The sequence below is a fragment of the Aeromonas sp. 600886 genome (assembly GCF_049174935.1).
Taxonomy (GTDB): Bacteria; Pseudomonadota; Gammaproteobacteria; order Enterobacterales; family Aeromonadaceae; genus Aeromonas; species Aeromonas veronii_A.
The window spans coordinates 112,730-170,400 of the sequence record NZ_JAAKUB010000001.1 but is presented as its reverse complement, the minus strand read 5'-3'; the positions used below and the strand labels follow the sequence as shown (position 1 = coordinate 170,400).

The 57,671-nt window shown below is 59.3% G+C and carries 49 protein-coding genes and 1 other RNA gene (2 of these 50 running past the window's edge); 18 read left to right on the top strand and 32 right to left on the bottom strand.

Features of this window, described 5'->3' with window-relative positions; translation table 11 throughout:
- The 5 genes in view from G5179_RS00795 to G5179_RS00775 are tightly spaced (at most 23 nt apart) and all read right to left on the bottom strand, a layout consistent with a single transcriptional unit that may run on beyond the window.
- On the bottom strand, positions 1–475 hold the 5' portion of the coding sequence (locus G5179_RS00795; RefSeq protein ID WP_421257669.1) for a SpoIIE family protein phosphatase. 1,016 nt of this gene lie to the left of the window's left edge; only the first 475 of its 1,491 coding nucleotides appear in the window; the start codon lies at positions 473–475; its stop codon lies beyond the left edge, outside the window.
- 23 nt (positions 476–498) lie between these two features.
- Entirely contained in the window at positions 499–1,167 is a 669-nt protein-coding gene (locus G5179_RS00790) for a tyrosine-protein kinase family protein (RefSeq protein ID WP_005360129.1), read from the bottom strand.
- 1 nt (position 1,168) lies between these two features.
- Positions 1,169–3,274, bottom strand: a complete 2,106-nt coding sequence (locus G5179_RS00785) for an SLBB domain-containing protein (protein ID WP_005360128.1) — start codon at positions 3,272–3,274, stop codon at positions 1,169–1,171.
- An 18-nt stretch (positions 3,275–3,292) separates the two neighbouring features.
- A complete protein-coding gene (locus tag G5179_RS00780; protein WP_019445317.1) occupies positions 3,293–3,709 on the bottom strand; it encodes a hypothetical protein in 417 nt (138 codons plus the stop codon).
- A complete protein-coding gene (locus G5179_RS00775) occupies positions 3,706–4,056 on the bottom strand; it encodes an STAS domain-containing protein (protein ID WP_005333409.1) in 351 nt (116 codons plus the stop codon). The genes G5179_RS00780 and G5179_RS00775 overlap by 4 nt, the downstream gene beginning before the upstream one ends.
- A gap of 338 nt (positions 4,057–4,394) precedes the next feature.
- On the opposite strand from G5179_RS00775, the gene G5179_RS00770 reads away from it, so the two are divergent.
- Complete coding sequence (locus tag G5179_RS00770; protein ID WP_043819743.1) at positions 4,395–4,886, top strand: molybdopterin-dependent oxidoreductase; 492 nt, start codon at positions 4,395–4,397, stop codon at positions 4,884–4,886.
- Positions 4,887–4,894: 8 nt separating this feature from the next.
- A complete protein-coding gene (locus tag G5179_RS00765; RefSeq protein ID WP_421257668.1) occupies positions 4,895–6,721 on the top strand; it encodes an ATP-binding protein in 1,827 nt (608 codons plus the stop codon).
- A 319-nt stretch (positions 6,722–7,040) separates the two neighbouring features.
- Here the strand turns inward: G5179_RS00765 and ffs are convergent.
- The 8 genes from ffs to G5179_RS00725 form a co-directional block, all read right to left on the bottom strand.
- Positions 7,041–7,137: signal recognition particle sRNA small type (gene ffs, locus G5179_RS00760), an RNA gene on the bottom strand.
- Between the two features lie 102 nt (positions 7,138–7,239).
- Positions 7,240–8,028, bottom strand: coding sequence for a sulfite exporter TauE/SafE family protein (locus G5179_RS00755; protein WP_139407777.1), 789 nt, complete (start codon positions 8,026–8,028; stop codon positions 7,240–7,242).
- Positions 8,029–8,133: 105 nt separating this feature from the next.
- Positions 8,134–9,570: an arginine-ornithine antiporter gene (arcD, locus tag G5179_RS00750; RefSeq protein WP_005336921.1), complete on the bottom strand. Its 1,437-nt coding sequence runs from the start codon at positions 9,568–9,570 to the stop codon at positions 8,134–8,136.
- 358 nt (positions 9,571–9,928) lie between these two features.
- Entirely contained in the window at positions 9,929–10,708 is a 780-nt protein-coding gene (locus tag G5179_RS00745) for an SDR family oxidoreductase (RefSeq protein WP_216953742.1), read from the bottom strand.
- A gap of 52 nt (positions 10,709–10,760) precedes the next feature.
- The gene (mmsB, locus tag G5179_RS00740) at positions 10,761–11,663 is read right to left on the bottom strand and encodes a 3-hydroxyisobutyrate dehydrogenase (protein WP_421257667.1); all 903 of its coding nucleotides are present in this window, start codon (positions 11,661–11,663) and stop codon (positions 10,761–10,763) included.
- Between the two features lie 50 nt (positions 11,664–11,713).
- Positions 11,714–12,832 carry an enoyl-CoA hydratase/isomerase family protein gene (locus G5179_RS00735; RefSeq protein ID WP_421257666.1) on the bottom strand — a complete coding sequence of 373 codons (1,119 nt, stop codon included), beginning with the start codon at positions 12,830–12,832 and terminating at the stop codon, positions 11,714–11,716.
- Positions 12,833–12,850: 18 nt separating this feature from the next.
- Positions 12,851–13,633, bottom strand: coding sequence for an enoyl-CoA hydratase (locus G5179_RS00730; RefSeq protein ID WP_100647261.1), 783 nt, complete (start codon positions 13,631–13,633; stop codon positions 12,851–12,853).
- 134 nt (positions 13,634–13,767) lie between these two features.
- Positions 13,768–14,925, bottom strand: coding sequence for an acyl-CoA dehydrogenase family protein (locus G5179_RS00725; protein ID WP_421257665.1), 1,158 nt, complete (start codon positions 14,923–14,925; stop codon positions 13,768–13,770).
- Positions 14,926–15,229: 304 nt separating this feature from the next.
- Here G5179_RS00725 and G5179_RS00720 point away from each other — a divergent pair, with 304 nt between their 5' ends.
- From G5179_RS00720 to G5179_RS00680, 9 genes are all read left to right on the top strand, one after another.
- Positions 15,230–16,372: an isovaleryl-CoA dehydrogenase gene (locus tag G5179_RS00720; RefSeq protein WP_227340681.1), complete on the top strand. Its 1,143-nt coding sequence runs from the start codon at positions 15,230–15,232 to the stop codon at positions 16,370–16,372.
- Positions 16,369–17,970: a carboxyl transferase domain-containing protein gene (locus G5179_RS00715; protein ID WP_421257664.1), complete on the top strand. Its 1,602-nt coding sequence runs from the start codon at positions 16,369–16,371 to the stop codon at positions 17,968–17,970. Before G5179_RS00720 ends, G5179_RS00715 begins: the two co-directional genes overlap by 4 nt.
- A gap of 11 nt (positions 17,971–17,981) precedes the next feature.
- Positions 17,982–18,836: an enoyl-CoA hydratase-related protein gene (locus G5179_RS00710; protein ID WP_058057197.1), complete on the top strand. Its 855-nt coding sequence runs from the start codon at positions 17,982–17,984 to the stop codon at positions 18,834–18,836.
- Complete coding sequence (locus tag G5179_RS00705; protein WP_421257663.1) at positions 18,833–20,803, top strand: acetyl/propionyl/methylcrotonyl-CoA carboxylase subunit alpha; 1,971 nt, start codon at positions 18,833–18,835, stop codon at positions 20,801–20,803. The genes G5179_RS00710 and G5179_RS00705 overlap by 4 nt, the downstream gene beginning before the upstream one ends.
- Positions 20,800–21,768: a hydroxymethylglutaryl-CoA lyase gene (locus G5179_RS00700; RefSeq protein WP_064337796.1), complete on the top strand. Its 969-nt coding sequence runs from the start codon at positions 20,800–20,802 to the stop codon at positions 21,766–21,768. The genes G5179_RS00705 and G5179_RS00700 overlap by 4 nt, the downstream gene beginning before the upstream one ends.
- Before the next feature lie 2 nt (positions 21,769–21,770).
- Positions 21,771–22,181, top strand: a complete 411-nt coding sequence (locus G5179_RS00695) for a MerR family transcriptional regulator (RefSeq protein ID WP_421254079.1) — start codon at positions 21,771–21,773, stop codon at positions 22,179–22,181.
- A 36-nt stretch (positions 22,182–22,217) separates the two neighbouring features.
- Positions 22,218–22,979 (top strand): substrate-binding periplasmic protein, encoded by a 762-nt coding sequence (locus tag G5179_RS00690; protein ID WP_421257662.1) that lies wholly within the window; start codon positions 22,218–22,220, stop codon positions 22,977–22,979.
- A gap of 52 nt (positions 22,980–23,031) precedes the next feature.
- Positions 23,032–26,034: a DUF748 domain-containing protein gene (locus G5179_RS00685; RefSeq protein ID WP_421257661.1), complete on the top strand. Its 3,003-nt coding sequence runs from the start codon at positions 23,032–23,034 to the stop codon at positions 26,032–26,034.
- Positions 26,035–26,258: 224 nt separating this feature from the next.
- A complete protein-coding gene (locus G5179_RS00680) occupies positions 26,259–26,855 on the top strand; it encodes an acetate uptake transporter (RefSeq protein WP_005336948.1) in 597 nt (198 codons plus the stop codon).
- 81 nt (positions 26,856–26,936) lie between these two features.
- On the opposite strand, the gene G5179_RS00675 is transcribed toward G5179_RS00680, so the two are convergent.
- Both G5179_RS00675 and G5179_RS00670 read right to left on the bottom strand, forming a co-directional pair.
- Positions 26,937–27,701, bottom strand: coding sequence for a zinc-dependent peptidase (locus tag G5179_RS00675; RefSeq protein ID WP_421257759.1), 765 nt, complete (start codon positions 27,699–27,701; stop codon positions 26,937–26,939).
- 76 nt (positions 27,702–27,777) lie between these two features.
- Complete coding sequence (locus G5179_RS00670; RefSeq protein ID WP_421257660.1) at positions 27,778–28,215, bottom strand: GNAT family N-acetyltransferase; 438 nt, start codon at positions 28,213–28,215, stop codon at positions 27,778–27,780.
- Between the two features lie 349 nt (positions 28,216–28,564).
- On the opposite strand from G5179_RS00670, the gene G5179_RS00665 reads away from it, so the two are divergent.
- On the top strand, positions 28,565–30,064 hold the full coding sequence (locus G5179_RS00665; protein ID WP_100645999.1) for an alanine/glycine:cation symporter family protein: 1,500 nt from the start codon (positions 28,565–28,567) through the stop codon (positions 30,062–30,064).
- A 70-nt stretch (positions 30,065–30,134) separates the two neighbouring features.
- Here the strand turns inward: G5179_RS00665 and G5179_RS00660 are convergent, their stop codons facing one another.
- Positions 30,135–30,941, bottom strand: coding sequence for a crotonase/enoyl-CoA hydratase family protein (locus tag G5179_RS00660; RefSeq protein ID WP_216953774.1), 807 nt, complete (start codon positions 30,939–30,941; stop codon positions 30,135–30,137).
- Positions 30,942–31,109: 168 nt separating this feature from the next.
- On the opposite strand from G5179_RS00660, the gene G5179_RS00655 reads away from it, so the two are divergent.
- The 5 genes from G5179_RS00655 (at position 31,110) to G5179_RS00635 (ending at position 36,843) form a co-directional block, all read left to right on the top strand.
- Complete coding sequence (locus tag G5179_RS00655; protein ID WP_319920701.1) at positions 31,110–32,897, top strand: putative nucleotidyltransferase substrate binding domain-containing protein; 1,788 nt, start codon at positions 31,110–31,112, stop codon at positions 32,895–32,897.
- A gap of 2 nt (positions 32,898–32,899) precedes the next feature.
- A complete protein-coding gene (locus G5179_RS00650) occupies positions 32,900–33,526 on the top strand; it encodes a 3'-5' exonuclease (RefSeq protein WP_202005986.1) in 627 nt (208 codons plus the stop codon).
- A 105-nt stretch (positions 33,527–33,631) separates the two neighbouring features.
- Positions 33,632–33,943, top strand: coding sequence for a DUF485 domain-containing protein (locus G5179_RS00645; RefSeq protein ID WP_040068110.1), 312 nt, complete (start codon positions 33,632–33,634; stop codon positions 33,941–33,943).
- Complete coding sequence (locus G5179_RS00640; protein WP_040068108.1) at positions 33,940–35,592, top strand: cation acetate symporter; 1,653 nt, start codon at positions 33,940–33,942, stop codon at positions 35,590–35,592. The genes G5179_RS00645 and G5179_RS00640 overlap by 4 nt, the downstream gene beginning before the upstream one ends.
- 888 nt (positions 35,593–36,480) lie before the next feature.
- The gene (locus G5179_RS00635) at positions 36,481–36,843 is read left to right on the top strand and encodes a transcriptional regulator (protein ID WP_421257659.1); all 363 of its coding nucleotides are present in this window, start codon (positions 36,481–36,483) and stop codon (positions 36,841–36,843) included.
- A gap of 27 nt (positions 36,844–36,870) precedes the next feature.
- On the opposite strand, the gene G5179_RS00630 is transcribed toward G5179_RS00635, so the two are convergent.
- Positions 36,871–37,020, bottom strand: coding sequence for a hypothetical protein (locus G5179_RS00630; RefSeq protein ID WP_421257658.1), 150 nt, complete (start codon positions 37,018–37,020; stop codon positions 36,871–36,873).
- A gap of 346 nt (positions 37,021–37,366) precedes the next feature.
- Here G5179_RS00630 and G5179_RS00625 point away from each other — a divergent pair, with 346 nt between their 5' ends.
- Positions 37,367–37,720 (top strand): hypothetical protein, encoded by a 354-nt coding sequence (locus tag G5179_RS00625; RefSeq protein WP_421257657.1) that lies wholly within the window; start codon positions 37,367–37,369, stop codon positions 37,718–37,720.
- Between the two features lie 38 nt (positions 37,721–37,758).
- Here G5179_RS00625 and G5179_RS00620 read toward each other — a convergent pair whose 3' ends face one another.
- The 15 genes from G5179_RS00620 to G5179_RS00550 all read right to left on the bottom strand — a co-directional run.
- Positions 37,759–37,962 carry a hypothetical protein gene (locus tag G5179_RS00620; RefSeq protein ID WP_421257656.1) on the bottom strand — a complete coding sequence of 68 codons (204 nt, stop codon included), beginning with the start codon at positions 37,960–37,962 and terminating at the stop codon, positions 37,759–37,761.
- 70 nt (positions 37,963–38,032) lie between these two features.
- Positions 38,033–38,602, bottom strand: a complete 570-nt coding sequence (locus tag G5179_RS00615) for a hypothetical protein (protein WP_421257655.1) — start codon at positions 38,600–38,602, stop codon at positions 38,033–38,035.
- Positions 38,603–38,729: 127 nt separating this feature from the next.
- Positions 38,730–45,899, bottom strand: coding sequence for an LPD38 domain-containing protein (locus tag G5179_RS00610; RefSeq protein ID WP_421257654.1), 7,170 nt, complete (start codon positions 45,897–45,899; stop codon positions 38,730–38,732).
- Positions 45,900–46,033: 134 nt separating this feature from the next.
- A complete protein-coding gene (locus tag G5179_RS00605) occupies positions 46,034–47,434 on the bottom strand; it encodes a hypothetical protein (RefSeq protein ID WP_421257653.1) in 1,401 nt (466 codons plus the stop codon).
- Between the two features lie 11 nt (positions 47,435–47,445).
- Positions 47,446–47,685, bottom strand: a complete 240-nt coding sequence (locus G5179_RS00600) for a bacteriocin (RefSeq protein ID WP_421257652.1) — start codon at positions 47,683–47,685, stop codon at positions 47,446–47,448.
- Positions 47,685–48,059, bottom strand: coding sequence for a hypothetical protein (locus G5179_RS00595; protein ID WP_252655467.1), 375 nt, complete (start codon positions 48,057–48,059; stop codon positions 47,685–47,687). The genes G5179_RS00600 and G5179_RS00595 overlap by 1 nt, the downstream gene beginning before the upstream one ends.
- 10 nt (positions 48,060–48,069) lie before the next feature.
- A complete protein-coding gene (locus G5179_RS00590) occupies positions 48,070–48,708 on the bottom strand; it encodes a hypothetical protein (protein ID WP_139407377.1) in 639 nt (212 codons plus the stop codon).
- An 8-nt stretch (positions 48,709–48,716) separates the two neighbouring features.
- Positions 48,717–49,076: a hypothetical protein gene (locus tag G5179_RS00585; protein WP_421202711.1), complete on the bottom strand. Its 360-nt coding sequence runs from the start codon at positions 49,074–49,076 to the stop codon at positions 48,717–48,719.
- Entirely contained in the window at positions 49,073–52,963 is a 3,891-nt protein-coding gene (locus G5179_RS00580; protein ID WP_421257651.1) for a phage tail tip fiber protein, read from the bottom strand. The genes G5179_RS00585 and G5179_RS00580 overlap by 4 nt, the downstream gene beginning before the upstream one ends.
- Positions 52,963–54,567: a hypothetical protein gene (locus tag G5179_RS00575; protein ID WP_421257650.1), complete on the bottom strand. Its 1,605-nt coding sequence runs from the start codon at positions 54,565–54,567 to the stop codon at positions 52,963–52,965. Before G5179_RS00575 ends, G5179_RS00580 begins: the two co-directional genes overlap by 1 nt.
- Before the next feature lie 101 nt (positions 54,568–54,668).
- Positions 54,669–54,974 carry a hypothetical protein gene (locus G5179_RS00570; RefSeq protein WP_421257649.1) on the bottom strand — a complete coding sequence of 102 codons (306 nt, stop codon included), beginning with the start codon at positions 54,972–54,974 and terminating at the stop codon, positions 54,669–54,671.
- Positions 54,961–55,197, bottom strand: a complete 237-nt coding sequence (locus G5179_RS00565) for a hypothetical protein (protein ID WP_421257648.1) — start codon at positions 55,195–55,197, stop codon at positions 54,961–54,963. Before G5179_RS00565 ends, G5179_RS00570 begins: the two co-directional genes overlap by 14 nt.
- The gene (locus tag G5179_RS00560; protein ID WP_421257647.1) at positions 55,194–56,885 is read right to left on the bottom strand and encodes a phage head spike fiber domain-containing protein; all 1,692 of its coding nucleotides are present in this window, start codon (positions 56,883–56,885) and stop codon (positions 55,194–55,196) included. Before G5179_RS00560 ends, G5179_RS00565 begins: the two co-directional genes overlap by 4 nt.
- An 11-nt stretch (positions 56,886–56,896) precedes the next feature.
- Positions 56,897–57,574: a DUF6682 family protein gene (locus G5179_RS00555; protein WP_421257646.1), complete on the bottom strand. Its 678-nt coding sequence runs from the start codon at positions 57,572–57,574 to the stop codon at positions 56,897–56,899.
- A gap of 9 nt (positions 57,575–57,583) precedes the next feature.
- On the bottom strand, positions 57,584–57,671 hold the 3' end of the coding sequence (locus tag G5179_RS00550) for a hypothetical protein (RefSeq protein WP_421257645.1). Its footprint extends 494 nt past the window's final position; 88 of the gene's 582 nt are visible here — the last part of the coding sequence; its start codon lies beyond the right edge, outside the window; its stop codon occupies positions 57,584–57,586.

The window sequence follows — 57,671 nt, the reverse complement described above, 5'->3', positions numbered from 1 at the left end:
GGTAGTGCTCATGGAGATAGGCGGTGAGCAGGGCACGCATCACCTTGTCATCGTCGATCACCGCGAGCACCGGCAGCTGGTTGACCGGGCCCTGCTGGCAAAGAGTCACGCGATTGCGCTCACCGTCGCGAGAGAAGTGCACCTCGGCAAACAGCTGGTGCACCAGCGCCAGTCCGTATCCCCCCTCCTGCAACTCATCGGGTAACGGCGCACTGGCAAGACCGGGTTGCGGACCGCCATCATCCTCCAGTATCAGACTCAAACCCGTTTCATCCTCTTTCAGCGTGAGCCAGAGCCTGGTCGCGGGAGGAGCTGTGTGCTTGACACTATTGGTGGCCAGCTCACTGAAACAGAGCAGCCAGTTGGCTTGATCCTTTGGGGAGACCTGAAACAGGGAGAGTCCCTGCGCCAGCCGGTTGCGCAGTTCGCGCACCGACTGCAGGGTTGCCGGAGCAGATCGCAACCAGTCATCCATATCGGGCCTCCATCAGCGGGCGATCAGATCCGGAAATTGAGCAAGGCACTGCGCCGGCACCAGCGCTTGAGCCATTCGGTCACCCGGTTACTGGGCAGCCGGTTGAGTTCGCGCAGGATCTCGCTGGCCAGCCCCGGGTTGAGTTTGTCGTTATAGACAGCGCCAATCAGATTGGCCTCGGCACGGGTCAGTTTATCCACCGCACTTTGTACCACCGTCGTCGGCGTCACTCCCGCCAGCACCACCAGCAGTGCCCCTTCACAGGCCCCACACACCTGATCGGCCGGAATATTACCCCGATTGAGGGCAGTGAGCGGTGAGGTATCGAAGATCACCACGTCGTAATGCTCCAGCCAGCGAACCAGCAGCTGACGCAAGGTATCCTTGTTACGAAAAGCCATCAGATCCTTGCCCGGAGCCGGGAGCAGCGACAACGACCGACCAGTGGCCACCGGCTCGGGCACATCATTGGGCCCCCAGGCAACCGCCGTGGCGCGGCCGGGATGATAGAGGTTGAGATCCACCAGCAGGGTGCGCAGCCCATCCGCCTCCGAGCGCCTTGCCAGCGCATCGCAGATGGAGCTCACCCCCTCCCCCCCTTCCGACGAGGTGACCGCCAGAGAGCGGATCCCCCGGGCGACCGTCGCCGCGTAGAGGGATTCGAGCTCCAGATATTGAATGGGGATGCTCATATCAAAGCGTCCCGACCAGGGCCACCACCGAGATCGTGGTCAGGATGTCGCGCATGCCATCCATGAAGATGGCCCAGTTGCTGCTTTTGCTGTCAGGGATAAAGACGGTGTCCCCTGCACGCAGCACCGGCAACTGGCTAAAGTCGGGCTCTTTGGCAAAGCCGTCGAGATCGAAGCTGCGGGCCTGATCCCCCTGACCACTGGTGGCCATGTTGATCACCACAATCTTCTTGATATAGGCGCTGCTGGTCGGGCCCCCCGCCTCGGCCAGCAGATCCAGCAGGGTCATGGAGGAGTCAAAGCGGTAGCGCCCAGGGCGGGCAATCGCCCCCAACACCCGAATGGTGTTCTCCTTGGGCTCATCGAGCCAGGGACGATTCTTCTCCGGCAGGTAGATGGAGTCGCCGGGCAGCACCTTGGGCAGCAAGGTTTCATCGCCGGTTTCAAAGTAGAGGGCAAGATCGAGCTTGCTGACCCGTGCCGTGCTGCCACTGCGATGGGCGATGCGCACATTGCGCAGATCCGCCGCCGCAGTCGGACCATCGGCGGCCGACAGGATGTCGATAAAGCCCATCTGCTCATTGAAGGCATAGCGACCGGGGGCCCCGACCTGACCGAAGATATAGATGGAACTGTCCGGTGACTGGCGCACCCACTGGGACTTGTTGTCACTGGGATCGGTGGGCAGCTCGGGGATCATGATGGTGAATCCGGCCCGGATCTTCGGCAGGCTGGCGAGCGCCCCCCCCTGATGGAGGAACTTGTCGAGATCAAACAGGGTCGGCGTGGCCTGCCCCCCTTCAGCGGTCAGGATCTGCACCTTGGCGATATCGGCCCGCTCGTTGGGGCCACCGGCGTGGGCGATCAGATCCAGCAGCGACATCTCGTCAGACCATTCATAACGACCCGGGATCCGCACCGCCCCCATCACCATCACAGCCCGCCCTGGCGCTACCTTCAACCAGGACTTCTCGTTGATATCGGTCTTTTCCGGCACAAAGATGGCGTCACCGGGTTTGACTTGGGGCAACGCCTTTTGCATCCCTTCGGTATAGGCCTGCAAGTCGATGGGTTCGATCGTGCCATCGGTGCGCAGCAAACGGATCTGGCGACTCTCGGCATAGCGGGTCGGGCCGCCGGCATTGGCCAGAATATCGAGGAAGGAGTCCCCTTCCCGCCCCTCATAGGCGCCGGGTTTGAACACCTCGCCCATGATGTAGATGGTGCGTGCCCCCCGTTTTATCTGCTCTTCATCCTTGGGCACGAAGATGGTGGCGCCCGGCGCCAGATTGGGCAGCAGCTTGTTGTTGCCGGAGTCGAGATAGGCTTTGAGATCGAACAGTTCGGGGGCATCACCATTGATCACCCGGATCCGCTCCACCCCGGCAAAACGGGTCACCCCACCGGCTCGCATCAGCAGATCCACGATGGAGTTGCCACTCTTGAAACTGAAGGCGCCGGGGCTGTTGACCTCGCCAAACACCTTGATCGCCTTGCCGGTATCCCCATCCCCGCCTGCCGCCAGGGTTGCCGCATCAAAATCAATCTGCACGTTGCCGATCAAAGGGGATGCTGGCACGAACACCACATCGAGGGATTGCAATGGCGGCAACACGCTGGCATCGCCGGTATCGAGATAACGCTTGTAGTCGAAGCTAGATACCGTGCTGCCGCGCCGCACCTGCATGTTGTTGAGCTGGGCACCGGGCACCAGACCGCCAGCGGCATCGAGGGCCATCTGCACGTTGCCATCGGGCGCCAGATCATAACTGCCGGGTTTTTTGACATAGCCCATCACGCTGATCAGCAGCCGCTTCTCCAGCAAGGTGACGGTCAATTGAGAGAGGTTGTTGTAAACAGGTTTGAGGGCGGTGCGGATCAGCTCATCCGCCTGTTGCAGGGTCTTCCCCCCCACCACGACGTTGCCAACTTCAGGCAGTGCAATCTCCCCCTGCTTGTTGATCTGGAAAGGCTGATCAAAAGCAGGCTCACCGGGTTGCACTATGGCCAACCGATCACCGGGAGCCAACAAGGTGGAGGCCAGTAACGGGCAGGTGAACAACAGCAAGAGAACACAGATCAATCCTTCGAGAGCGCCCCGTTTCATAGACATCCTTTTCGTCTGTTACGTCTGCCCCCATTGGCGTAAGGGGAGCCCTGACCAATCAGCACGACAGCCATCCGCTGTTGTCTGTTGCAGCCGCAAACGTACTTGTTGTAGTGATTGTGCCAACACGGTCTGACGCCAGGCTACATCCGACCAGAGCCGTCCGTGCATATCCCGTTCGATATCAATACGTTGAGATTGTAGCCGTTTCAACTCGGCAGGCATACACCCCTGCAGACTCGCTTGCTTTAATTCCGTCAGCTGCAAGTCGAGTTCCTTCTGACGCTCATCATAACGAGACCAGACCCGCCGTTCATCCTCATTGACCGGAATACGGGTGGGTCTTGCCTCGGCCATGCCGCCATACCCCTGCGGCGGCCACTGCGCACAACCCGACAGCAGAATGGACGAGAGCAGGATACCAAAGCGTTTCATGATGCAGCGGCCATCATGCCACGGGAGCGCATATAGGCCTTGATGCTCTCATGGCAGGGGATCACCCGGTCGATATGCAACATCTCCAGCAGGTCATGAGGTTGGCCAGGCCCACAGACAAGGGCCATCTGATGCCCGTTCATAATCAATCTTTTATAGAGAAATACCAAGGCTCCGATCCCTGACGAGTCGATAAAATGAACATCGCTGATATCGGCCAGGATATCTCCCGGGTGGGTCGAGAGGGTTTCAAACAACGGGCGGAGCTCACTGACGGCCATCGCGTCAAACTCGTTTTCCAGTACCACTACCTGGATATCATTAAGGGTGTAAGTCATGCTTTCCATCGCTAGCTCCTTGTCGATTCTCAGACTATTTGCTGTCACGGCATTCAGCACGTTGCAAATGTTATGCCGGGCAGTGCCACGGCACTTGTTCTCCAAATGATACTCTTTGCGCCTTATTCGCCGACACCCACTCCTCGTTTTGATTGCCAAATTGCAATTGACCTCCCCCGCACGTTGCAAACTGCAATTCACCTTGGCCGAGATCGCCCGATAACAGGCTAAATGGCTGATAATTCAAGTCCATTAGACTGGGCCCGATTATTGCTTGCCTTTGGACACACTTCACAAGCCACCGTTGGCTCGGCCCCCATGCCGCCATTTTCCAGGAAGGAGAGATCATGAAAGCAGGCCTTTACATCGCACCACTGTTGGCAGCCCTTTGCGGCACCGCATACGCAGCCCCCTCCCCTGACAGCGCCGTGTTGAAGGTTGAAGGCGCCATCAGCAGCCCCACTCATCAGTCTCTGGCCCTGTGGGACAGCGCCATGCTGGATCAACTACCGGTACACGAAATCAAAACCCATACCCCCTGGTATGACGAAGCCAAGACTTTTCGCGGCCCGCTGCTGCAAGATGTATTGGCCAAGGTCGGGGCAACCGGCAAACAGCTCACTATTACCGCGCTCAATGACTACTCGGTACAGGTGCCGACAAGCGATGCCGAGCAGTATCGGGTCATCCTCGCCCGCACGATCAATGGCAAGCCACTGTCGGTGCGTGACAAAGGGCCGCTGTTCCTTGTCTATCCGTTCGATCAATATCCCGAACTGCAAAACAAGCTCTATTACGGTCGGGCTATCTGGCAGATCAGCGCGATAAAAGTGGAGTAGATCCCATCATGCGTTCCATGGCGGCCAGTCAACGTTTCTTGTTTGTGGTGCTTTGTGTGCTGCTCCTTGCCTTTGTCGGTATTGGTACCATCCAGTACCGGCAATTTCAGGATCTGCAGCGTAGTACCAGCCAGGGCGAAGACAACGTGATGTGGAACTATTTCCAGCTCTATAACGAAGCGCTGCGTTTTCAAAGCTCGCTGCTCCATGAGTCGCAACCGACCTTCCAGCTCAGATACGATATTCTGGTCAGCCGCATGGATCTGGTGCTGGAGAGCAAGGATCGCAGCCTGCTTCAGCAAACAGAAATCTACCAGCAGGCAAGCAAAGCCATTCGATCCTACATCTCTCTGGCGGATATCTGGCTCGGCCCGGAAGCCACCAAGCCGCTCGACAATCTTGCCCATCAGGAGCTGCGCCAACAGCTTGCCTCCCTGCTCCCCCTGCTCCATCAGCTGACTCTGGAGGTGAACCAGCAGGCGACCCTGTTTGATGTGGCACGTCGCGACAGCGTGAGGGAGCAGATCATCACGACGACACTCATCGCAACCCTGCAATTTGCGCTGCTCTTTGTGCTCGCCCTGCTGATCTGGCGGCAAATGAATATCTCGTTTCTGCAACACAAACTGATGCAGCAGCTCAATGACAAACTGCTGCGGGCAAATCAGGCGGCAGAGGCCGGCACAAGAGCCAAAAGCAGCTTTTTGGCCAACATGAGCCATGAAATTCGCACCCCCATGAATGGCATTCTCGGCATGCTCTCACTGCTGGCCGACCGGGATATGGATCCGAGGGAGCGAGACTATCTGGAGACGGCGCGCGAATCGGCAAACCATCTGCTCGGTCTGCTTAACGACATTCTGGATGTATCCAAGCTGGAAGAGGGCAAGATCGAGCTGCAGCTTGCCCCCCATCACTTGCCCCAGCTGCTGGAGGATATCCGGGCCCTGATGCAGAGCAACTGCGATGCGAAAGGGATCAAACTGACCCTGACTGTTGCCCCCGATACGCCGGAGTGGTTGATGATCGACCCGCTGAGAGTGCGCCAGATCCTCTTCAATCTGGTGAGCAATGCCATCAAGTTCACCCATGAGGGGGAAGTCAGAGTTAACGTTGATAGCACCCTGTTGGAGCAGGATCGCCACTCGATACGCATCTCGATCCAGGACACCGGGATCGGCATGAGCAAAAGTCAGCTAAAGAACCTGTTTCAACGTTTCGCCCAGGCGGATGTCTCGATCACCCGCCAATATGGCGGATCGGGCCTGGGTCTTGAAATATCCCGTAACCTCGCACGCCTGATGGGCGGCGATATCTCGGTAGAGAGCCGCGAGGGGCATGGCAGTACTTTTACCTATATCTGGCCCGCCAGAGCCACGACCCCCTCGATTGTTTGCCTGCCGTCCAAGCCGCTGGATCAGGAGAGCTATCGCATCTTGCTGGTTGATGACAATGCCACCAACCGCAAGGTGATCGGCGCCATGCTCGACTCCGTGGGCCATCAGGTCACACTGGCCGTTCAGGGAGAAGAGGCGCTGGAGAAACTGGGTCACACCGAATTTGATCTGGTGTTGATGGATGTCCAGATGCCAGTGATGGATGGCCTGGTGGCCACCACCCGGATCCGCACCTCCCAGATGCCTTGGGCAGATATCCCCATCATCGCCCTGACGGCGGATGCGATGCCGGAATCCAAGCAATACTATCTCTCCCATGGCATGAACGGGTATATCACCAAGCCCATCAATAAAGAGACGCTGCTAAGCGAGATAAACAGACATATTTCCCATGGTCGGCTCAAATACAACGCCACCCTGCGTGTCACCAAGCAATAACCCCCCCCTGATTCCGGGCTACTGATTGCTCATGTGGGGCAACATTGACCTCTGCAGGCAACTGAATGGGCTTGGGTCTGGAACGCACACAGGCAAGCCGCTTCGCAACAGCTGCACGGGCCGTCGGCTTGTCTCGGGTATGCAGGGATTTTTGGATCTATTTGCGGCGACCACAGGGGAGCGTGGTGACTTTCCGGTAATACCAGATGCCGTGGAGAGTGAGCCAGAGATTCATCGATGAGCTCCTCGTCGTCCACACAAAGTGGATGACCAAGGGCTTTAGAAAGCTAACTTATTGAATTGCAGAAACAAGTGGTGGCCCTACCAGCCACATCCCGGCACTCGAGTCCCCCGCCTTGGCTGCTACCTTCCGGTCCTGACCAGGTCGACGGGTTATCAATGCGAGAGGACCAATAGGACCACCGGCGAGGAGAATAGGCAAACTGGGCGTTCAATGCAACGGCTTTCTACCCTCCAACAGATCGTTTGCCTTATTTTTCAACAATCTGCCGAATGAATCAGCTAAACAGCATAAATTTCGCCCCCACCAGCAGCATTAGCAGAGCAAATGCCTGCTTGAGGCGTCTTGGTGACAATCGGTGTGCCAGCTTGGCACCAAGGCGGGCAAACTGGGTACTGGTCAGCACAATGCCGAGCAGCGCTGGCAGATAGATGTAGCCCACACTCCACTCGGGCAGATCGGCATGACCCCAACCCGCATAGAGGTAGCTGAGGCTCCCCGCCAGCGCGATGGGCATGCTGCAAGCTGCAGAGGCCGCTACCGCATTGCGCATTGGCACCGAGTTCCAGCTCAGATAAGGGACGGTCAGCGAGCCACCGCCAATACCAAACAGCGCTGACATCCAGCCAATGATGGTACCGGCGATGCCTGTGCCGAGCGCCCCCGGCATATGGCGCTCCGCTTTGGGTTTAAGGTTGAGCCCCATCTGTAGCGCCATACTCCAGGCGAAACAACCGATGATGATATTGAGGGTGCTGGTGCTGAGCAGATTGGCCGTCATGCCGCCAAGCCAGCCCCCTATCAGCATGCCGACGCCGAGTCGGCGGATCATAACCCAGTCGACAGCACCCGCCTCCCGGTGGGCCCGCAGCGAGCTGAATCCGGTAAAGATCATGGTGGGCAACGAGGTGCCGAGGGCCAGATGGGTAATGATTTCAGGGTCGATGCCCTGGGCGCGAAAGGTCATGACCAGCACGGGGACAATGATAAGACCGCCGCCGATCCCGAACAGTCCCGCCAGCATACCGGCAAAGGCGCCCAGCAGGAGGTAACCCATAAACAGCATAAAAATTCCTGTGTTAAACAAAAACTGGCCAACACGGCCGGGCAACAGTGGATATCTGCATGAAAAAAAAGAGATGGCGCGAGGGCCATCTCTTCATTGTGCCGGTTAGTGTAGTGGAATGGTACCGTCCATCACCTTGTAGAAGGCCAGCACGGCGCAGCCGAGCAGAGCCGCCGTCATCCCCTGCTCCAATCGGTTAAGGCCGCGCAGACCGTGATGCTGACGCGCCTTCCAGTAGATGAAGATGCCCGGGCTGTAGAGCAGCGCCACCAGCAACAGGTACTCAACACCGGCTGCGTAGACCAGCCAGCAGCCGTAAACCGTCGCCACCAGGGCCAGCAGCAGGTCACGCTTGCGCTGATGGGGTTGACCCTGATAGGTCTCCCCTTTCAATGCCAGCTTCAGGCCATAGGCACCGGAGAAAACGTAGGGCACCAGCGCCGCCGAGGTGGCGATGTTGACCAGCGCCAGATAGGTGCTGCTCTGGAAGTAGATGATGATCAGGAAGATCTGCACCAGACAGGTAGAGCACCAGAGGGATACCTGCGGCGAGCCGTTCTTGTTCTCCTTGGCAAACCAGCCCGGGAAGACGCCGGTCTTGCCTGCGATGTAGGGCACTTCAGCGGCCAGCACGGTCCAGCTGAGCAGCGCCCCCATCACCGACACCACCAGACCGATGTTGATAAGCCAGGCGCCCCAGGGGCCGACTACGGCTTCAAGGATCATGGCGGTCGAAGGGTTCTTGAGCGCCGCCAGTTGCGGCTGGCTCATGACACCCAGCGAGAACAGGGTAACCATCACGTAAAGCGTCAGGGCGCCGAGCAGCGCCAGCACAGTAGCACGGCCCACATCCTTGCGATGGCGGGCACGGGCAGAGACCACCACTGCCCCTTCAATCCCGATAAAGACCCAGAGGGTCACCTTCATGGTGGACTTGACCTGATCCATCACGGAGCCCAGCTCCATGTTGTTCTGGCCCCAGATATCCAGAGTGAAGGTATCCATGTTGAAGGCCAGCAGGATCGCGACACAAAAGACGATGAGCGGCACCATCTTGGCGATGGTGGTGACGATATTCACCAGCGCAGCGACCTGCACCCCGCGCAGCACCAGCGCATGCACCGACCAGATCAGGATGGAGGCCAGCGTGATGGCCACCGGCGTATTGCCGTCACCGAAGATGACGTTGTCAGGCGTATCGAAGAAGTAGCTCAGGGCGCTGAACACTACGATGGCGTAAGAGACGTTGGCCAGCAGTTGGCAGAGCCAGTAACCCCAGGCGGCGTTGAAACCGATGAAATCGCCGAAACCGGCTTTGGCATAGCTGAAGATACCGCCATCGAGATCGGGGCGGCGCATGGAGAGGTTCTGATAGACCAGCGCGAGACAGATCATGCCAAGACCGGTGATGGCCCAACCCAGGGCGACCGCCCCGGCACTGGCATGCGCAGCAATGTTTTGTGGCAGACTGAAGACCCCGGCGCCGACCATGGAGCCGATCACCAGCGAAATGAGGGCGCCCAGCCCTAGTTTCTTGTCCATTTCAATCCTGTTTATTTAGGCGGCGGCAGAGCGTCCGTATTCATACTGCGCGCAATATGGGAGGGGCTGGGAATCCTGACCCCGTGAAAAAGGCGGCAACTATATTGCATGACTATTCCGACCGCAATCCCTCGTCCCGTCAATCATGCACCGCCTTGACCGCGCGCAATTTTACAGCACTGACCCATATGGCCTGTGAGCTGGCTCAAATTAACCAAGACCCATTGATATTTCTCATTTTTCTGCCAACACAACCTGACTCGCATGGTTCCTGTGCATCGCCATTCAGGCGCTCTCTGTATAAATAATCTGCATAAAAAAGCCCCGGTGGAAACACCGGGGCCCATTATGTAAATCCCTATAAACGCAAACCGCCATCCAGTTCTATCATCCTTCCCGACAGATAGTCGTTGGCAAAAATAAAGCTCACCGTCTCGGCCAGCTGTTGCGCCTCGCCAAGGGTGCCGACCGGAATAGCCTGCTGCATCCGCGCCATCGCCTCAGGCTTCATCGCCGCCGTCATGTCGGTGGCAAACACCCCGGGGGCAATCCCCATCACCCGAATGCCATGGCGCGCCAGCTCCCGCGCCCAGGTCACCACCAGCGAGGCAACCCCCGCCTTGCTGGCGGCATAGTTGCTCTGGCCAATATTGCCGGCGCGGGCGATAGAGGAGATGTTGATGATAACGCCCTCCTGCCCCCCTTGCGCCATCAGCGCCGCCCCCTCGCGACCGCAGAGGAAGGTACCTGTGAGGTTGACGTCAATCACGCTCTGCCACTGGGCCAGCGTCATCTTCTCCACCAGCTCACCCTCTTTCACCTTGATCAGCATGCCATCGCGCAAAATGCCGGCACAGTTGATAAGACCGTGCAGCACGCCAAAACGCTCCTTGATGCCAGCAAAAACCGACTCAACCTCGGCTTCGCTCGCCACATTGCAGACAAACAGCTCGCACTGGCTATCTTGATCGCACTGATCATTCTGGCTGCGCACCAGGGCTGCGGTCGCCTCCAGATCGGCGCGATTGATGTCGAGCAGTGCCAGCGTCGCCCCCTGTGCGCCCAGGGCCAGCGCAATGGCCCGTCCCAAGCCACGTCCTGCGCCGGTAATAACGATGACCTTATCTTTGATATCCATCAATGCTCCTTGTAGCTGGTCGAAGAGAGATGCCTTGAAGAGAGGTGGCCCGTCAGGCGGGATCCTGTTTATCCAGATAGAGTTCGACGATGCTGGAGAAATCGCGGCTCCCCTGCCCCTTAGCGGCATGCAGGTTGAACAGGTTACGCGCGAGCGCCCCCATCGGCACAGCGCTGTGGCCATGCTCGGCCAGCGCCATGGCCAATCCCAAATCTTTCACCATCAAACGGGTCATAAAGCCCCCCTGATAGTTGCGGGCGGCAGGGACATTCTCCATCACCCCGGGCCAGGGGTTGTAGCGCTCCAGACTCCAGTTGTTGCCGGAGCTCTTGCCCATGATGGTGGAGAGCACGGCGGGATCCAGTCCCTCCTTCACCCCGAGGGCCAGCGCCTCGGCGGTACCCGCCATATGGATCGCAAGCAGCATGTTGTTGCACATCTTGGCGATCTGCCCGGCGCCCAGCGTCCCGGCGTGAAACAGGTTCTGCCCCATGCAGGCGAGCAGAGGTTTCGCCGCCTCGAAATCTGCCGCGTCGCCGCCAACGATAAAGGTGAGCGTCCCGGCGGCCGCACCGGCGACACCGCCCGATACGGGGGCATCGATAAAGCGCAAACCACGTGCGCGGGCCGCCTCCCCGACCTGACGGGCAGAGTCGACATCGATAGTGGAGCAGTCGATCACCAGTGCACCAACCGGCAGCGCTGCCAGCAGATCCTGCCCCTCAGACAACCAAAGATCGCGCACATGCTCCCCCGCAGGTAACATGCTGATCACCACCTCGCAGCCGGTCACCGACTCACGGGCATCCTCCGTGGCGATGCAGCCAGCGGCGATGGCGCGCTCAATGTTTTGGGCAACCAGATCAAACACCTGCACCCTGTGCCCGGCCCTGGCCAGATTGGCTGCCATGGGTCCCCCCATGTTGCCCAGCCCGATAAATCCGATCCTTGTCATTCTGCTTGCTCCTTGCGTTCTTGATAGCGCCGCGGCTGCCAGACCAGTACCTATCCCTTGCGTGCCAACGGGTTGTGCCCATGGGGCCAGCGATAGAACTCGTCCAGCCAGTTACCCGCGGCAGGCTGATCCTGCCAGTGGGGATCCCTGTCCTTGTCGATAAGCAGCGCCCGCACCCCTTCCACAAAATCGCCCTTGAGCACGCAGTTGACCGAGAGAGTCAGTTCGTCGGCGAATACCTCGGCAAGGGATTGACGGCGAGCCTGCCAATATTGGCGCCAGAGGATGGCACGGCTGATGGGACTGCCGGTGCGACAGCTCTCCTGCGCCTGGGCCAATGCTTTCTCTCCCGCCGTTTCGTCAAATCGGGCAGCAAACAGCCTTGCCAACACTCCCGCCAACGTTCGCCCCGCCAGCAGGTCATCGATTCTTGGTTGATGAGGCAGCAGGATGGGCGCAGGCAACTGCGCTGCGGCACCTTTATGAAGGCCCCGCAGCAGCAGATCGATCTGCTCACGGGGCTCACAACCGGCTGACCAGTCGAGTGCCGCCAATCGGTGCAGCAACTCGGCTCGCTCGCCGCTGGCGATGGCGTGATCCGCCAGCCCAAGGCCGATGGCATCACTCCCGTTGAAACGGGCACCGGTCAGACCAAGCCAAAGCCCGAGTCGCCCCGGCATCCGGCTTAAAAACCAGCTGGCCCCCACATCGGGGTAGAGGCCAATGGTCACCTCCGGCATGGCGAACAGACTTCTTTCGGTCACCACCCGAAAATCGGCGCCGGCAAACAGACCTATCCCACCGCCCATGCAGATGCCGTCCGCCACGCAGATCAGGGGCTTGCGGTAACAGTGGATGTGGTGATCGAGCCGATACTCCTGCTCGAAAAAGTCGCGGGCATATTCAAACAGTTCCGATCCGCTCACCTCCTGCTTGCGGTAATAGAAGGAGCGAATGTCACCACCGGCACAGAACGCCTTCTCACCAGCCCCCTGCAGCAGTACGCAAGCGATGGCGGGATCCTGCTCCCAACGGGTCAGCGTCTGTTGCAGGATCTGGATCATCGGCAGGCTCAATGCGTTGAGAGACGCAGGGCTGTCGAGGGTCAACACCCCGATCTGATGACCATCTTCGGTGGGATAACAGCTAACCTTGACCGACTCACTCATAAACGGCTCCGTATGGATTTATTCTGTTGGGCCATATTGCCAGCGCGGTAAGCGTTTCTCCAGGAAGGCGGCCACCCCTTCACGCTGATTGGCATCGCTAAAGAGATCGAGAAACAGCGACCGCTCACGAGGCAAGGCGGCATCCCGCGGGCCACTGCGGCCCTGATTGATCAGGGTTTTGCAGGCGCGCAGGGCGCTCGGGCTCTGGCGCTCCACCAGATGGGCCATCTGGTGCGCCGCCTCCCATGCCTGACCGGTTTTCACCACCTCCTCCACCAGCCCCATCTCGTAGGCCAGCGAGGCACTCACCTTCTCACCGCAGAGGATCATCCGCTTGGCCCAGCCCGGCCCCACCAGCTCGGTCAGGCGCTGGGTGCCACCGGCACAGGGAAGCAAGCCCACCGAGGCTTCCGGCAGTCCCAGCAACGCCTGCTGCTCGGCGATGCGGATATCACAGGCCAGCGCCACTTCCAGGCCACCGCCCATGGCATAACCATTGATGGCGGCGATACTGACACCGTGAAAACGGGCCAGCGCCTCGAAGGCCTTGCCAAAGGCCTCGGCTACTTCGCGGGCCAGCTCGACATTCCCCTCGACAAACATATTGAGGTCGGCACCGGCGCAGAAAAATTTGTCGCCCGCACCACGGATCACCAGCGCCACCACATCGGGACGACTGTCGAGCTCCACCATCATCTGCAAAAAGGCCTGCAGGCTGGCGAGGGTCCAGGTGTTGGCAGGGGGATGGTCGAGGGTGATATAAGCCACGTGGCCATGATATTCGAGTCTGATCCTTGTCATAACATTGTCCTTGTCGATGAAGCTGCCGCCATGATGACAGGCTTGAATGACGCCAACCTGTGGCTGGCTCACAAAGCCGAAACCGGCATGGTGCAATCGGGTGGCAGGCAACACACCCTTGATGCGACCACCGGTTAGCCCAGCGACAAACCGGGATCGGCCAGCAGGCGGCGCGCGATGATGAGTCGCATCACCTCGTTGGTGCCCTCCAGAATGCGGTGTACCCGGGTATCGCGCAGATAGCGCTCGAGCGGATACTCGCGGATATAACCATAGCCGCCAAAGAGTTGCAGAGCCTCATCACAGATTCGATAACCCACATCGGTGGCAAACCGTTTGGCCATGGCACACCAGGCACTCTTGTCCGGTGCCCCGCGATCCAGCTTGTCGGCGGCCTGACGTACCAGCAAGCGGGCGGCAGCCAGCTCGGTCGCCATATCGGCCAGGCGAAACTGCACGCTCTGGAATTCACTGATCGGGTGACCAAATTGCTGGCGCTGCTGCACATAGGCCAGCGCATCGTCCAGTGCCTGCTGGGCAGTGCCCACCGAGCAGGTGGCGATATTGATGCGCCCCCCATCAAGCGCCTGCATGGCGAACTTGAACCCTTCCCCCTCTTCGCCCAACCGATAGCAGGCAGGAATGCGAACCCCATTGAAAACAACCTCCCGGGTCGGCTGGCTGTTCCAGCCCATCTTCTCTTCTGCCTTGCCGTAGCTCACGCCGGGGGCATTAGCCGGCACCATAAAGGCAGAGATCCCCTTCGCACCTTCACCACCGGTACGGGCCATCACCACCAGCACGTCAGTGCTGCCCGCTCCCGAGATAAAGACCTTGGTTCCCTCGATGAGGTAGCTATCACCCTCGCGAGTGGCTCGGGTCTTGAGTGCCGCAGCATCGGAACCCGCCCCCGGCTCGGTGAGGCAATAGGAGCCCAGCAGCTCGCCGCTGGCCAGTTTGGGCACCCACTCTTTGGCAACCTCGGTGGGCAACCAGCTACCCAGCATCCAGCTCACCATGTTGTGAATGGTCAGATACGCCGTGGTCGAGGTACAGCCCATGGCGAGGCGTTCGAAGATGAGGCTCGCATCGAGGCGCGGCAGCCCCAATCCGCCAAACTGCTCCGGGGTATAGAGACCACAAAAACCTAGCTCTGCCGCCTGCTTGATGGTCGGGATCGGAAACTCATGCTCCTTGTCCCAGCGCGCGGCATGGGGTTTGAGCGCCTCATCGGCAAAGGCGGCGGCCGCCTCCACATACGCCTGTTGATCATCTGTCAGGGTAAAATCCATCTCGTCTTTCTCTCCCTTGTTGCCCCGCGCTTTCTTCCCCGCGTTAGCGCTTTATGACGCGGCGCCCACACACTGGTCATTCGGATCTGCCACTATGGCGCTGTTGTCGTGGTAGCTGATGACGCACTCACTACCACGGCTTTATCGACACACAACAGATTAACAATTGATTTACGTTTACGCTAACGTAAACTTGTGGCAGAAGTGAAGTACAAAATGGACCGACCACTGCCAGCCGTAACGCCGAGTCAGCCGGTCGACCCAACCTTCCTACCCGACTGTCATATCCGCAAGGAGAGCATGGATGCAGATGGATGAGACCCTGAATGCCCTGACCGAACAGGTTGCGGCCTTCTGCCAGAAAGTGATCGCCCCGCGCGCCAGCGAGATCGATCAGAGCAACGCCTTTCCCCGTGATCTCTGGCCCCGGATGGGTGAGCTGGGGCTGCACGGCATCACGGTGGCGGAGGAGTATGACGGGGTGAACCTCGGCTATCTGGCCCACGTGCTGGTGATGGAACAGGTGAGTCGCGCCAGCGCCTCGGTCGGCCTCTCCTACGGCGCCCACTCCAATCTCTGCATCAACCAGATCCACCGCCACGGCACGGCAGAACAGAAAGCGCGCTACCTGCCGCCGCTGGTGAGCGGCGAGCATGTGGGGGCGCTGGCCATGAGCGAGCCGGGAGCCGGCTCCGATGTGGTCAGCATGCGCCTCACCGCGGAGCGCGAGGGCGATCACTTCGTGCTGAACGGCAACAAGATGTGGATCACCAACGGTCCGGATGCCGACACCTTCGTCATTTATGCCAAGACGGATGCCAGTGCGGGCCCCAAAGGGATTTCCGCTTTTATCGTCGAGACGGGCACTCCCGGTTTTTCTACCGCCCAGAAGCTCGACAAGTTGGGGATGCGCGGCTCCAGCACTTGCGAGCTGGTGTTCGACAACTGCCGAGTGCCGCAGGAAAACCTGCTAGGCACCCTGCACGGCGGGGTCAAGGTGCTGATGAGCGGGCTCGATTACGAGCGGGTGGTGCTGGCTGCGGGCCCCCTTGGCATCATGCAGGCCTGCATGGATGTAGTGCTGCCCTATGTGCGTGAGCGCAAGCAGTTTGGTCAAGCCATCGGCGAGTTCCAGCTGGTGCAGGGCAAGCTGGCCGACATGTATACCCGCCTCGCCAGCAGCCGGGCGCTGGTCTACTCGGTGGCGAGCGCCTGCGATCAGGGTCGCACCAGCCGTAAAGATTGCGCCGCAGCCATCCTGTTTGCCGCCGAAAACGCCACCCAGATGGCCCTCGACGCTATCCAGCTGCTCGGCGGCAACGGTTACATCAACGAATACCCCACTGGCCGCCTACTGCGGGACGCCAAACTCTACGAGATCGGCGCCGGTACCTCGGAGATCCGCCGCTGGCTCATCGGCCGCGAGCTGATGGGAGAAAATGCATGAGTCGTATCCACTCCCACCTTGACACGGCGAGCCCGGAATATGCGGCTAATCGGACCGCCATGCAGGGGCTGGTCGACGATCTCCATATCCGCATTGCCGAGATCGCGCTAGGGGGCGGCGCGGCCAACAACGCCCGCCATCAGGCCCGTGGCAAGCTGCTGCCCCGCGAGCGCATCAATCAGCTGCTGGACCCGGGCTCCCCGTTTCTCGAGCTCTCGGCGCTGGCTGGCTGGCAGGTCTATGACGAGCCGGTGCCCGCCGCCGGTATCATCACCGGCATCGGCCGGGTCTCGGGCAGGCTCTGCATGCTGGTGGTGAACGATGCCACTGTGAAAGGCGGCACCTACTACCCGCTCACGGTGAAAAAGCACCTGCGCGCCCAGGCCATCGCCGAGCGGCTGCGCCTCCCCTGCCTCTATCTGGTAGATTCCGGCGGCGCCTTCTTGCCGATGCAGGACGAGGTGTTCCCCGACCGGGATCACTTTGGCCGCATCTTCTACAACCAGGCCCGCATGTCGGCCCAGCATATCCCGCAGCTGGCGGTGGTGATGGGGCTCTGTACCGCCGGGGGAGCCTACGTCCCCGCTATGGCGGACGAATCCATCATGGTCAGGGAGCAAGCCACCATCTTTCTGGCGGGTCCGCCGCTGGTCAAGGCCGCCACCGGCGAGGAGATCAGCGCCGAGGCCCTGGGCGGCGCTGAAGTGCACTGTGCCCACTCCGGCGTTGCTGATCATATGGCCCGTGACGATGCCCATGCGCTGGCCATCGCCCGCACGCTGGTTACTCATCTGGGTAACGAGCCGATAGAGAGCAGCCCCGGCTACGAGCCCCCCTGCTACCCGATCGAGGAGCTCTACGGTCTGGTGGGCACCAGTCTCAAACGCCCTTACGACGCCCGCGAACTGATTGCCCGACTGGTGGATGGCTCTGACTTTGACGAGTTCAAGGCGCTGTTCGGCACCACACTGGTGACCGGCTTTGCCCGTATTTGCGGCATGGAAGTGGGTATCCTCGCCAACAACGGCGTGCTGCACAGCGACAGTGCCCAGAAGGGGGCCCACTTTATCCAACTCTGTAACCGGCGTGCCATCCCGCTGCTCTTTTTGCAGAACATCACCGGCTTTATGGTGGGGAGTAGCGCAGAAAAAGAGGGGATCGCCAAGCACGGCGCCAAGCTGGTCACAGCAGTGGCCTGCAGCCGGGTGCCCAAGATCACCCTGATCGTCGGCGGCAGCTTTGGCGCTGGCAACTACGGCATGTGCGGCCGCGCTTATGAGCCCGATTTTCTCTTTAGCTGGCCCAACAGCCGCATCTCTGTCATGGGGGGCGAGCAGGCGGCCGGGGTGCTGGTGCAGGTGCGTCGCGACAAGCTGACTGCCGAGGGCAAAGATTTGAGCGAGCAGGAAGCGGCCGCCATCCGTGCCCCGGTGATCGAACAGTATGAGCGCCAGGGTCACCCCTACTACGCCAGCGCCCGCCTGTGGGATGATGGCGTCATTGACCCGGCCCAGAGCCGCACCGTGCTGGCGCTGGCGCTCGCCGCCTGTCAGGGTGCCCACATTGAACCCGAGCAGTACGGCATCTTTCGGATGTAAGGAGCAAAACGATGTCAGATCCACTTACTTCCTCAGCACTTGGCTCTTCAACACAGGGCCCGTTTCGGCTGGAGCGGCACGGCCCGCTGGCCGAGCTGGTGCTGTCGCGCCCGGCCCGCCACAACGCCTTTGATGCCGACCTGATGCTGGGGCTGCTCGACTGCCTCGATGATCTGGCCCATCTCCATGGTCATGATCTCGCCGAACGCCCTCACGCCCTGCTGCTACGTGCCGAAGGCAAACACTTTTGCGCGGGCGCCGACCTCAACTGGATGCGTAATCTGGCCCACGCCGATTTCGAGCACAATCGCGAAGACGCCCGGGTACTGGCGCGGCTGATGCAGACCCTCGATGAGCTTCCCTTCCCTACGGTGGCGCTGGTGCAAGGGGCCGCCTACGGCGGGGCGCTGGGCCTCATCTGCGCCTGCGATCTGGTGCTGGCCAGCGACGATGCCCGCTTCTGCCTCTCTGAGGTGAGCCTGGGTCTGGTGCCTGCGGTGATTAGCCCCTACGTGGTACGAGCCATGGGAATGCGTCAGGCGCGCCGCTACATGCTCAGTGCCGAGCCGTTCGATGCCATTACCGCCTGTCGGCTCAATGTGGCGCATCAACTCTGCAAACCGGATCAACTGCTGGCGGAGGGACGGGCGCAGGCCCTTCGTCTGTGCCGCAACGGGCCGGAAGCGATGAAAGAGACCAAACGGCTGCTGGCGGCGATAGAGGCCCATCCTTCCCGCCTGCACGAAGAGAAAACTGTCGAGACCATTGCCCGGGTTCGGGTGGGGCTTGAAGCCCAGGAGGGGATGCAGGCCTTCTTTGACAAACGCCCTCCCGCCTGGCGTCCCCGTTTCAAGGATGAGACATGACCCATCACACTCAGATTAAACGCCTGCTGATTGCCAATCGCGGCGAAATCGCCGTGCGCATCATCAAGACGGCGAAACGCCTCGGCATTCACACCATCGCCCTCTACTCCGATGCCGACGCCCATGCCATGCACACCCGTCTGGCCGATGAGGCCTGGCATCTGGGGCCCGCACCGGCCAGAGAGAGCTATCTGGACACCGGCAAGGTGCTGAAGATTGCCAAAGAGGCGCGCGCCGATGCTATCCATCCCGGTTACGGTTTTCTGTCGGAAAACAGCGATTTTGCCACCGCCTGCGAACAGCGCGGCCTGCGCTTTGTCGGCCCAAGCGGCGCCGCCATTCTCGCCATGGGCGACAAATCGGGGGCCAAGGCGCTGATGCAGGCTGCCGGTGTACCTGTACTGCCTGGCTATCACGGCACGGATCAACGGCCGGACTTCTTGCGCGATCAGGCGAGCCAGATTGGCTTCCCGCTACTTATCAAAGCGGCCAGTGGCGGCGGTGGCAAGGGGATGCGCCGGGTCGATCAGCTGGCCGACTTTCACGAGTCGCTGGCAGCCGTCAAACGGGAAGCCAAGGCTGCCTTTGGTGACGATCTGGTACTGCTCGAGCGCTATCTGCCCCAGGCTCGCCACGTGGAAGTACAGGTCTTTGCCGATAGCCTCGGCAACGCCATCTATCTGGGGGACAGGGACTGCTCCTTGCAGCGACGCCACCAGAAGGTGATCGAAGAGGCGCCCGCCCCCGACATCCCTCCGGCTCTGCGCCGCGCCATGGGGGAGGCAGCCGTGGCCGCAGCCAAAGCCATCCACTATCAGGGGGCTGGCACCATCGAGTTCCTGCTCTGCAAGGATGAGTTCTTCTTTATGGAGATGAACACCCGGCTGCAGGTGGAGCATCCGGTCACCGAAACGGTGACCGGGCAGGATCTGGTGGCCTGGCAGCTGGCCGTGGCCGAAGGCAAGCCGCTGCCACTCACCCAAGAGGAAGTGGTGCTGCGCGGCCATGCAGTGGAGGCGCGCCTCTACGCCGAGGATGTGGCGGCCGGTTTTCTGCCCGCCAGCGGGCCTATCCACTGGCTCCACTGGCCCGTTGGCGTGCGCATCGACACCGGCGTCACCGCTGGCGATGAGGTGAGCCCCTATTACGATCCCATGATCGCCAAGCTGATCGCCCACGGCCAGAGCCGCACCGAGGCGTTCGCCCAACTGGCCGATGCGCTGGCGGCACTGGATCTCGGCCCGCTGGTGCACAACGGCGCGCTCTTGCTGCGCCTTTGTGAAGAGCCTGACGTCCTGGCCATGGGCCACCATACCCAGTGGCCCATTCCCACCACAGCGCAGCCCATTCCTGAACTCGCCTGGCCGCTGGCCACCCTCTGGCTGGCGAGCCGCCCTGCGGGCACCGCCCCCTGGCAGCAAGCCTGCGGATTTCGGCTAGGGCCGGCTCGCTGCTGGGCAGCGGCGGTACGCATTGGTGATGAGCACCGGGTATTGACCCTTAACGATCATGGCGGCCAGTTTGAGTGGCAAGGGGAGACCCGTTGCTACCAGAGAGGTGACGATAATATCCGGCTGCAGCAGGGTGACTGCTGGCAACAGATCCCCATTCAGACGGTCGCAGGCTCGGAGGCAGCCTTCATCATGACCCTAGGGGGCCAGCGCATCCGCTTCGCGGCCGATGATCAGCTGCACAGTCACTACCATGATCAGGCAAACGAGAAGGTGCAGGGCGCCATCGCCCCCATGCACGGCATCGTGGTAGCCGTGTTGGTCGAACCCGGCCAAACAGTCAGCAAGGGACAACCCCTGCTGGTGCTGGAGGCGATGAAGATGGAACACCAGTTGCGTGCAGAGCGGGATGGGGTAATTGAAACCCTGCAGTGCAAGCAGGGCGAGCAGGTAAGCCAGGGGGCCGTGCTGGTGCGCTTTGTCGAAGAGACTGCTTCACAGGAGGAACACCCATGAACCGATCACAGGACGTCCGTGACGACAGGGTCAGTCTGGTGGAGATGGGGCCGCGAGATGGCCTGCAAAATGAAGCTGCGCCCCTCTCCCTGGTACAGCGGCTGGAGCTGATCCAGCGCCTTACCGACAGCGGTCTGCAGCGCATCGAGGTCGGTGCCTTTGTCTCTGCCAAAAAGGTGCCGCAGATGGCGGACTCCGCAGCGCTGTTCGAGGCACTGCCGCGCAAGGGCTCAACCCGTTACGGCGCACTGGTGCCTAATCTGCAAGGCTTGCAGGCAGCCATTGCCGCCCGCGCCGATGAGATTGGCCTCTTCACCGCCTGCTCCGACGGTTTTACCCGCGCCAATATCGGCATCAGCGTGGAGGAGTCGCTGGTGCGCTTCGCCCCGCTGGTGCAGGAGGCGCGCCGCCTCGGCATCAAGGTGCGTGGCTACCTCTCCACCGTCATCGCCTGCCCGTTTGATGGCCCGACCCGCCCGAAACGGGTCGCCGCCATGGCCGAGCAGTTGCTGGATCTCGGCTGCCACGAAATTTCGCTGGGGGACACCATAGGCGTCGGCACTCCGGGCACGGTGGCGCCCATGCTGGATGCGGTGCTGCACGAGATCCCGGCGGGTCGACTCGCGGTCCATTTTCACGACACCTACGGCCAGGGGTTGGCCAACCTGCTACCCGCGCTGGAGCGCGGCATTCGCACCATCGACTGCTCGGTGGCGGGGCTTGGCGGCTGCCCCTATGCGCCGGGCGCCTCCGGCAATGTGGCGTCAGAAGAGGTGGTCTACCTGCTGCACGGCCTTGGCATGACGACCGGAGTGGATCTCGACAAACTGGCGGCCACCGGCCAGTGGGTCAGCGAGCAGCTCGCTCGCCCCAACGGCTCGCGGGTCGGTCAGGCCTTGCACGCCAATGCCGAACGGCTGCGTGCCCGCCTCTGCCAGCCACACGCCCAGCAACAGGAGTCATGACCATGTCCCGTTCCCTGCCCGGCAAGGAGGTCACCTACAGCATCTCGGAGCTGGCCCACGAGTTTGATGTTACGCCGCGCACCATCCGCTACTACGAGGACGAAGGGCTGCTCACCCCCCAGCGGGAGGGGCAAACCCGCATCTACAGCCATCGGGACAAGATCCGGCTCAAGTTGACCCTGCGCGGCAAACGGCTGGGGTTTAGCCTGGCCGAGATCCGCGAGCTGTTCGATATGTACGACACTGACAAATCGAGCAAAACCCAGCTCTACTCCATGATCCAGCTGATCGAGGAAAAGCGCCGTGCCCTGCACCAGCAGCTGGAAGATATCCAGATGGTGATGGCCGAGCTGGAAGCCGCCGAACAGCGCTGTGTTAATTCCCTTAACAGCTTGAAAACTGGCGCAGATTAACCGAATCTGGGAGCAAGCTATTGCCTTGGGGATCCCATGAGATATTGGTGCTGGTTTTTGCTCTTGTTCAGCCTCTCTGGCTGGAGCCATCCCCTCATCAAGGTTGGCGGATACCCCTATGCCCCCTTTGTGGTCAAACTCTCCGATTCCCGCTATGAAGGGCTGACGCTGGACCTCATCGCCAAGCTAAACGAGATCCAGCACGAGGTAAGATTCGTGTTTGTTCCCACCTCGGCCGCCAACCGTTACAAGGCGCTCGATCTGGGCCGTTTCTCGCTGATGCTGTTTGAAGACACCAAGTGGGGCTGGGACACAGATAAATTCAAGATAACAGCCCCCTTTCTCGGTGGTGGTGAGGTCTATGTGGCCCTGAACAAAACGGGCCGGGATCAGCGCTTTTTCGATGACCCCTCTCGGCATCATCTTATCGGGGTGACCGGCTACCACTACGGCGTCGGCCAGTTCAATGCTGATCCCCTCTACCTGCAGCGCAAGCTCAATATCACCCTGGTCAAGGACAACATCAGCGCCCTGCAAGCCCTGCTCAAAGGGCGTGGCGAGGTAGCCATTCTCAACGTTTCCTACCTTAACCAGTATCTGCTGGCCCATCCCGACACCGCCGACCTGCTGCTGATCTCGCAAAAATGGGATCAACAGTATCAACACCGCGCCATCCTTCACCCTGAGGCCCCCATTACCCCTGCCCAGCTGGAACAGTGGCTCGCAGCGCTGCAACAAAAGGGGGAACTGGATCGCCTTTGGACAAAGTACGGCGTACAACAGCACGCAACCCCATGATTACTATCCAGCTTTTCTGTACCATGGTGGGAACCAAATGGGAGTGCACCAAATGAACACCACCGAGCCCGCGTCCCCCAAGCTCCGCTTGCTGCGCTACCTTGCCTACGCTTTCCTGCTGCTTCTTATCCTGATCACCCTGCTGCTGTGGCAAACCCCCCGTCTGGTCCAGCGCTATCTGCCCGGCTGGCTGGCCGAGCACTACGGCCTGCAACTGACGCTGGGTGAGATTGACGTAGGGCTGCGCAACCCTTCTCTCACCCTCGGCGCGACTGCCCTGCTCGATGCCAAACAGCAGACCATCATCGGTTTTGAGCAGCTCTTTATCACCCCCGACCTGCAAGCCAGCTGGCAGCAGAAAGGGGTCGTGCTTTCCACCGTCACCCTGACCAAACCCGTGGTGCTGCTGCAACGGCTGACAGATAAAAAAGGAGATGTTCGACTCAACCTGACCGATGCGCTTGCCACCCTGCTCGCCCCTGCGCCCTCCCCCGAGCCCGAAACAGCCAGCGCCCCGCTACTGGTCGATATTGCCAGCGTCAATGTCACTGACGGGAATGTGCGCTATCAGGATCAACGCAAGGAGAGCGAACCCGGCTGGTTGCCGCCTCTCAATCTGGAGAAAGTGGCCCTCAAGCTCGATAACCTGCGCACCGAGGCAAATCACCCGACCGCCTATCAGCTGAACGCCGCCATCAACGGCAAAAGCAGCCTCGCTGCCCACGGCAAACTCGATGTGATGAGCGGCATGGGTCAGGGTAAGGTGAGCCTCAAGCAGGTCGAGCTGAAACCCTTCGCCCCGCTCTGGGCACCCTATCTCAAGCTGGATCTGGCCAAGGGCCACGCCAATACAGAGGTGGAGTACCAGCTTAAAGAGGGCAAGCAAGGGGTACTGTGGCAATTGTCCAAAGGCAAGCTGACGCTGGACAACTGGCAGCTTAAAAAACACAAGGGCGACGAATTTGCCCGCTTCGGCCAGCTAGCCCTGAGCGAATTGGCTGTCGATGGCCAGAAACAGTCGCTCCAGATCGGCAAGGTCACTCTGCAACAACCCCTGCTCAAGGCCACCCTCAACCCACAGCAGGAGCTGGATCTGGCTGACTTGCTGATTGAACAGGCCCCCGCCAAACCCGCCAAAGGGGCCCACGCCGCAAACGAGGTGGCCAACAATGCGGCGCCCAAGTCGGCACAACAAGCAAAGACAGCCGGTAACGGCAAGAAACATACGCCAGACAAACCCTGGCAGTGGCAGATCAAGCAGATCCTTATCGACAAGGGCGATCTCACTCTCACCGAATCGAGCAGCGGCAAACCGCAGGCACGCCAGCTCTCCGGCCTCAAGATGGCGTTGGGGCCACTGGGCAGCAAGGGGGAGCAACCGAGCAAACTGACTCTGGCCACCCAGTTCAACCAGAGCAGCCCCCTCGCCTTTGATGGCCAATTGACACTGACTCCTTTCACCTTAAGCGGCGACATCAACCAGCAGGGGCTGCCCCTGACGCTGGCACAGCCCTATCTGGCCGATCTGGTACGCATCAAGGTGCAAAACGGGCTGCTGAGCAGCAAGACCCGCCTCGATCTCGCCACCACCGCCCAGGGAGATCTCAGCAAGCTGACCCTGCAAGGGGGGCTCGATATCAACGGGCTCAAAGTAGTCGATCGGGCAGACAATCAGCGGCTGCTGGAGTTCAACACCCTGGCTCTCACCGGTCTGACGTACGACGGCATCAGCCAGCAGATGCGGATCAAGGACATTGCTCTGAACAAGCCCTTCGCTCGCATCGAGATCAACGAAGATGGCACCACCAACCTGCAACAGCTGCTGTTACCGCAGCCGGCGGCAACCAAAAGTACTCACGCGACGGCAGGCAGCAAGGCTCCTGACTTTCGTTTCACCATCGATCAGCTGCGCACCGAGCAGGGCAACCTGCGCTTTGCCGACCGCAGCCTGAGTCAGGATTTTGTGGCCGATATCGCCTCGCTGGGCGGCCAGAGCCGCCATATCAGCAATATTCCGGGGCAACGCTCCGATCTCGCCTTCAACGGCAAGGTGGATCGCTATGCGCCGGTGACCATTCGCGGCGGTACCAACTTGCTGGTGGCCAACCCGATCCTCGACATCGCGGTGGCCTTCCACAATCTGGAACTCACCACCTTTACCCCCTATTCGGGCACCTATGCCGGTTATGCCATCGACAAGGGGCAGCTTTCCATGAAGCTGCACTACAAGCTGGAGGGCAACCGGCTGGAGGGAGATAACGACATCACCATCAAGAAGCTGCAACTGGGCGAGAAGATCAAGAGCGATCAGGCCAAGGATCTGCCGCTGGGGCTGGCCATCGCCCTGCTGAGTGATGCCAACGGGGTGATACAGATGAACCTCAAGGTGAAGGGGGATCTCGATCAACCGGACTTCAGCATCGGCAATATCTTCTGGGATGTGCTGGGCAACACACTGAGCAAGGCGATCACCTCCCCCTTCTCCCTGCTCGCCTCGCTGGCCGATGGCACCGAAGATCTCGACGAACTTCCCTTCCTGCCGGGGGATCCCGATCTCACCCCCACCCAGCAGGAGAAACTGGTCAAACTGGCGCAGGCCCTCAAGGATAGACCCAAGCTCAGCATGAACATTCGTGGCAAGGTCAACTTCAACGAGGAGCGCCCCATCCTGCAACGGCAAAAGCTGGAGCGGGTACTGGCCAAGCTCACCGGCAATCAGGCGGATCTCGACCTGCTGGAACAGGACCCCGCCCTGCAAGAGGCGCTGGCCCAGGCCTATGAAGAGCGCTTTGGCGAAGATCTGGATGATCTGGCCGATCGCCTCCATCTGGATGAAGAGAGCGCGGCACTGAGGGCCCAGGCGGTGATCCTGCTGCGGGATCAGCAGCTCATCACAGCCAAATCCCTGCGCAATCTCGCCATGCGCCGGGCGCAAAATACCAAGGAGTTTCTGGTCGACAGCCAGGGGATCGCCCCGGAGCGGCTGTTCGTGCTCGACAGCCAGGTCAAGGAAGAGGACAAGGAAGCCAAAGTGATCCTGACACTGGATCAGTAAGGCCGCCGCACTGCGCAAATGCGTAATAAAAATACAACTCCTCAACTATTTTGACACCTTTTGCTCACCAAACAGCCTGTCCTGGTGAGCATTTGGCCTCTGATGCAAATAATCACGTAGTTTTTTTACGATTTATCCCCCTTGCCCCCTTGCGGGCACGCCACAGCCTGCCTAAAATCGCGCGTCTTTTGTTAACCCCCACCTCTATTTTTGGAGAACGCCACGTGAGCGAAAAATTGGCCAACCCTGCCCCTCTGGGTCTGATGGGTTTCGGTATGACCACCATCCTGCTGAACATCCATAACGCAGGTTTCTTCCCCATCAGCGCCATGATCCTGGCCATGGGCCTGTGCTACGGCGGCATCGCCCAGATCATTGCTGGCATCATGGAGTACAAGCGTGGCAACACCTTCGGTGTGACCGCGTTCACCTCCTACGGCCTGTTCTGGCTGAGCCTGGTGTTCCTGCTGATCATGCCGACCATGGGTCTGGCCGAAGCGACTCCACACGCCTACATGGGTTGGTATCTGCTGATGTGGGGCATGTTCACCCTGTTCATGCTGGTTGGCACCATCAACTACCCGCGCGCCAAGCAGTTCGTGTTCGCCTCCCTGACCGTGCTGTTCTTCTTGCTGGCCGCCCGTGACTTCACCGGCAGCACCCTGATCGGCACCATCGCCGGTTTCGAAGGCATCATCTGTGGCGCCAGCGCCATCTACCTGGCCATGGCCACCGTGATCAACGAGCAGTTCGGCCGCACCGTGATGCCGATCGGCGATCACAAGAAAGCCGCCGCAGTACAGCTGAAAGCCGCTGCCTGATAGGCAAGCCACTCAGATTGTGAAAAAGGCACCCTCGGGTGCCTTTTTGCTATCTCGAATAACCGTTCAACAGATCGATTATCAGTCAAGTGACTCGACGTCCACCTCCCCCGCCAGCAAGCGGGTCGCGGGGAAACGCAGTGCGGGATCCTGGCTAAAGAACTGGCTCAGTTGCCGGTATACCGCGGGATAGACCTGCTGCAGCCGCAGCGGATCGGTAAAGAAACACTCGCAGCAGACGGCGAAAAACTCCGCGGGATGTTCAGCAGCATAGGGATCGATGGCGGTCACTTCGTCCCGGTCGAGCTGCTGGCACAACTCGTCGAAGGCGGTCTGAAAGGCCTGCTGCCAGAGCTGACTGCTCATCTGCCCCGGCAACGGCGGCGCACCGTCCGCCTCACCGCCCAGCATGTCGAGCTTGTGAGCCAGCTCGTGGATCACCAGATTAAAGCCGTCCCAGTCACCATCCTGCTGCAGTTCGCTCCAGGCCAGCACCAGCGGCCCTTGCGGCCAGGATTCACCGGCGTTCTCCTCTTCAAACTCGCTCACCAGCCCGAACTCATCCTGTACTTCCTGGCGCCGGGTGACGGGCTCGGGAATGATGATGATTTCGTGAAAGCCGCGATACCAGTCAAGGCCGAGGTGCAGAATAGGCAACGCCGCCTGCAGCGCCAGCACCGCCTGTTGACGGCTGCTGAGCTCGACCCCGATCAGGGTCAGGGTCTTGCGCTTGAGCAGCTGTTGCCCCAAGCCGATAAGCATTGTCTGCTCGGTGTCGCTGAGCCCTTGCAAGATGGGCACAGCCGCCAGCGCCTGACGCCACAGCGCCAACTCATCCTCACTCATGGGCGTTTGCGGGCGACCACCCAGCCATTTGAACCATCCCAGCACGCCTACTCCTTCTTTTGATGCAAAAAACAGGTTACAACAGTTTGACGAACCGTTTCGGCCGCTCCTGATAATCCTGCGCCAGATAGAAACGGTGGGCCGCCTCGCGCTTGAGGCTACTGGATAGCTCCAGCTGGGCGCAACCTGCGGCCCGCGCTATCGCTTCGGCGCCCTTGACCAGGGCTGCGCCCACTCCCGCCCCTCTTGCCCCTTCATCGACAACCAGCGCCGAGATCAGGCCCCAAGCTGGTGCAACATGCAGCGGTGCCAGTTTGTGCCACACCAGCACACCGACCACTCTGTCGGCCAGGGAGGCGAGCAGCACAACGCTCGCGGGATCCGGCGCCAACAGGCGCGCCGTCACGTCAGCGCCTTCGGCAGGATACCCCAATTGGCTGAACAGGTGGGCGATGGCGCTCCCGTCGTCGGCCTCAGGGGGACGGATCGTCAACGTCTCAGGATCATTTTTCATTGTTGGCCTCATGTTTGCTTTCCATTGTGTTACGCCCGTCACATTGTCTGGCGCAGATCAACAAGGAGGATCTCATCTTTACTCATAGAAAACGCTGCCTGCCATTATCCCCCCACCCTTGTCAATTCACAAATTTGCAACAAGACAACATTTTTAGCTGGGAAGAATGGATGCAACTCGATATGTTACCTCCCATGCATGGCGCGGGTTTGCGCCCTGCCAAACCACTCGGAGCCACCCTCGTTTGCTTACCTCAGACTGTTAACAAATGAGCCCCTAACTGTGACAGAGAGCGAGGCCAAGATCTCGCCAAGACAGCGCCACAAACACAACAAAGGAGTTGTTGTACATGAATGAAATCGTCAATGCCATCAATGGTGTAATCTGGAGCCCTGCGCTCATCTACCTGTGTCTGGGGGTCGGTCTTTACTTCTCCCTGCGCACCCGTTTTTTGCAACTGCGTCATATGAAAGAGATGGTGCGCCTGATGTTTGATGGCAAGAGCACCGATGCCGGTGTCTCCTCCTTCCAGGCGCTGGCCATGACCCTGGCAGGTCGCGTGGGTACCGGTAACATCGCCGGTGTGGCCACCGCCATCACCTTCGGTGGCCCGGGCGCCCTGTTCTGGATGTGGATGGTTGCCTTCCTCGGCGCCAGCTCCGCCTTCGTGGAGTCCACTCTGGGTCAAGTTTACAAAGAGAAGATCAACGGTGAATACCGCGGCGGCCCGGCCTTCTATATCGAGAAAGGGCTTGGCATGAAGTGGTACGCCTGGACCTTCGCCATCGCGACCGTCTTCGCCTGCGGCGTGCTGCTGCCGGGCGTGCAGGCCAACTCCATCGGTTCAAGCCTGCAGACCGCCTTTAATATCGATCCGAACGTCACAGCCGCCGGTCTGGCGCTGCTGCTCGGCTTTATTATCTTCGGTGGCGTCAAGCGCATCGCCAACTTCGCCAGTACCGTAGTACCCTTTATGGCGCTGGGCTACATCATCGTGGCTTGCGTCATCATCGCCCTCAATATCGGCCAGCTGCCGGGCGTGATCCTGCTGATCTGGAAGAGCGCCTTCGGTCTGGATGCCGGTTTCGGTGCCATTCTGGGTCTGGCCATCATGTGGGGGGTAAAACGCGGGGTCTACTCCAACGAAGCGGGTCAGGGTACCGGGCCGCACGCCTCCTCTGCTGCGGCAGTGAGTCACCCGGCGAAGCAGGGTCTGGTGCAGGCGTTCTCCGTCTATATCGACACCCTGTTCGTCTGCTCCGCCACCGGCTTTATGCTGCTGATCACCGGCCTCTATAACGTACAAGGGCCGGACGGCGCCGCCATCTACACGGGTATTGCCGGTATCGCAGCAGGCCCGGGCTATGTGCAGACCGCCATGGAGAGCATGATGCCGGGCTTTGGCAGCATTTTCGTGGCCATCGCGCTGTTCTTCTTCGCGTTCACCACCATCGTTGCCTACTACTACATCGCCGAAACCAACATCGCCTACATCAACCGCAAGATAAATCGCCCCTGGCTCACCTTCTTGCTGAAGATTGCGCTGATGGCTGCCACTGTCTACGGCACCGTCAAGACGGCAGATCTGGCGTGGGGCATGGGTGATATCGGGGTCGGCCTGATGGCATGGCTCAACATCATCGCCATCCTGCTGCTGCAAAAAACCGCCTTCACCTGTCTGAAGGATTATGAAGCGCAGCAGGCACAAGGGATTGACCCCGTATTCCACCCGGAGAAGCTCGGCATCAAGAACGCCGATTACTGGGTGGGCAAACGCTCCGAAGAGAACCTGGAGCGGGAGAAATCGGGCCATCAGTTCGAGCCGGATCAGGATCGCAAGATCTCCTAAACCGACACGAAATAACCGTTCGATAAAAATGGCAGCCTCGGCTGCCATTTCTTTTTCCTGTCACCTCATCTCAGAGCGGATTGCGGCGCGGCCCGAAGGGCAGGCGCCAGCGAAACAGGCTGTTAAGGGTGGCCCGCCACTGATTGGGTCGCCCCAGGATCTGCTTTTGCAAGCGGGTCTCTTCCTTCAGCATCGCCTCATCGCTGCGGGCCCAGGCCTGACTGTAGAGCTGCTTGATCCCCGCCAGTGCATCCGGCGACTTGGTGATAAGAGTGCGGGCAAACTCCCGCGCCTCCACCAGCGGATCGGCGCAGACCCGACTCACCAGCCCGAGGGATTTGGCCTCGATGGCATCCAGCTCGCGCCCGCTCATGGCCAGCTCCATGGCGGTATCCACTCCCATCAGGTTGCGCATGGTGACGCTACCGCTCATATCGGGAATGATGCCCCACTTGATCTCCATCACCGAGAAGCGGCAATCGGGGGTGCTGAAGCGAAAATCGGCGCCGAGCGCAATCTGCAAGCCACCGCCAAAACAGACTCCCTGGGTCACCGCAATCACCGGCACCGGCAGCTGGTGCCAGCCATAGGCAACCCGCTGGGCCAGATTGGTCGCCTCGTCTGCTTCACGCTTGAGAATATCGAGCGCCGCTACCGGCTGTCTCAGCATGGATTTCACATCCAGCCCGGCGCAGAAGGCTCGCCCCTCGCCATGCAGGATCACCGCCCGCAGCCCCTTGTGCCGGGCGAGCTGCGTCAATGTCTCATCGATGGCGCTGAACATGGCGCGGTCCAGCGCATTGAGTTTATCCCCCCGCGTCAGCATCACTTCGGCAATCCCGTCGTGGATCTCGCACTTGATCCTTGGTTTTTCCATCTCCCTTGTCCTCCCCTTGATCCCTGAAACTGACTCACTGGTCATACCACCACGTTATCAGAGTGTGAACAGGCGGTACAGCTGAGACTAAAGTCGGCTGGTCGCCTCCCCCTCCCTTTGTCACACTGGGAGCTGCATGAGTGCCGCAAGCCAGCAGAGGACGCTGTCATGTCAACCCTGTTCAATTTTGCCAGACCACCGTTCGACCGACTGGATGAGGAGGCGCGCGAGCGGCTCTCCCGCCACCTCTCGCTCTGCTATTTTCGGGCCGGGGATCTGCTGCTCAAGGAGGGGGACGAGCCTCCCGGCCTCTATCTCATCATCAAGGGGGCGGTGGAAGAGTCGGCCCCTCACCATCAGTTTGGTGATTACGGGGTCGATGACCTGTTCGATGTGCGCGCCCAGTTTGACGGCCGCTGCCGCCACCGCTTCACCGCGCTGGAAGATAGCCTCTGCCAACTCATTCCTCGCCACACATTTCTGACGCTCTGTGAGCAGGATCCGCAGTTTGCCAGCTACTTCACCGCCAATCTGGCCGAGCGCCAACGCCAGCAGGAACAACGCGAACAACTGGGGCAGAAGAATCTGGCGGAGTTTATCCTGACACGCATCGAACCGGGCCACCTGCAGGCACCGCTTATCGTCGACAGCAGGCTGTCACTGCTGGCAGCTACCGAAGCCATGGTGAGCCAGGGGACAGATTGTCTGCTCTCCCCGGCCCACGACGGTTCGCTCACGCTGGCAACCCGCAAGACCTTGCTCCATGCCCTGACCCTCAAGGGATTGCCGCTGACGGCCCCCCTCTCGGTGCTGACCCCCACGCCGCTCATCGGTCTGCCGCTGGAGAGCTATCTGTTTGATGCCCTGCTGCTGATGACCCGCCATCGCATCAAGCGACTGGTGGTGTGGCGCGGCAACGAAGTGGCGGGGATCCTGCAACTGACCCAGGTGCTGGGGCTCTTCTCGACCCACTCCCACGTGCTGACATTGCGTATCGCCCGCGCCGACAGCCTGCCGGCACTGGAGGCGGTGGCCCGCGAGCAGCAACAATTGACCAGATCGTTGTTTGCCCAGGGGATCCACACCGCCTTTTTGATGAAGCTCATCGCCACCATCAACGAACAGCTTATCGCCAAAGCCTTTGCGCTGGTGATCCCCCCCGAGGTGCAGGATAAGGTCTGCCTGCTGATGCTGGGCTCGGAGGGGCGCGGCGAGCAGATCCTCAAAACCGATCAGGACAACGCCCTGATCCTGCCAGAGGGGCTGGCATGGCCCACCCAGGCAGCCGATCTGGCCGAATTCAGCGCCCTGCTGGAGCGCCTCGGCTACCCGCTGTGCCCCGGGCAGGTAATGGTGAACAATCCGGCCTGGGTAAAAACAGGCGATGAGTGGCAAAGCGCCATTGCCAGCGCCTGCACCACGGCCAGTGAGGAGGAGCTGCTCTGGCTCGCCACCCTGGCCGATGCTCACCCCATAGCGGGGGATCGACAGCTGCATCTGCCTGTTGCCAGAGCGCTGCGCGAGCAGTTGGCGGACAGGCGGGATCTGCTGGCGGAGATGGTGCGACCGGCGGTGGCCTTTCATGCCCCCCTCACTCTGTTTGGCAGGCTGGAGCAGCCACCGGAAGGGCTGGATCTCAAGCGGGGCGGCCTGTTTCCGCTGGTGCACGGTATCCGCATGCTGGCCCTTGAGGCTGGCATTCTGGAGACCTCAACCCTGGGGCGTATCGATGCGCTGGTGGCAGCCGATCGGCTCAGTGCCGACTATGGCAGCAATCTGGCAGAGGCGTTTCGGCTCTTTATCCGGCTGAGGCTGCGCAGCCAGCTCAAGGGGGGCAATAGTCGGGTGCAGACAAGCGAGCTTAGCCACAGCGAGCGGGATCTGTTGCGTCAGGCGCTGCATCAGGTTAAGAAGTTCCAGCAGTGGCTCACCTTGCACTTTCGTCTGAGACAATAGCCATGTTGAGCCGCGTTCGACGCTACTGGTATGGCCGTGCGTTCCGAACTGGCGAGTTCGCGCCGCTCTTTGCCACCCCACCGGAAGATGAACGGATCGCCCTCGATTTCGAGACCACCAGTCTCGATCCCGAGCAGGCCGAGATCGTCTCCATCGGGGCGGTGCGCATTCAGGGCAACCGGCTGCTGACCGGTGAGGCCCTCGCCATCAAGGTACAGCCACCGGCCAGCCTGACCAGCCAATCTGTGGTGATCCACGGTCTGCGCCATCAGGATCTGCAACAGGGAATGGAGCTGGAAGCCGCGCTGCGCCTGCTGCTCGACTATATCGGCCCGCGCGAACTGGTGGGCTATCACATCGCCTACGATCTGCGTATTCTCAATCTCGCCTGCCAAAAATTGTGGGGATTGACCCTGCCACAGCGAGGGATCGAGGTGAGCCAGCTTTATCATGACCACCTCTATCGCCGCTACCCCGATGCTGCGATTGACCTCCACTTGAGTGCCATCTGCCGTCACTTGGCGCTGCCCCCCCTGCCCGCCCACGATGCCCTTGCCGATGCCACCACGGCCGCGCTCATCTACCTGCGCCTGACCTGCGGCTCGCCGCTCACTTATCCCAAAGTCTAATTGTCGAGAAATAACATTTAATTCACATTTTGCTTACATGAGCAGATTGCCTGCTCGTCGGGGTTACCCCATCCACCGCTGACACTCATGTCATGGAGAACTGCAATGGAACAGCAAAGCTATCTGAGGATCCAGCAAGATCCCAACTTCCAGGAGCTGGTCGCCAAGCGCCAGCGTTTTGCCTGGGCCCTCTCGGCTCTGATGCTGGGACTCTACCTGGCGTTTATTCTGCTCATCGCCTTTGCCCCCGGTTGGCTCGGCACCCCCTTGAGCGAAGGGTCGACCATTACTCGCGGCATTCCTGTCGGGGTAGGATTGATCCTCTCCTCCTTCGTGTTGACCGGCGTCTATGTCTTTCGCGCCAACGGCGAGTTTGATGAACTGAACCAGAAGATCCTCAAAGGGGTGCAATCATGAAAGGCAAGTTGCTGCTGTTGACCTCACTGGCCTCCTCTCCCCTGCTGGCGGCCGATGCAATCTCTGGCGCCGTGGAGCGTCAGCCCCTTAATGTCGCCGCCATCGTGATGTTTCTGGTGTTTGTGGCCGCTACCCTGTTCATCACCTACTGGGCCTCCAAGCGCAACCGCTCGGCTTCCGACTACTATGCGGCCGGTGGCCGTATCACCGGCTTCCAGAACGGTCTGGCCATCGCCGGTGACTATATGTCCGCCGCCTCCTTCCTCGGGATCTCCGCGCTGGTCTACACCTCCGGCTATGACGGCCTCATCTACTCCATCGGCTTTCTGGTGGGCTGGCCCATCATTCTGTTCCTGATCGCCGAACGGCTGCGCAATCTCGGCAAATACACCTTCGCAGATGTCGCCTCCTATCGTCTGAAGCAGACTGAAGTGCGTACCCTCTCCGCCTGCGGCTCGCTGGTGGTGGTCGCCCTCTACCTGATCGCCCAGATGGTCGGTGCCGGCAAACTGATCGAGCTGCTGTTTGGCCTGCAATACCATGTGGCCGTGGTGCTGGTCGGTATCCTGATGGTGCTCTACGTGCTGTTTGGCGGCATGCTGGCCACCACCTGGGTGCAGATCATCAAGGCAGTGATGCTGCTCTCTGGTGCGTCCTTCATGGCCATCATGGTGATGAAGTCAGTCAACTTCGACATCGGCGCCCTGTTTAGCGAAGCGGTCAAAGTGCACGAGAAAGGCTCCGCCATCATGAGCCCGGGCGGGCTGGTCTCCGACCCCATCTCCGCCATCTCGCTCGGTCTGGCATTGATGTTCGGTACCGCCGGCCTGCCCCACATCCTGATGCGCTTCTTCACCGTAAGTGACGCCAAAGAGGCGCGTAAATCGGTGTTCTACGCCACAGGCTTTATCGGTTACTTCTACATTCTCACCTTCATCATCGGTTTTGGCGCCATCTTGCTGGTGAGCACCAACCCGGCCTTCAAGGATGCCACCGGCGCCCTGCTGGGCGGCACAAACATGGCAGCCGTCCACCTGGCTGATGCAGTGGGTGGAAGTCTGTTCCTTGGCTTCATCTCTGCCGTGGCATTTGCCACCATTCTGGCGGTAGTCGCCGGATTGACCCTGGCCGGTGCCTCTGCGGTCTCCCATGACCTCTATGCCAGCGTGTTGAAGAAGGGCAAGGCCAACGAGACCGATGAACTGCGCGTCTCCAAGATGACGACTCTGGTGCTGGGTGTGGTTGCCATTGGTCTGGGGATCCTGTTCGAGAAGCAGAACATCGCCTTCATGGTCGGTCTGGCCTTCTCCATCGCCGCCAGCTGCAACTTCCCGGTGCTGTTCCTCTCCATGTTCTGGTCACGCCTGACCACCCGTGGCGCCGTCTACGGTGGCTGGCTGGGACTGGCGAGCGCAGTGACCCTGATGATCCTGGGTCCGACCGTGTGGGTGAAAGTGCTGGGCCATGCCCAGGCCATCTTCCCCTACGAATACCCTGCCCTCTTCTCCATGGGGTTGGCATTCATCGGGATCTGGTTCTTCTCCATCACTGACAGCTCCCAGAACGCCGCCGACGAGCATGCCAAGTTCCTGCCGCAGTTCGTTCGCTCCCAGACCGGGCTGGGTGCCTCTGGCGCCACCTCCCACTAACAGATCAAGTTCATCCTTCCAAGCCGGCTTCGCGCCGGCTTTTTTTATTGCCCATCAATCGGCTGCACGCCCCGCTTGCCCCGATCAAGATCACACTTCTCGCTAAAACTTTCGGGGGATCTGTGCCATAATGCGCGCCATTTGACAGACCAATCGGGACACATACCTTGTTAAGTAGCAACAACACTACCAATTAAGCCGCATCCCGCGAAAGCCGCGCCACTCCTGTGTTTTTCCTCATTTTTTCCATCACGCCCCCCTTCAGCACCACCTCATTTGCCCGTAAATTCCCTCTCGATTTGCCCCAAAATTGCCCCAAGAATGCAGCCCCACCACTAGACCAAATCGCAGGCATATAAAAGCCCGCTCAATGGCGGGCCAATCCGAACCGGCTGCATCACTTATGAAGCAGCGTTCAGCTCATCGCGAAGTCTTTCAAGAATGCGCGCGATTTTCTCTTCCTCCACCCTTGTCAGGTCCAAAGTCTCAAGAACGTGTTCTAGCTCAGTTAATGAATCCATCCGGTCTGGTCCCCGCTTATCTGCTCTCAGTCTCTCGACTGTGAAATACTGTATGCCCATACAGCACCAAAGCGAATTTACCACTTTTTGAAGACCGAGTGGAGCACTATCTTTGCTCACCACTCCCACCCATGTCAGTTCAGATAACAAACCCCGTACTCTATTGCTCGTCATACAACCGCTACACTCCGTCATTACAGTGATGCGCGGTGATCTCGCTGTGCGTTCTACTCGTTATTATTAACCTACAATTTATATGACCTGCATGTGCCATTACTGAGCAATTGCACTATGCGCGTCTCAGATATGGGACAAAGACAAAAACATGATCCAGAGCACGGTTTGCCACCACGGATAAGGAATGCCTATGAAGCGGTATCTGACCAGCTCTAGCCTCGATTATGTTCATCGCACCAAGAAGAAGGTGCGCTCGCTGATGGTCGAGCGAAAACTGAGCCAGTCCAAGATCAGCAAGCTGACAGACATCCCCCGCTCCAGCATCTCTCGATGGCTATCGCCACATCACGATGACTTCATGGGATTGGCCGAGGCCGTCATGGTCTCGACCGCAATGGGGATATCAGTCCAGGCCATCCTTGCAGACCCGGACTGGAGCGTTTCAGATGATGAGCACATGGGGCTGATCAATCGCGCAGCGCGACTGCCGAAGCCACACCTGGCGTCGATGCTGAATTGCTATGCCGAAATACTTGGGGTTCGGGTGGGATAAGGGGCGAATGCTCGCCCCTGCGCTATCTTACTCATCGGAGCCTTGGCGTGATTCATCCCAGCCGCAACAATCCTTCAACTGCTCAAGGATGTTGGCGATTTCGGCACGAGTGAGGCGGGTAAGATCAAGCGATTCAATGATTTCTTCAAGTTCAGTCACGAGGGAAATGGGGTTCATTGCGAACTCCTGATAGCAAAGTTGCATGGGGTGACATCCCCAGGCACGCCTTGCTCACCTCTCAGGCGAACACCTGATTAATGAGAGCGACGTATACTGACCACCCATACCTCCAGTTCGTTAATGAAACAAACAACGAGACCATATTATCAGTATGGTGCTATGGTTTGCCACATCCCTACCAGGATCTTGTAGTTTTCAATAGGCAATAAAAATGGGGATGAAGCCCAACCATTATCACTCTTTCAAGAGTCATGTGTACTATACACGCTGTGATCTTGGTCACTGAAGCGCAGTCTAAAACGATCAAAAATTGAACTTTGCTGATAGAAAAAGGAGAGTCTTGATGCGATTTACAACAACAGTAACGGCATGTTTGCTACTATTTACAGGCGTAGCATCAGCTGAGTGCATTGGCACAGGAAACCTAAAAACATGCTTCGATGACAGTGGCAACACCTATACCGTCCAGAAGTTTGGTAACTCCACCTATGTTGATGGCCAAAACTCTAGAACCGGATCAACTTGGAGCCAGCACAGCCAGAAGATAGGAAATAGCACTTACACCACCGGGCAAGATGCTGATGGTAATTCATGGGATAGCACAGCCACAAAGATGGGAAGCTCTACCGTAATTAATGGAACAGACAGCGAAGGGGATTCCTTTTCTGTTATTTGCAATGAACATGGATGTTATTAATGAATTTAAAATGGTGTTGTGGGTAACGTGTAGTATAGCTAAAAAAGCTGATCAAGCGCCGCGATAGCAAATCCAACCAGGACAAAGAAGAAACTGAATGCCATAAAGTCATCCAGATCGCTCCGGCTGGATTTGCTAAAACACCAACACCCGGCAGCAAAGGGTATCAGCGCCATGGTGAAGCTAAAGCTGAACGCCTTAAGCGCCATCACCATCATTATCAACGTAAACAGTATCCACATGCAGCACTCCTCCTTGAATATGTCCTTAGCTTCCAACACAACGGGTGAGCATTCAAGGGCCGCAGATCATCTACTTCTCGCTACTGGAAGGTATCCCATCAATTTCAATCCATCTAAGAAACTTGCATATGTTAAAATACTTTCGTCTCTCTGAATGCATATGTCCATGTAATAACCAGAGGAATGGAAGGATACCAAATAGGATGGACACAGCAACTGCCAGTACATAACCACTGTTGTTTTTTACATACTCGACAGATAAAAATATCGATACAAGGCTAGATAACAACAATATAAACATGGGGCTTTGAAGAACGTTTGAAACTTCCATTTTTATAAACCTAGCATCATACCATGCAATCAGACTTCCTATGGGTACTTCTGATAATTGTTGGTTAGACTTGAAATCACGGCTAAACAGTCTATAGCGAGCATAAAGCTCTCGCTCAGATACAGATAATGAGTTAGCACCGCTAATACTCTGTCCATTTTTCCATGAAAGCACATAGCCAACAACATAAGCAGTTACGAACTCTGTCACTACAGTAATGGCTAAATTATAAAGGCTTCCGTATGTCGTAAAAAATGCAATCGCAGATATGGCGGCATAAAGTGACAAACCGGTAATGACCCACTTCATATGCCCATTTCGCCTAAGCATTGCAATTCTGCTACAACTCCGATAAAGGCGAAAAAGTTCACCCCAATGATTAACGTAATCCACTCTCCACCCCGCAAAAATATTAGTTTTTGGAATATCATATATGTCATTCTTCCCAGAACAAGCGATTATTGTTTACCGCCCGATACACCAGGTCGTTGCGGCGGGCCAGTAGCTCGTCGATGCGCTTGCGCTTCTCCTCTGCGTTCATGGTGCGGTCACGCTGGATCAGCTCAATCTTGTTGCGCACCACCCTTACCTGCTGCTGGGTGCGGCTCAGGCTGAGGCGTGACTTCAAGATCCCGCCCTGCTCCTCGAGCAACTCATTCGCCTTATCATCCAGCCCTTCACTGCGGTACTGGTCAACGGTGCGCTTGAGCTGGTTCACCTCGTTGAGCATCTGATAGAACTGCTCCATGTGTTGAGTTGTCTTCGCTGGCCCTGTGCCTCGATACACTGCCTTGACCAGCGGGATCTCGTCAGCGCGCCAGCTGGCCGACTCACCTGGGCGATATGCCCTGATCAAGCCGTCAGCCGTAGCCATCACATAGCTACCCATAGTGCCGGTATAGCCAATCACCAAATGCTCAAGCTGCTTGGGCGAGAGTCCAGACATCTCGCCGAGCTCGCGCATCAGCAAGCTGGTTTGCTCGTTGTAGCGAGCCTCCGCCTTGACGGCCAGATCCTGCGGGCTGTCGATAGGGGCGCCGCGGAAGGTGTCATAGTTGAAGGCGGCCTCTACCAGCGGCTTGACGATCTGGGGGGTGGGGTTGAGAGCAAAAGTATCGCCGATCGCCCTGGCCACGGCCTTGCCGAACTGGGCGCCGGTGTCCTTGTCGCCCATGGCGCGCACCATGCGCTCCGGGATGGTGCCGAACATCACGCCAATCTCGAACGGCTTGGGGATCCGGAAGTGCTGATCGCCGACAAAGAAGTGCCAGTTGGCGTCCTTGTCCCAATCAGGCAGCTCTTCGTATCGCTCATCGTCCCAGTTGGCGGCCAGCAGACCGAGCGACATTGCGGTGATCATGCCAGCCCGCTTGGCGATTTCGCGGGGGTTGTCGCGCAGTTCCCGGCTCAGTTTGCCAAGACCCTGCAGGCGAGCATTGAAGAACGGCAACACCAGGGACGCCCCCTGAATAAAGCGGGCCGCCCCCATCATGGAGAAGTCCATCAGGTCTTTTGACTCGAACGCCGCCTGTGCGTGGCTCTTGCCCGCCTTGATGGCAGCGGCATAGACCGCCTCGCGGTTGGCATTCTCGAAAGCCTCGCCATAGCGGTTGTACTTCTCCCACACATTGGCAACCACGCCCTTTGCCTGAGCGGCGTTGCGGATAATGCTCTTTTCGTAGCGGGCAATCTGCTCCGGAGTCATCCCCTTGCGGCGCAGTGACTTGCGCACGGTGTCGGCCATGGCGGTCGGGTCGTTACCGTTGACATAGCCACCAAGGAAGCTGGCGCCGCTGAACATCACATCAATGGTACTGCCGTCCATCGCCAGGGTCTTTTTCACCCCCTTGATGGAGTCGATCACCGGCTTGAAGCCGTCTTTGGTGATCGCCCAGCTGGAGAGTGAGTCGCGCAGGAAGTTGCGCAGCATAAACTCAGGGGATGCGGTCACCCCGGCTGTCAGCAGGCGCTTGGCCTTTGATGCCAAGTTGATCATGGTGCCGAATGGCTGGCGGTCGAAGAATGTCATGGCCCGATACAGGTCAGGATCTTCAACCCGGATCATGTAGTCCTCACCTTCCAGCTTGACGGTGATCAGGTCCTTGCCGTTCTTGAGCGCCCGCCAGTCCATCATATTGGGCTTGGCGACCACCTCGATGAGCCCGGTATCCGCCAGATTCCAGACTGTCTTTTGCGCCGCCATGTTCTTCATAGAGGCGTCAATCAGCTTGCTGGTGCTGGTGAAAATGTTCTCGAGCAGGTCGTTGGTATTGGCCTCTCCACCCTTAAGTTTCTTGATCCCGGCGTTCTGGTTGGCAATGCCCTTAGGCTTGAAGTGGGCGATCACATCACCATCCTCGGTTTCACGGAAGAACGGGATGTACCACTCGCTTTCAAACTCGGCCCGCGCCTCCTTGGTGAACAGGCCAGCCTCCTGCGCCAGATCCAGGGTTGCAGCATTAAGGCGGTTCCAGCGGGCTTTGGCATCAAGGAACTTGGCCTCCTTACCCTTGCCTTGCCCCTTGAGCGCCGCAATGTCATTGGCATCGAGCAGGTTCTCTCTGCCCTGCGCCATCAGCAGCTCGGCCCGGTGACCGGCCATCCAGCCCAGCCAGTTGTGCAGATCAGCCCCCAGATCGGAGAAGATACCAAGCAGCGCGTCTTTCTCGCCGGTACCCGCCTTGCGCTGGATCACCCCGTCTTTCCACTCCGGCAGACCATAGAGCATGGTCGCTTGCATGGTGGAGGCTGCCCCGGTCGCCATCCGCGCCGCAACATAGCCTGAGTCGGCAGCATCGGTAATGCCTGCCGCATCCTCGGCGTACTTGATGGGGGCCAGCGCATCTAGCACTTCTGTGTTGGCCTTCTTGATAAAGCGGTCTACCCATGACTCAACCACGCCGCGATCAACCTTGCGCAGCTTGGCAAGGTTGGCCTTTGTGTTGTCGATGATGTCAGGCTTGGGGCCTAGATTGAGCTTTTCCATGGCCTTGTCGGCGGCCGTATTGGCTTGGCTCATCTTGAGCCCACCCTTGCGGATATCATCCTTGGTGAGTATATTTGAGTCATAAACCCGTTCTGGTGAACCACGCTTGGGCAATTGGAGCCCTTGGGTCGTACCGAGCGGGTTTTGTTTTTTCCGCGCATACCTCAGCAACCCCTCATCAATCCAGCGCTCCATTGCCCCTATGCCATTGTCCTTGCCATAGACGCTGGCAATTCGATTTATTTCAACGCGACCAGCCTTTGCGTTGAGATGAATGGCAGTAATAACCGGCCTGCCAGATGTATCAACAGCATCAACCAATATGGTTTTTGCATCAGACTCTGTTCTTGAATCGAACACAGCAACAGGGTCGTGCAACAGCTCAGGCATTTTCTCTATTACATGCATTGGCACATCATGTTTGACCCCGTTCGTGGCCTTACGAACAATATCCCTGGTAATTCTTAGCGGTAAATCTGGCGCTCCAACCCGTCTGAGCACTGCCGGGGTATGCCCTATTTCTATGACAATCTCACCGCTCTTGAGTGATGACATGGCATTTTTCAATTGCTGGCGATACGCATCAGCCTCGCCCATGTTTGGGGTGAATGGATCGCTCTGCTTGTCCGCCTCCTGACTGAACTTCTGACCACCATCCGGGCCGCCATTGTCAGGGCCGCCGCGCTTCATCTTCTTGCCCAGCCCCTCAATCAGCACTCTGGTTTCAGCTGCGGTAATGCCACCAGGCACAAAGCCGACAGTGCGCAGCGCCTTGGTAACCCATGCCACCACTTGATCCCAGCCGCGGCGCCAAGCGCTCTGCTCCAGTTCGGCTAGGTGGGCGATCACCTCCTCGGCCTGTACCCCGACATCCTCGCCAGCGTAATGGGTATCAACCCAATCCCACACCGCCTTCATGCTGGGGGCACTCTTCGATTTGATAATGCGGCTGATCAACTTGGTGTACTCGCCATCGCCCAGCACATTGGCTAGGCCATAGTGGGCCAGCACCTCATGGCGCAGGATCTCGCGCATCCGCTTGGGGTTGGCGATGGTGTCGGCGGCCACATGCAGGGTGCCGTTGTCATCATCGAACGCGGCGCGGCGGATCAGGCCGTCTTTTGCTGCCAACCCCAGAGCCTTCTCCAGTTCGGCCTGGGTGGCATGGATCTGCACATTAATGCCACTGGCGCCACGGTACTGCTTGAACCACTCCTTGGTGACCAGTTCCGCCTCTTTGCGGGTCAGGTGCTTGGCTGGCTTCTCACCCTGCGCCATGGCCTGCTTGGAGAATGAGACGGCTCGCTTTGCGCCCCCCCCTTCGTCCTGCAGCGGTGGCGCCGATACGATGTTGCTGTTGCTGTTGCTTGCAGCTGGCTTGATTGGGGTTGTGCTGGATGGGTTGCGAACACGCGCTATGGCCGTACTGAGTACGTCTTTCTTGGCCCCTTCAAGCCCCCATCGCGCATCATCCGGATTGTCGTCGTGGCTGATGCCAAGCTCGTCAGCCACCGCCAGCACCTCATCATCCGTCAGGGTGCCTATGTCCACGCCAGCCGCTGGCTGTTCACCAACTGGCTTGGTGGTATCCCCCTCCTTCACCCAGCGATTGAACTCCTCCACAGGCATTGCCTTGATGGAGCCAAGCCCCTTCCACCCCTTCTCATAGTTGGCAAGGTAGCCAGCCTGGGCGGCCTGCTCATCGGTAAAGCCCATCATTACCTTGTGTTCGTCAAACTTGCCGGTCTTGGGGTCCACCTGATCCACCACGTAGACGGTTTCGCTATCTGGCTGTTCACCGATGAATACATCGACATGATCCCCGTCCGCCCCCAGAGTGCGCTTGATATAGCCGTAATCGTGGGCCATGGTGGATTGCCACGCCCTGCCGTCCTGATCGGTGCCGGAGCGGGTGGATCCCTTGGGGTTCTCGAGCGCGATATCCAACCCCTGCAGCTTGAGGTGACCTTTCTTGTAGTTGCCGGCCTCCTTCTGAGCGTCGGTTGGTTCAGGCGCCACCTCGGCGCGGGCAGCCTCGATCTGCTGAACCGGCTCATTGGCGGCTGGCGCGGCGAACTCCCGCACCTTGGCTGCCGATGACTTGGCCACCAACAGGCCGCCCTTGCCAGGCATTGCCTTTACGCCACTCTCCTTGGCCCACTGCTTGATGAGCGGCACATCACCTTTCAAGGTGATGGTGCCATCCGGGTTATCAATGGCCTCTGCCCATGGCGTAGGTGCAGCGACAGGCGCAGGCACTACCGGATCTGGTTGCGCTACCTCAGAAACAGCAGCCCCGGCATCAGGGGCCGGGGCTGTCAGTGTTGGGTCATCTTGCTGCTGTCCATCAGGTACAGGTGGAGCAGTAGTGTTGTCTGCCGGATTTCCGGATCCAGCTCGGTCGGCGAGTCCGGCAATGGCTGGTCCAGCGCCTGCTGCAGCCGGTTCGCCTGCGCCAGGCTGATCGCCTTGTCCTTCACTGCTGATTGCAGGTACTGGGGTAACTGGCTCATTGCTCACCTCTGTCTGGGGTTGGTTGACGGGGATCACCTCTCGGTATCCGGTATCGATAGCTGGTGCTAGTTGGCTGGCATCGCCCGAGGTGGCGGACGGCGCCGGAACTGTTTCAGCGCTTACGCTTGCAGCTGGCTGATCAGATGGTTGGTTCTGGTCTGTGACACTGATGTCATCGAGTTGCGGGGCGCTGGGCTGCGTGGTTGCAGCAGCCTTCACCTGCTCCACTTCGGCGATCTCGGCCACCCCAAAGCCGCCACCATTGAGCGGCACCGGCATCTCCTTGCCCTTGCTGCTGGCCATGGCAGCCTCTTTCTCGGTTGCGAATGGCTTGCCTTTGCGGGTGATGCGGAGTGTCTGGAGCGAGCCAACTACTGCATCCAGTGCAGAGGGCGCTGGATTCTGCTCCAGTGGTTGTGCTTGAGCCGTATTGTCGGCAACAGTCCCTTCGGCTGTATCTGTTGTTGCTGTAAGTTGCTCCGCCGCATTTTCTTCCACCGCTTGCTGCCGGCTTGAAATGGCAGGATCTTCGATAGTATCAACCTGCTGAGACGCGGCCTGAGAGAGAAGGTCATCAACTGTTGGCGCGGACGTTCCGGAAAGCGCCTCTTGCACCGGGCTGCTCTCGGCCATGCCCTTGAACCGCTCCGCGGTATCGTCGCGGCGCAGGTAGGCTGGCACATCACGCAGCTCGTCAAACTGGCTGGCGCTAGGACCGAGCGGGGATTGCTCGCCAGAGGGTGCAACCACCGGATCGGCCATGGCGTCGGCGGCAGGCGCCAAGTCTGGATCTGCCGGTGCGGCAGCGGGGTTCTCCTGCATCGGATCACCAGGCTCAACAGGTGCGACATCCTCCGCAGTGGCGGGATCTACCTGTGCGCCCCCTTCGCTTTCTGGCTGTGACTTGCTGCCGCGCAGCCCGCCAGCGCCACCCAGGGCGCCACCGGTACCCACGCCAATCAGGCCGCCTTCCAGCGCACTGGACACCACTCCTTTCATCGGATCGATATCGGCAACGGCCACCTCGTTGAGGGACTCGTTGATGGTGTATTGCTGCACCCCCTCCTCGAGGGTTTCGCCGATCCCCTCACCTACCGCCCCCTTGGCTGCCCCCTTGAGCACGCCACCGGTCGCCGCCTTGCCCGCCAGCATCTTGAACAGCATGGCATCGCCCATCACAGAGCCCATGGCGGCAGCGCCCCACACCTTGGCGTCGCTCATGGTGGCTCGGCTGGCAACGTTGGCAGTCTCCTCCCGGGCCAGCGACAGCTTTTCCTCATCAGAGAGGTGTTGCGTCTGCTGATCCTGGTCGATACGGGTGAATGCCTGGCGGAAGGTGTCGCTCCGGGATAGCTCATCAAAGCTCATGCCCAGCACTGACTCGCGGGTATTCACCCCAGCGCTACCCACCGAACCGGTCGCGCCAGTGGTGACGGCTGCGCCGGTCGCCAGCTTGGCCACCGTCTTGGCTGCGACAGCCTCGGCCACCTCCTGAGTGGCCCCCCGCTTGATCATGGAGGTGGTGACTGCGCGCCCGATACTGGCCTTGGCGGCGGCACCAGTCACACCGCCAGCCAGCAGGGTCGGCACCATGGAGCCAACGCCCTGCGCCATCTTCATGGCCCATACGTCGAGATCCCCGGCACCATCCCCCATGGTGAGGCGCCCCTCTGGCGTCTCATCAATCAGACTGCGGCCGATCGCCTCTTTGGCATCGTCGCTCATCCCCTCGGTCAGCGACTCGGCGCCTGACTTTGCCAGGTCGCCAGCACCAGCCACCACATCAAGCACCGGGCTCAGCTTGCTGGCCATATTGGCGCGAGCCTGCTCCAGGTAATCGCCTCCCTGCTTGCCAGCATTCTCCTTGCCAAACTGGCTTGCCTGCCGAGCCAACTCACCAATCCCGCCAACCAGATCCAGTGCGCCAGCGCCCACGCCGCGCGCCACATCCCCCAGGCCAACATCGAGGTCGCGCTGTGGGGTTTTGGCGGCGGACGGGGCGGCAGCCGCTGACAGGCTGCTATCGAGATTGCTCCAGAACGGGTCTGTGCGGGTGTCGGATAGTTTCGGTTGTGGCAAGGCGTCGCGCAGTCCAGGCTTGTCCATGGTGTCCTCGGCTTTTTGTGCAAAAGAAAAGCCCCGACCGGCGAACCGATCAGGGCTTGATATGGGGAGTGCTGGCCAATAAGCAGACTGGCCGACTATGGAGAGATGCTAACGCTGGGGGGATGGAAAGGCAACTAGCGGCGCGCTTGCGCCAGACTGATGGCCTGATAGGCGCCAGCCTCCGCATCTCGCAGCCTGCCGGCTGTCACGGTGGCTTGCTCCTCTTTCTTCTGCTTGGCCGCCTGCTGGCGCCACAGCTCGAACGCCGTGTTCATCCGTGCCGGGTTATCCATTAGGCCGCTCAGCTTGCCGTGCTGGTTGGCCTCCTTGATGAACTGCAGGCGCTCGGGATCGCCCCCGGTCCACGCCTTGAGTGGCGCCTCCTGCTTTGGCTCATCCGTTTTGGTGGTCAGGCCGTAGGTATCAGCCAGTGCCGCCTTGCTCTGTTCAAGCTGGGCATCCAGCGCGTCGAGCTGCAGGTCTTTATCCTCTGCATTGCTGGAGGAGATCTTGGCGCGGTTCTGGCCGTGCTGCTTCTCCAGCTCAGTGACCGCCTTCTTGTAGCCGGCCTGGTCAGGCCCAGCCGTCAGGCCAAGGGAGGTGCGCAGCTGGTCGGCGTTACCGATCATGTGCTTGGCCAGCGCCGCCCGCTGATAGGCCGGTTTCAGGAAGTCATTTATGGGGATCACCTTGGGGGTGTCATCCGGCGCAGAGGTCCGGTTATTGGTGACCGGGCGGACTGCCTTGCTGCCGTCGTCGTAGGTCACCTCCACCCCCAGCACCACGCCTCGCCCGTCGGGGGTGATCATGATGTTGTTCAGCTGCTTTCCGGTGATGGTCTTGCCGCTATCCGGGTCGATATCGCCAACCCCCTTGCCGATCTCGTCCTGATAGAGTGTGCCGGCAGCCTTGATAAACTGCGGGTTGTTCACGGCTGCATGCCCTTCCGGTGTGGTCGGGTCGAGCTTTCCTTCCTGAGCCTGGCGCATCAGATTGCCAGCATGGGTGACAAAGGTCTTGCCCGCCTCTGCATAATCCTGCTGCAGGTAGCGCTCCGGGTTAAAGGAGCCAGCCCGCGGATCCCGCACCACATTCCAGAACTGCTGGCCCGGGTCTTTGCCTTCCGCCACAGCTTGCCAGCCAGACTGGATGATGGGCAGGTTCTCCTGTTGGTACAGCTGCTTATTGCGCTGCTCCTTCTGCCACTCATATTCCTGTTGCTGGCGCGACTCCTGAGCTGTGGCGCGGCGTTCAGCTGCATTGGCTCTCGCCTCGGCAGATTTCACCTGGCGCTCGGTGAGCGCGAACTGGCGATCAGCCCGATCGTCGGCAACCTTGTCGCGGCCACGACTGTAATCCAGCTCGCTCTGGTAGCGCTCATCAGCCACCTTTTGCCGTTCCTGCTCGTTCTGCCACATGGCGTCACGCAGGCTCATGGCCTGATCGGCCCGCTCGTCCTCTTTCTGGCCACGGAGATATCTGTCAGTGGTGTTGAACCCTGCCAGATAACCCTCTGCCAACCCTGATACGCTCATCTCAATCCCCTTTAAAACAGGCTGTCCGCCAGAAAGCCAATGCCGCCACCAACCAGCGCCCCTACCGGGCCACCAACCATCATGCCGATCCCGGCTCCCGTCCCGATCGAGTTCATGGTTTGCCCCTTACGGGCAGTCTTGAGGTTTTTGTTGGCAGCCTCCAACTCCTCCTCCCGATTGGCCGCATCACGCAACCCTGCCATACCCTGCTGGCGCGTCTGGGCGCCAATATCAAGCAGTCCGTACCCCATCACATACCTCCACCAGTTTTGATTGCCTCACGCAGGCCGGCATCAGCGCCGGTCAAGATCCCCATCTGGCGCGCCTGCTCCTGCTCGCGCAGGCCGTTTTCCGTGCCCGCCGTCATCAGGGCAGCCCGCAAACCCTGGCTGTTGTCGTTGGCGTTGTTGCTCACCCCCATGCGGGCATTGCGGTTTGCCGTGGCCTGCTGGGCCGAACGCAGGGCGTTGGCGTTATTCTCATCCACCCGGCCGAGCTGCTCCTGCAGCAACTTGCCGTTGGTGGCCAGCTCCATCAGCTCCTTCTGCTTCGGGTAGAAGCGGTCCTTCCAGTCCTGGTAGCTCTCTCGGGTGATCTGTGCAAATGTATCTGCGGCGTATCCCATCGTTTACCCCTTAATAGCCCTTGCCTTGCAGCACGCTGGCTGTCGGGCTGATCTTCTTGCTCACGGTTGTGGTTGTTGCAGGCGCCTTAAGCTCCTTGAGCCCATACGCCGTGCCAGCTCCCGCCAGCGTACCAACCAGACCAGCGGTCGCCTGCTGGCTCTGGAATGAGCTCTGGGCGTCACTGGTGGCCTTGCGCAGGCTGGTAGTTGCCATATCTCCCATGGCAGCCAGCGATTCGGCCTTCTGCCCGGCGCCAATGCTCACCACATCCTTGAGGCCAGCCACATACTTATCTTGCTGGCTGGACTGGGCGCGATTGGTGGTGTCGGTCTGGCTCAGTGCCTGATCAGTCTCCAGATTGGACATGGCAGCCTGATACTTGCCGCTGGTCGGATCCACACCGCCAGCCGCCATAGAGTCGGCCAGCCCGGCGCGTGCCTCACCAAAGGATTGAGCGGTACCCAGCGCGGCCGTACCAGCCAGCTTGTCGTACTCGCTCTCGTTGTTGAGGTCATCCACCTTGTCCATGAAGATGTCCTCATACTGCTGCAGGTCGTTTTTATAGAGCTGCCACTGCTCCATGGCCACGCCAGCCGCAGCTTTCTGGGCTTCCGTCTCCTGAATTTCGTTAGAGCCACCCTTGCCCATCACTCACCTCACAAGTTGATCTGAAACACAAAGAGCCCGTCAGCATCATCTGGCTGACGCGCCCACCCCATTCTTGGCGCTACCCTTAGCCACCCCTTGCGCGCAGAGTGAAAGCGCAACCAGCGGGCGCCTATCATGCGGGCCAGCCGCTTAACCTCCGGTAGGTGGCGCTCTGGCGCACCGCCATCACCCCAGCCGACCCATACCAGCACGCCGGTAGCGCCCTGCTCGCTGACCGGCTTCAACACGAAGCCGTCATCGCCACGCACAAACAAAAACGCCACCCGGTTACGGATGGCGTCTTGCAGTTCGGCTGATAGCCTTGGGTTGCCTGTGTCGCTGGCTATGCGGTTGATTGCCTTACTCATGTTAATGCCATTAGCCAAACGGCTCTTGATGTTATGTTGTACTCTGGCCCAGAAAGAACCCCATTCCCGTAGGCGCTTGTAGCAAATGTGATAGACGCATCGACGTTGGCTGGCAGCACCATAAATGGAAGGATCGTTACGGTTAAATCGACATCGCCACCGGTTGGTATTGTTGCGGTTGCCGTCTGTGTCTCTATGAGTGCGCCATTAAGGTACACATGCAAATTAAGTCCAATAGTGCCAGCCCCAGATACTCTCCTGCGGAACGTAATACCCCCCTGCACCAGCACCAGGTTCCTGGCTCGACTGTATGCCGGAATGGTAAATGCTCCCTTGTGGGTAAGCATCTTGGTGACATCACCAACAATCCGATCGGCATAAATGGTGCCAAGCACCACGCAGTTCTGATCTATCGTGCAGTTACCGATAGTCATATTGCGAACATAGCCGCCCTCGGCATTGAGACGGTTAGTGTAGATACTGCCGTCAGCGTAAATGATGGTGTGCCACCCCCACCCCCAGCACCCATAAGGACCACCCTTGCCAAATCCAGCAGCTCCGCCAGACATAAAGGCGTTGCCCATATCGAACTGGCCGCCGGTGATCAGCGGGGCGCTGATGCTCACCCCCGCCTTGATATAGTCGGCGGTGATCTTCTCGGAGTGGATAATCTGGATAGTCGCCTTGCGAATGATGGCCTCGGCGATCACTGTCTGGCCGTTATCGATGGCAAACAGCGGAGCGGTGGCGCTTGGGCTGTTTGGGTTGAACACAAAGAACTGGCTGGCAGACACCATCACCTGGCTGGTGCCATCACTCTTGGCTACCAAGCCAATCCCGGCCTTGATATCGCCAGCCTGAGCCTTGATTGACCACATAGCCTGAGCGCCATTTTGCAAGTCTGCGATGGCTTGGCTTTGGGACTGCACTGCTGCAGCGTTAGCTGCAATCCGCGGGTCATCTGTGGCCACCCATGCGGTGCCACTGTACCGATATGGACGGTTGTTGTTGGAGGTGTCAAACCACAGGTCGCCAGTTCCCATGCCACTGCCTGGAGCGGTGGCCTGAAAGAACGTCTTATTCTTGCTGCCAGCCACAGCGGAAACCGTGTTGATCTGACTAGCAAGAGACTGCACAGCGCTTGCTCTCGCCTCTGACTCCGCAGTGATCTGGCCTTCTAGCCGATTATCACCATCCTGATAATTAGCAGTAACCTGCTGGATCTGGCTGGCCAGCGACTCCACGGCATCAGCCCGGGTTGTCGCTTCCTCGTTGATGCGCCCTGATAGCGCAGCGTCAGCCGTCTCCATGGCAGACTGCTGCTGGCTCAACTTCTCGGTCATGGCTGAGTCTGCGTCAGCGCTTGCCTTGGCCACCTCGGCAATAGAAGCAGACAGCGACTGGCCAACCCCCTCTATCTGCGCCTCAAGCACCGATGTCTTTTGTGCCAGCGCCTCGTCCGCCGTACTGCGCACCAGTCGTTCCTCGGTGATCTGGCTGTGCAGGTCGGCGCTATCCGCCTCGTAATCTGCGGTGAGCTGCGTCACGTCTCTAGCCAGCGCCTCATGGGCATTGGCCAGCGTTTGCTGCTGAGTAATGATCTTGCCGCGCGCCCGCCTGTTCTCCCGATCGCGCTCATCGCTTGCCAGCGCCCCCTCGACATCCGTTTTGCCGCCGAGATCGATGGATGACTCCATGTTGTCCTGACGCTGTGCCAGCGCCTGGGCGGTATCAACAACCACCTTTTCCAGGCTGGAGATACTGGCCGCGTTGGTGGCGTCACCCTCCTTTACGCTGGCGTCCAGCGTGGTGATCCGCTGAGCAAGTGCGCCGTCACCATCTGCCCGAGCCTGCTCCTCTTGAGCTATTCGAGCTTCCAGGTCACCAAGCTCGCCATCCACACCGGCCGTCAGCTCATCCACTCGGCGCGACATGGCCTCATCAGCCGTCGCTCTTGCCTCAGATTCGCTGGCAATCCCGGCGCTCAGGGCGTTGTCTGCATCGGTCAGCTCGGCATGCATCTGGTCTTGGCGCAGTGCCAGTGCGCTGTCAGCGTCGGTCGATACCTTCTCCAGCGCCTTGATGGCCGCTGCGGTTTCACCAAACGACCCGCTCGTCGAAGCGCTCAGATCATCAATGCGCTGAGCCAGTGCACTGTCCGCGTCGGCAAAGACCTCCTCCACGCCGGTGATGCGAGCCTGGGTGTCGGCATCCTTCCCCTCAAACTTGACGTTCATGTCGGTGATGCGCTTGGCTTGGGCGGCCTGCTCATTCACGATCACCTGCTGCTGGGTGCGAATAGCGCCAAAGGCTGTGCGGTTGCCCCTGTCTCGCTCATCACCGGCCAACGCGGCATCAATGGCCGCCTGACCGGCATCGCCAGCACCATCAGCCTTGTCCTTTGCCAGCTCAATCTCAGCCTGGATTTCATCGAACCGACCAGCAGTAATGCCGCCCTCTGACTCGATAATCTCCTCCAGGGCGCTGATTTTGCCTTCGTTATTACCAGTCCTCACCTCCAGCCCACTGACTCGCTGGGCTGTTACGCCGTCGGCGTCAGCGGTGACGCGCGCCAGCTCGGTGATCCTGGCATCCAGCGCTTCATCGCCTCGGTTCACGGTGGCCTGCAGCCCATCGATTCGCTGCGCCTGGCTAGATAGCTCATCGGTTTGTACCGTCAGCTTGCTTTCAGCGTTGGCCAGCCGCTCACCCTGCTCGTCAACTTCTTGTTGCGTCGCCTTCTGGGCCAACTCCCCCTTGGTGGCATTCAGCTCCTGCCCAATCTGGGTAACCTTCTTCTGCTCCTCCGTGAACTCACCCTTGGTCACAGTCTGGCTCAGGCTGGCATCTAGACCATTGATACGCTGCTCGGCCTCGGTGATGCGCTGCCCTTGGCTATCAACTGTGACGTTATCAGCCTTGCTGGTGATCTGCCCTGATACGGCATCAAGCGACTGGTGTACCTCTGTGATGGAGGTGCGCAGCTCTTCACGGACTGCGTTAACCGCATCCATTGTGATGTTGCCATTCTCAGGATCAACTTCGAACACCGCATCCCGGAAGCTGTCAAAGTCTCCCTTGTACTTGTCGATCTTGTCATTCAGGCGGTCCTGCACCAGCCCGATATCGATACTGGCATTGCCAAGCTGGTCCTGTGCGTCCTTGAGCAGCGCCTCGCTGTCCTGCTGCTTCTTGTTCAGCGACGCCAGCTCCCCCTCGAGGCTGGGGATCTTGTTCTGGATTGAGCCGATGGAGACATCCACCTCCTCCAGCTTTGGCTTGATCGCCTCCACATCCATGGATAGTTGTGGCACTTTTTTGATGGGGTCTAGCAGTTCCTTTGCCAGATGGCTCTCATCAATCTGCCCCTGCAGCTCATCAAGGATGTCCTGCACGTCGCGGCTGGTCTCTGCCTTCACGCCGTTGGCGTTAAATGGGCCAGCGTCATCCTTGCCATTAACGAAACGAACCCAGTAGTAAAAGGTGGCCCCTTTGCCGATGGCATCAGAGAGCACATTGGCCGATGTAGTACCGACCAGCGTGGCAGCCGGCAGGCTGTCTGTCTCTGCTCGCCATACCTCGGCGTGAGCATGACCACGGTAGTTAGGCCCATCCCAGTCGATAACTACGGTATGAAACGCGCCATTAGCCTGCACATTGACCGGTGCGTGAGGTTTGTCATAGGTGCCAGTGGGGAATAGGTCCGGGTTCTTGCCGGGAGTGAACGAGCCGCCAGCACCAGGGCGCAGGGTCGCCAGGCCCAGCGCGGTCAGCTCGCGCAGCGTGATAGCCTTGTCCAACTTATTGCCGCGCTGCCCTGTAAGCAGCTCGACGTTTTCGGCGGTGGCGGCCTGATCTCGCCCGGCCCGATATGCTGCTTTTGCCATTACATCAACTCCGCCATTGAGCCAGCCAGGGTAATACGCCGTACAGTGGCGGTACCGAATACCTCGATTTGCCACCAACGGCCGCGCACAGGGGGTAACCTGAACGCGCTCACAGTCAGATTGCCGGGTGATAGCTCCATTACCTGCTGGTTATCCACGAACAGCCTGACCCCGATCTGAGTGATATCTGACGACAGGATCCGGCAGCAGCCATAAGCCGTGCCACTGACATTCATAAACAACTTCGAGCGCCAGACGAACTGGCCGTTGCCAGCCTCTCCGCCGCGCCAGATATGCAGATCTCGCCCCTTAGCCACAAACAGGCTATCGCTCTCCATGTCCGAAACAGCCGCATCCCAGCGATTTGTCAGCTCACGCAGGTCGCCAGACTTGGGATCAAAGATAAAGGCGTGGGTATCGGTCATGCCGATGTACTTGCCTTCGTGATGCCATGCGCGCAGGGTTTCAGGCTTCATGGCTTGCCACTGCTTGCGGGTGATAACCTGCTCGGTCACCACCTGCCCACCGCTGGCGCCAATGCCGACAAGGCCGTCAGGGGACGCATAGAGCACGACACCATCCATCGCCACCATTGAGCGCGCACTGATACAGGCTTGCGGCAGGTGGCTGAGCTTCTGGTTTGTTACAGAGGAAGAGCTCACGCCTTGAGCCAGATAGGGGTAACCCTTGGTGCCGATCACCAGTGCAGTATCAATGGCAGCGATCGCCACGATATCGTGCTCTGTGGTGAGCCGGTATTTCTCCGGCCAGGCATAGGGCAGATAGGGTTCGCACAGATAGAGCGAGTTGCCAGCAAAGCCAGCACACATACCGTTGGCCATCTGGCACAGGCCGCGCAGGGCAGCAGGGGGCGGCGCGTAATCGTAGGTCTCCAGCACAGGGCCAAGCTCACCATCGGCAAGGCCATCAACAAACGAGGCTTGCGCAATGGGCAGCTCTGCGACCAGCAGGTAATCAGCCAGGCCGCCACCTGAGACAGACCGATAGATCCGGCGCTTGGTGATGTTGTTATCCTGCGACTGTGGAGGAGACAGCGCCAGCGTCACCGTTGATTCAGGGATAGTGATGGACACCTTGCCGCTGGCTGGCCCGGGCGGCCCCTCCTCGCCCATAGCGGTGACATAGGTGTCAACGTAGTAGCGTGTTTCGTCATCGGTGATGTCGTCATCCTTGCCGCCCTCTGGCGGCGTGATGGCGCTGACACCAACAGGAACACCAGGAGCAGGCACCCCCAGCCGGTACCAAGCTGTAGGCTTATTGCTGCCACCAGTGGCAATCTGGGCATGGGTAACCTTGGGGTACTCTCCATCTGTGTAGTAAACGCGCCGGTATTCATCCTGAGCGATGGGTGAACGCATGGCCTCAACCACCTTGTTCCATGCAAACCAGTGCTCGCCATAGCGAAACAGGGTCTTTGGGGTGATTGGAAGAGCAACACCTGCACTCACATCCTCCTCAATGGGAGAGATAACGCCGTGGTCGAAATGACAGTCTCTGGCCACCACGGCCACTTCATCAGACAAAAGGTGAGGTTCAACGCGCGGCGTTACACCTCGCATTGTGACGATATCAATGGCTGACATGGAATTCTCGGCGGGCAGGAAACAAAAAGGCCCACTCAGAATAGAGCGGGCCATGATGGGTAAATCCTAACGCTGACAGCGCCAGTAGGCAAGCAGCCAGATTACGCCCACTTTCGCACAGGCGTCTCTGGGTATGTACGCAGTGCATCGAGGGCAGCGGCCACCTCGGGGGAGGTGGTTCGCACATTGACGTGGTAGCCAGGAACGGCGGCCATCACTGGCACTGACTCTCCATCAACGATGGTGGTTTCACCTGTCGGCTGGTAAATAGTGCCAATCACGCTGATGTCAGAGCCCTGGCGATACAAGGTTCCGCTCTCGCTGTCTTGGGTGAACCCTGCGGCCTTGAGGGCGGTTGTCATGGCAGACTTGCTGCCCGCCTTGAGATACAGATCAATCAGTTCCATGGGTTTTATCCTTCCAGAAATACCAGCCGCCAATGCGGCAGGCGGCCCAGAACAGCCAAGCCAATACCGGCTTACCCTGGGCTATCATGCACTGGCGCAGGCGCCAGTCAGCCTCGGCGCGGGATACCGTGCCTTTGGCGCCATAGTCATGGTCATGCTGCTGGCAGCAGCGGTTAGTACCAGGAGAGACGGGGCCAAGCCCCGTGCAGTAGTGACGGGTCATTTGATGGCCCTGAGTTGCGCCTCAGACGATGGGCGATTCCACTGCCTGAAGTTGCGGATTCGGACGCTACACTGATGGCCTCCGTTCCCTAATGTTCCAATTTCAAGTCGCTCATAGGGAACTTCTGCTAGACCCGGCTTGATGGCACAAGGGACGGAGGACTTCACGATCGGCCCACCATTAAGGCTGAACATGACGTAGCCGCCGTCGTAATCGAACGAGGCGGAGATAACATTTCTCTTTTTCAAGGTGTACTGAGTAGCGTATGCCTTAACATAGTCGTTACTTACCTGTAATTGGCCATCACTCCATATCCCTAAAAAGGTGCGCGTCGGGTAAGCGCCGTCACAGATAAAAGTTATATATCCACTCGTACTAGGACTAATCAACTCGAACTCAAACGCATAGGTTCGACTCTTGCCGTACCCAGGCGAGTTTGCCGGTCCCGGCAGCCATACAGATTCAGCGGCTCGGGTTGCAGCCGCCGTGGTTGTCGGGATAAGAGATGTCGGAGAGCCTTTCTCCACTTGAACGGAGAGGATCTCAAAATCCAGGCTGCCATCACCCTGCCATGAGGACGAGCCTCCCACGTTTGGCCATACAAAAGCCCGCAGAGAACTAGCCGTCATTGTTGAGCGGTGGGTAATCTGCAACGGTTTGCCAAGTTGGTCCGCAGTGATATCAACGGATGTGCCGGTGGTGGCCATATCGTTCGACCCAAGACGGATTCGGTCCATTCCGACCCGTAAAGGGATAAGCTCCACGGTAATTGATACATCATCGCCAACTGTAAACCCTGAGACGCTTGTCAGGTTCAGGTAATGCCCGCCTAGCTCCGTGTTCTCACGGAATTTTGTTGTTACGGTCTCGCCGAGCAAACCAGAACCCGCCGTGGTCTCCACCGTCCCTCTTGTGGCGGTACTGGTAGAACCGTTATGGGGAAAATAAAGGTTTGTCGATCCACGCTCCTTGACCAGCGCGCCCCCCTCGTAACGTGGCTCACCGGCTGGCACCAGGCGCAACTTGCCATCCTTCTGACGCTCAGTCGCGGCGCTCAGTCGTTCAAACTCCCAGCGGCGGGCCACAACGTCCTCACCAACCTTGATTTCCTTACCCTTTCCGGTAACCAATCGCAGGCTATCGACAAGCGGCGACCACACATCCGGCAGCGGCATGGCCGAGTCACGAACAACATCGGTGGCAAGTGCTGCGGAAGCCGCTGCCTTGTCCGCCTCGGCCTTTGCGCGGGCCGCTTGCCCCTCCCCTTCGCTGGTTACTCGCTTCCAAGGGATTAGCTTGTGAGTCGTGCCGTCCGGGGCGGTTACCGTGATCTCTGCCGCGTCGCTGGTAAACAACTGCTGAACCATATCCGACTGGCTCTGGTAGTAGGACAGTGATGCGTTCAGCTTGCGGGCAAACTCCGGGATGGAGTCAGAGAAGGTGGTGATAATCTCGTAAGCCTTGCCGGTGCCAGTGGTGCCACGGAACGCCTGCACGAGATGCAGCTCGGTGTTTGACACCACGTAATCGACTTCATAGAGGTCAACCGTAGTGCCGGTGGTCATACAAAAAAGGTGGCCCTTGGCCACCCCGTTCTTGGCATCAGCAAATGTGGTACCTGTGCCGGTCACCTTCTTGCTGCCGTTTGTGACGGCTACAGTGCCGTCACGCTTCCACACTCCAGCCATCTATGCGCCCCTTACTGCCCTGTTACCCGGTTAAAGCCAGCCTGCTGGCGGGCTTCCATGTTGGCGTCAGCCTGGGTTTTCTCACCAAGCTGCTGCAGGAATGCGTTGTAGTGACCTGCCGCTCGGTTGCTGTTGGCGGCGTACTCGGCATCCTTGGAGAAGCAACGATAGAGCATGAAGTCGATGATGGGGTTGATGTAGATATCATCCAGATCGGCCATAGCTGGGGTGCTGGCGTTCTCTACATCAGCCAGCTGCTTGGATTGCGGGGCGACCGAGTAGATCACATCCACCTTGACCGCGGCGGCCGGGCCAGGGTGCAGATAGAAGGTCTTGGGGTCTCGATCTTCGTAGCAGTAGTTATCAACGGATGTCGCCGTCTTGCCGGAGTGCCAATCTGGATAGCTGTCATCCAGCGCCTTGCGCGGCACAAAGCGGATCACCTTGCCGTTGGCGTTGCGCAGCACCTCAATCAGCCGCAGGGCGTCGGATGGCAGCGCCTGCTTGGTGCCGGCCGCGCAGATAAACTCAACGTTCTTGGTGTGAGCGTCAGGGCGAACCAGCACGATCGCCTTTGTGGCGTCGTTGTAGTAGTCCAGCAGCTCCTGCTTGGGCCAGCGGGTAAATGTCGGATCGACAAGCAGGGTATTAACCCGCTTGATGATGGTTGAAATAGGCACGGTAGCCATGGCGACTCCTTAGAAAAAGCTGTGTTTGCGGGGCGGGTTGTAGTATTCGACTTGGGTTGGGGCGCTGTGCTGTTTGCGGAACCGGCCGGCACGACGC

Bases quoted from the DNA above. Each gene is read 5' to 3' on its own strand.
- G5179_RS00600 (WP_421257652.1), bottom strand. From the start codon at position 47,685: ATGGGGTACGGACTGCTTGATATTGGCGCCCAGACGCGCCAGCAGGGT.
- G5179_RS00690 (WP_421257662.1), top strand. From the start codon at position 22,218: ATGAGATATTGGTGCTGGTTTTTGCTCTTGTTCAGCCTCTCTGGCTGG.
- G5179_RS00755 (WP_139407777.1), bottom strand. From the start codon at position 8,028: ATGCTGTTTATGGGTTACCTCCTGCTGGGCGCCTTTGCCGGTATGCTG.
- G5179_RS00700 (WP_064337796.1), top strand. From the start codon at position 20,800: ATGAACCGATCACAGGACGTCCGTGACGACAGGGTCAGTCTGGTGGAG.
- G5179_RS00595 (WP_252655467.1), bottom strand. From the start codon at position 48,059: ATGGGATACGCCGCAGATACATTTGCACAGATCACCCGAGAGAGCTAC.
- G5179_RS00635 (WP_421257659.1), top strand. From the start codon at position 36,481: ATGAAGCGGTATCTGACCAGCTCTAGCCTCGATTATGTTCATCGCACC.
- G5179_RS00630 (WP_421257658.1), bottom strand. From the start codon at position 37,020: ATGAACCCCATTTCCCTCGTGACTGAACTTGAAGAAATCATTGAATCG.
- G5179_RS00765 (WP_421257668.1), top strand. From the start codon at position 4,895: ATGCGTTCCATGGCGGCCAGTCAACGTTTCTTGTTTGTGGTGCTTTGT.
- G5179_RS00730 (WP_100647261.1), bottom strand. From the start codon at position 13,633: ATGACAAGGATCAGACTCGAATATCATGGCCACGTGGCTTATATCACC.
- G5179_RS00555 (WP_421257646.1), bottom strand. From the start codon at position 57,574: ATGGCTACCGTGCCTATTTCAACCATCATCAAGCGGGTTAATACCCTG.
- G5179_RS00615 (WP_421257655.1), bottom strand. From the start codon at position 38,602: ATGAAGTGGGTCATTACCGGTTTGTCACTTTATGCCGCCATATCTGCG.
- G5179_RS00720 (WP_227340681.1), top strand. From the start codon at position 15,230: ATGCAGATGGATGAGACCCTGAATGCCCTGACCGAACAGGTTGCGGCC.
- G5179_RS00715 (WP_421257664.1), top strand. From the start codon at position 16,369: ATGAGTCGTATCCACTCCCACCTTGACACGGCGAGCCCGGAATATGCG.
- G5179_RS00645 (WP_040068110.1), top strand. From the start codon at position 33,632: ATGGAACAGCAAAGCTATCTGAGGATCCAGCAAGATCCCAACTTCCAG.
- G5179_RS00675 (WP_421257759.1), bottom strand. From the start codon at position 27,701: ATGAGTGAGGATGAGTTGGCGCTGTGGCGTCAGGCGCTGGCGGCTGTG.
- G5179_RS00685 (WP_421257661.1), top strand. From the start codon at position 23,032: ATGAACACCACCGAGCCCGCGTCCCCCAAGCTCCGCTTGCTGCGCTAC.
- G5179_RS00785 (WP_005360128.1), bottom strand. From the start codon at position 3,274: ATGAAACGGGGCGCTCTCGAAGGATTGATCTGTGTTCTCTTGCTGTTG.
- G5179_RS00670 (WP_421257660.1), bottom strand. From the start codon at position 28,215: ATGAAAAATGATCCTGAGACGTTGACGATCCGTCCCCCTGAGGCCGAC.
- G5179_RS00590 (WP_139407377.1), bottom strand. From the start codon at position 48,708: ATGGGCAAGGGTGGCTCTAACGAAATTCAGGAGACGGAAGCCCAGAAA.
- G5179_RS00775 (WP_005333409.1), bottom strand. From the start codon at position 4,056: ATGGAAAGCATGACTTACACCCTTAATGATATCCAGGTAGTGGTACTG.
- G5179_RS00580 (WP_421257651.1), bottom strand. From the start codon at position 52,963: ATGGCAAAAGCAGCATATCGGGCCGGGCGAGATCAGGCCGCCACCGCC.
- G5179_RS00610 (WP_421257654.1), bottom strand. From the start codon at position 45,899: ATGGACAAGCCTGGACTGCGCGACGCCTTGCCACAACCGAAACTATCC.
- G5179_RS00780 (WP_019445317.1), bottom strand. From the start codon at position 3,709: ATGAAACGCTTTGGTATCCTGCTCTCGTCCATTCTGCTGTCGGGTTGT.
- G5179_RS00605 (WP_421257653.1), bottom strand. From the start codon at position 47,434: ATGAGCGTATCAGGGTTGGCAGAGGGTTATCTGGCAGGGTTCAACACC.
- G5179_RS00655 (WP_319920701.1), top strand. From the start codon at position 31,110: ATGTCAACCCTGTTCAATTTTGCCAGACCACCGTTCGACCGACTGGAT.
- G5179_RS00650 (WP_202005986.1), top strand. From the start codon at position 32,900: ATGTTGAGCCGCGTTCGACGCTACTGGTATGGCCGTGCGTTCCGAACT.
- G5179_RS00575 (WP_421257650.1), bottom strand. From the start codon at position 54,567: ATGTCAGCCATTGATATCGTCACAATGCGAGGTGTAACGCCGCGCGTT.
- G5179_RS00705 (WP_421257663.1), top strand. From the start codon at position 18,833: ATGACCCATCACACTCAGATTAAACGCCTGCTGATTGCCAATCGCGGC.
- G5179_RS00640 (WP_040068108.1), top strand. From the start codon at position 33,940: ATGAAAGGCAAGTTGCTGCTGTTGACCTCACTGGCCTCCTCTCCCCTG.
- G5179_RS00560 (WP_421257647.1), bottom strand. From the start codon at position 56,885: ATGGCTGGAGTGTGGAAGCGTGACGGCACTGTAGCCGTCACAAACGGC.
- G5179_RS00570 (WP_421257649.1), bottom strand. From the start codon at position 54,974: ATGGAACTGATTGATCTGTATCTCAAGGCGGGCAGCAAGTCTGCCATG.
- G5179_RS00665 (WP_100645999.1), top strand. From the start codon at position 28,565: ATGAATGAAATCGTCAATGCCATCAATGGTGTAATCTGGAGCCCTGCG.
- G5179_RS00745 (WP_216953742.1), bottom strand. From the start codon at position 10,708: ATGGATATCAAAGATAAGGTCATCGTTATTACCGGCGCAGGACGTGGC.
- G5179_RS00735 (WP_421257666.1), bottom strand. From the start codon at position 12,832: ATGAGTGAGTCGGTCAAGGTTAGCTGTTATCCCACCGAAGATGGTCAT.
- G5179_RS00695 (WP_421254079.1), top strand. From the start codon at position 21,771: ATGTCCCGTTCCCTGCCCGGCAAGGAGGTCACCTACAGCATCTCGGAG.
- G5179_RS00725 (WP_421257665.1), bottom strand. From the start codon at position 14,925: ATGGATTTTACCCTGACAGATGATCAACAGGCGTATGTGGAGGCGGCC.
- G5179_RS00710 (WP_058057197.1), top strand. From the start codon at position 17,982: ATGTCAGATCCACTTACTTCCTCAGCACTTGGCTCTTCAACACAGGGC.
- G5179_RS00620 (WP_421257656.1), bottom strand. From the start codon at position 37,962: ATGTGGATACTGTTTACGTTGATAATGATGGTGATGGCGCTTAAGGCG.
- G5179_RS00790 (WP_005360129.1), bottom strand. From the start codon at position 1,167: ATGAGCATCCCCATTCAATATCTGGAGCTCGAATCCCTCTACGCGGCG.
- G5179_RS00585 (WP_421202711.1), bottom strand. From the start codon at position 49,076: ATGAGTAAGGCAATCAACCGCATAGCCAGCGACACAGGCAACCCAAGG.
- mmsB (WP_421257667.1), bottom strand. From the start codon at position 11,663: ATGACAAGGATCGGATTTATCGGGCTGGGCAACATGGGGGGACCCATG.
- G5179_RS00660 (WP_216953774.1), bottom strand. From the start codon at position 30,941: ATGGAAAAACCAAGGATCAAGTGCGAGATCCACGACGGGATTGCCGAA.
- G5179_RS00625 (WP_421257657.1), top strand. From the start codon at position 37,367: ATGCGATTTACAACAACAGTAACGGCATGTTTGCTACTATTTACAGGC.
- arcD (WP_005336921.1), bottom strand. From the start codon at position 9,570: ATGGACAAGAAACTAGGGCTGGGCGCCCTCATTTCGCTGGTGATCGGC.
- G5179_RS00770 (WP_043819743.1), top strand. From the start codon at position 4,395: ATGAAAGCAGGCCTTTACATCGCACCACTGTTGGCAGCCCTTTGCGGC.
- G5179_RS00565 (WP_421257648.1), bottom strand. From the start codon at position 55,197: ATGACCCGTCACTACTGCACGGGGCTTGGCCCCGTCTCTCCTGGTACT.